Below are 57,671 nucleotides of genomic sequence, written 5' to 3' on the forward strand. Positions count from 1 at the left end.
GCCGGTTACTGGTATGACAACCTGCGGCAGACGGTGCAGTTCGATGCGGCCGTGCGGGTCGCCGTCGCGGCGGGTCACACGACGTTTGTGGAGATTTCCCCGCATCCGGTGCTGACCATGCCGGTCACGGCGATCCTGGACGACGCCGGCGTCACCGGCCACATCCTGGGCAGCCTGCGCCGGGGCGACGACGACCCGACGCGGCTGCTGACGAACCTAGCTACCGCGCACGCCATCGGCCTGCCCGTCGACCTTACGGCCGTCCTCGCCGAGACGGACGTCGTGGCGCTGCCCACGTACGCCTTCGACCACCAGCGGTACTGGCTGGACGGCAGCGGCGGCGTTGACCTGGAGAGCCTGCTCCAGGGAGTGGCAGACCCGAGTGACGCGAGCTTCTGGGCCGCCGTGGAACGCGGTGACCTCACCGCCCTCGCCGAGACCGTCGCCACCGAGGACACCCCCGCGCACGAGGCCCTCGATGCGCTGCTCCCGGCCCTGCCGCTGCTCACCTCCTGGCGCCGGCAGCGCCGCCGGCAGTCTGACATCGACAGCTGGCGCTACCAGGACACCTGGAAGCCTTTGACCGGCGTCACCAACCGGGGCATGAGCGGCACCTGGGTCGTCGTCATGCCGACCGGCGACATCATCGAGCCCTGGCAGGACGCCTGCGTCGAGGCGTTCACGGCGGCCGGCGCGACCCTCGTCCCGGTGGAGGTCTCTACCAGCGACGTCGACCGCGACCTGCTCGGCAAGCTGCTGCAGGAGGCGCTCGCCGCGGCGCCGGGCGGGGACCAGGGGGCCGCCGAGGTGACCGGCGTCGTCTCGCTGCTCGCCTTCGACGAGCTGGCCCACCCGCTGCACCCGTCCGTGCCCGGCGGCTTCGCCGCCACCGTCGCGCTCTTCCAGGCCCTCGGCGACATCGGCCTGCGCGCCCCCATGTGGAGCGTCACCTCCGGCGCCGTGTCCGTCGGCCGCACCGACCTGCTGCGCTCGCCGGTGCAGTCGCTGGTGTGGGGCTTCGGCCGGGTCGCCGCGCTGGAGCACCCGCAGCGCTGGGGCGGCCTCGTGGACCTGCCCGAGGCCGTCGAGGAACGCTCCGCCGCCCTGCTGGTCGCGGCCCTCACCGCCGCCGGGGAGGAGGACCAGATCGCGGTACGCCCCGGCGGCCTGCTCGCCCGGCGGCTCACCCGCGTCCCGCTCGGCGACAGCCAGCCCGCGAACCCCTGGCAGCCGTTCGGTACGGCGCTGGTCACCGGCGGCACCGGCGCGCTCGGCGGGCACGCCGCCCGCTGGCTGGCCCGCAGCGGGGTGGAGAACATCGTCGTGGTCAGCCGGCGGGGCATGGCCGCGCCGGGCGCCCAGCAGCTCCTCGACGAGCTCACCGCGCTGGGCGCACAGGCCACCGTGGTGGCCTGTGACGCCTCCGACCGGGACGCGCTGGCCGACCTGATCGGCGCGATCCCCGCCGAGTACCCGCTCACCACGGTCGTGCACGCCACCGCCGTGCTGGACGACGCCATGATCAACGACATCCGGCTGGAGCAGATCGAGCGGGTGCTCCAGGCCAAGGTCGACGTCGCGTACAACCTGCACGAGCTGACCCTCGACCTGGACCTGTCCGCGTTCGTCATGTTCTCGTCGTTCGCCGGCAGCGTGGCCAGCTCCGGCGTCGGCAACTACGCCCCGAGCAACGCGTTCCTCGACGCGCTGGCCCAGCACCGGCGCGGTCTCGGCCTGCCCGCCACCTCCGTTGCCTGGGGCGCCTGGGCCGGCGGCGGCATGGCGGACGGGCCGCTCGGCGAGCTGCTGCACCGGCACGGCGTACCCGAGATGAGCCCTGACGCGGCCATCGCCGCGCTGCACCAGGCCGTGGACCACGGCGAGGCGTTCCTCACCATCGCCGACATGGCCTGGGAACGCTTCGCCGTCGCCTTCACCGCCACCCGGCCCGGCCCGCTGATCAGCGACCTGCCGGACGTCCGCCGGCTCCAGGCGGCCGAGAAGGTGGCCGGCGTCGAGGCCGGCGACGGCCCGGACTCGTTGCGGGAGCGGTTCGCCGGGCTGCCCGCCGCCGAACGGCTCGCCGTCCTGCTCGGCCTGGTCCGCAGCCAGGTCGCCGCCGTGCTCAACTACCCGTCCGCCGACTCGGTGGACGAGCACCGGGCGTTCCGGGAGCTGGGCTTCGACTCCGTCACCGCCGTCGAGCTGCGCAACCGGCTCGGCTCGGCCACCGGCGTGGCCCTGCCGGTCACGCTGGTCTTCGACTACCCGACCCCGACGACCCTGGCGGAGTACCTCTTCGCCGAGGTCGCCCACGACGACGTGGTCACCCCGACCGCGCTCCTCGACGATCTCGACCGGATCGCCGACAGCCTCGACGTGGTGGCACGGGACGAGGCGGCGCGGGTGCGGGCCACCGTACGCCTCCAGGCGATGCTCTCCCGGCTCGGCCAGGACAGCGGTGGCAGCGACATCGGCCGGCACCTCGACGACGCCACCGACGACGAACTGTTCGCCATGGTGGACAAGGACCTCGGCATCTCCTGACCCCAGCTCCGGCTCCCCTTCGTCCCTGCTCAGGAAGCGGCACTCCGATGGCCAATGAAGACAAGCTCCGCGACTACCTCAAGCGGGTCATGGCTGATCTCCACGACACCCGCCGCCGGCTCAGTGAGGCACAGTCCCAGGAACTGGAGCCGGTGGCGATCGTGGCGATGAGCTGCCGCCTGCCCGGCGGGGTGCGCAACCCCGACGACCTGTGGGAGCTGCTGCGGGACGGCCGGGACGCCGTGGCGCCCTTCCCCGACGACCGGGGCTGGAACCTGGAGCGCCTCTACCACCCCGACCCCGACCACCCGGGCACCTCGTACGCCCGGGAGGGCGGGTTCGTCGACGGCGCCGGCGACTTCGACTCCGCCTTCTTCGGCATCTCGCCGCGTGAGGCGCTCGCCATGGACCCACAGCAGCGGCTGCTGCTGGAGACCTCCTGGGAGGCGGTCGAGGCCGCCGGCATCGACCCGGCCTCGCTGCGCGGCAGCCGGACCGGGGTGTTCGTCGGCACCAACGGGCAGGACTACGCCACCCTGCTGATGATGTCGCCGGACGGCGACGAGGGGCACTCGATGACTGGTGGCGCGGCGGCCGTCGCGTCCGGCCGGGTGTCGTACACCCTCGGGCTGGAGGGACCCGCCGTGTCCATCGACACGGCCTGCTCGTCGTCCCTGGTGGCGCTGCACCTCGCCGTGCAGGCGCTGCGGGCGGGGGAGTGCGACCTGGCCCTGGCCGGCGGCGTGACCGTGATGGCCACCCCGGGCCTGTACATCGGGTCGAGCCGGCAGCGGGCCCTCTCCCCGGACGGCCGGTGCAAGTCCTTCGCCGCCGCCGCCGACGGCGCCGGGTTCTCCGAGGGCGTCGGCTGGCTGCTGGTCGAGCGGCTGTCCGACGCCCGCCGCAACGGCCACCGGATCCTCGCCGTCGTACGCGGCTCCGCCGTCAACCAGGACGGCGCCTCCAACGGCCTGAGCGCCCCGAACGGCCCCGCCCAACAGCGGGTGATCAGCCAGGCCCTCACGAGCGCCCGGCTGTCCACGGCCGACATCGACGTGGTGGAGGCGCACGGCACCGGCACGAAGCTCGGTGACCCGATCGAGGCGCAGGCGCTGCTGGCCACGTACGGGCAGGACCGGGAGGGTGCCGAACCGCTGCTCCTCGGCTCGTTGAAGTCCAACATCGGGCACGCGCAGGCCGCCGCGGGCGTGGCCAGTGTGATCAAGATGGTGCTGGCGATGCGGCACGGGGTCGTGCCGGCGACGCTGCACGTGGACGAGCCGTCCCCGCACGTCGACTGGACGGCCGGCGCCATCGAACTGGCGACCGAGGCGCGGCCGTGGCCCGAGACGGGCCGGGTACGCCGGGCGGCGGTCTCCTCGTTCGGCATCTCCGGCACCAACGCCCACGTGATCATCGAGCAGCCCGCCGAGCCGGCCGAGGGCCACCCGTCCGACTCCATCCCCGGACTGGTCGCCGCCGACGCGTTCCTCTGGCCGGTGTCGGCCCGGTCGACGGCCGCCCTGGCCGGTCAGGCCGCCCGGCTGGCGTCGTACGTGCGGGAGCGGGAGGGCCTGGACCCGGCGGCGGTCGGCTGGTCCCTGGCGGTCACTCGGTCGGCGTTCGACCACCGGGCGGCCGTCGTCGGGTCAACCGTCGACGAGCTGCTGGCCGGGCTGGACGCCGTCGCGGCGGGTCGTCCGGCCGCGAACGTGACCACCGGTGTGGCGTCGGGCGCGGGCGTGGGTGCGGTGTTCGTGTTCCCGGGTCAGGGTGCGCAGTCGGCGCGGATGGCGGCGGGTCTGGTGGGTCGTACGCCGGTGTTCGACGCGAGGCTGGCGGAGTGCCAGCGGGCTCTGGCCCCGTACCTCGATGTCGACATCGTGTCGGTGTTGACCGGGGATGACGAGTCGTGGTTGGAGCGGGTGGAGGTCGTCCAGCCGGTGCTGTGGGCCGTGGGTATCGCTTTGGCGGCGGTGTGGCGGCACGTCGGGGTGAGCCCGGCGGCGGTGATCGGTCACTCGCAGGGTGAGATCGGCGCCGCGTGTGTGGCGGGGATCCTGTCGCTGGAGGATGCGGCGAAGGCTGTTGCGTTGCGGTCGCGGGCGCTGATGGTGCTGCGGGGCACGGGGACGATGGCGTCGGTGGACCTGTCCGCCGACGCGGTGACGGAGCGGCTGGCCGCGTTCCCGGGTGTCGGGGTGGCCGCCGTGAACGGTCCTGGCACGGTGGTGGTGTCGGGTCCGCCGCAGCCGGTCGCTGACCTGGTTGAGGCGTGCCAGGCCGACGGTGTACGGGCGCGCCTGATCCCGGTGGACTACGCCTCCCACTCGGTCGCGGTGCAGGACGTCGCGGAACAACTCCGCGCTGACCTGGCCGACGTCGCCCCGCAGCAGGGTCACACCCGCCTGGTGTCGACGCTGACCGGGGACTGGGTCGACCCGATGTCGATGGACGCCGGTTACTGGTATGACAACCTGCGGCAGACGGTGCAGTTCGATGCGGCCGTGCGGGTGGCGGTCGCGGCGGGTCACACGACGTTTGTGGAGATCTCTCCGCATCCGGTGCTGACCATGCCGGTCACGGCGATCCTGGACGATGCCGGCGTCACCGGTCACACCCTGGGCAGCCTGCGCCGGGGTGACGACGACGCGACGCGGTTGCTGACGAACCTGGCCACGGCGCACGCGATCGGCCTGCCCGTCGACCTGACCGCCGTCCTCGCCGAGACCGACGCCGTCGACCTGCCCACCTACGCCTTCGACCACCACCGGTACTGGCCGGCGCCGCCGGTCTTCCTCGCCGCCGCCGACGGCACGCCGGACATCGACCGGTGGCGTTACCGGGTCACCTGGCAGGCCGTGCCCGACCTGCCGCTGACCTGGCTCGCCGGCACCTGGCTCGTCCCGCTGCCCGCGGGGCTGGGCGACGACCCCCTGGTCAGCGGGGTGCTGGCGGCGCTCGGCAACTTCGGCGCGGACGTCGTACCCGTGGAACTGGACGCCACCGACGAACCGACGGCCCTGGTCGACCGGCTGCGCGCCGCGCTTCCCGGCCCGGACCGGCCCGCCGCCGTGCTCTCGCTGCTCGGCCTGGACGAGCGGGCGCACCCGGAGCACCCGGCGACCTCGCTGGCCGCCTCGGGCACCGCCCTGCTGGTGCAGGCGCTCGGCACGCTCGACGTCGAGGCGCCGCTGTGGTGCGCGACCCGGGGGGCCGTCGCGGTCTCCGCCGACGACCTGCCACCGCACCCGGTGGCCGCCTCCGTCTGGGGGCTCGGCCGCGCCGTCGCCCTCGAACACCCCGGCCGCTGGGGCGGCCTGCTCGACCTGCCGGAGACCCTCGACGCGCAGACCGGCGCGCTGCTCTGCGCGGCGATCGGCGACAGCGGCGGCGAGGACCAGCTCGCCGTCCGCGACTCCGGGGTCCTCGTCCGCCGGCTCGCCCGGATCGCCGAGCCCGAGCCCACCGCGTCCGGCGACACGGCGGACGACGGCTGGCGGATGCGCGGCACCGTCCTGATCACCGGCGGCACCGGGGGGCTGGGCGGGCACCTGGCCCGCTGGGCCGCCCGTTCCGGCGCCGCGCACGTCCTGCTGGCCAGCCGGCGCGGCCCGGACGCCCCGGGCGCCGCCGAGCTGGAGGAGGAGCTGACCGACCTCGGCGTACGGGTCACCGTGGCCCGCTGCGACGTCACCGACCGGGCGCAGCTGGCCGATCTGCTGGACACCGTGCCCGCCGACGCCCCGGTGACCGCCGTGCTGCACACCGCCGCCGTCCTCGACGACGGCATCGTGGACACCGCCACCCCGCAGCGCCTGCACACCGTCGCCGCGCCCAAGTGCGCCGCCGCCGTCCACCTGGACGAGCTGACCCGCGACCTGGACCTGGACGCCTTCGTGCTCTTCTCCTCGGTCGCCGGCACCACCGGCAACGCCGGGCAGGGCGCATACGGGGCGGCGAACGCCTTCCTCGACGCCCTCGCCGAGCGGCGCCGGGCCGAGGGACGCCCCGCCCTCTCCGTGGCCTGGGGCGCGTGGCGCGGGGCCGGCCTGCCCGCCGACAACGAGCGCGCCCAGCAGCGGCTGCGCCGGGGCGGCATGGTCGGCATGGACCCCGATCTGGCCGTCGAGGCCCTCGCGCGGGCGCTGCGGCGCGGCGACGCGACCACCGTGATCGCCGACATCGACTGGGCCCGGTTCGCCCCCGCGTTCACCCTGGTCCGGCCCAGCCCCCTGATCGGCGACCTCGCCGAGGTGCAGGAGGCGGCCCAGCAGGTCGCGCAGGAGACCACCGAGGAGGAGCCGGACGCGCCGTCGGGGGCAGCGGCCCGGAGGTTCGCCGGGCTCGCCCCGGCGGAGCGCGCCGCGGCGCTGCTGGAGCTGGTCCGCCAGTGCGCGGCGACCGCGCTCGGCTATGGAGCGGCCGACGACATCCCGGCCACCCGCCCCTTCCGCGACCTGGGCCTGGACTCGCTGACCGCGGTGGACATGCGCAACTTCCTGGCCACCGCCACGGACCTGCGGCTGCCCGCGACGCTCGCCTTCGACTACCCCAACCCGACCGTGCTCGCCGCGCACCTCGACGAACTGCTCACCGGCGTCGCGCCGGACGACGCCACCCCCGCCCCGGCCACCACGGTCGTGGACGACGAGCCGATCGCCATCGTGGCGATGAGCTGCCGCCTCCCCGGCGGGGCGGACACCCCGGAGCAGTTGTGGCAGCTCCTCACCGCTGGCGGCGACGCGATCGGCGAGTTCCCCACCGACCGGGGCTGGGACCTCGACCGGCTCTTCGACTCCGACCCCGAGAACGAGGGCACCAGCTACGCCCGCGAGGGCGGCTTCGTCGCCGGGGTCGCCGACTTCGACGCCGGCTTCTTCGGCATCAGCCCCCGCGAGGCCCTGGCCATGGACCCGCAGCAGCGGCTCCTGCTGGAGGCGTCCTGGGAGGCGATCGAGCGGGCCGGGATCGACCCCCAGGCGCTGCGCGGCAGCTCCACCGGCGTCTTCGTCGGCACCAACTACCAGGACTACCGGAACCTGATGTACAGCGCCGAGGGCGCCGAGGGCCACCTGATGACCGGCAACGCCGGCAGCGTGCTCTCCGGCCGGGTGTCGTACACGCTCGGGCTGGAGGGGCCCGCCGTCTCGGTGGACACTGCCTGCTCCTCGTCGTTGGTGGCGCTGCACTGGGCCTGCCAGGCGCTGCGCCAGGCGGAGTGCTCCCTCGCCCTCGTCGGCGGCGTCACCGTGATGTCCACCCCCGGCGTGTTCGTCGGCTTCAGCCGGCAGCGGGGGCTGGCCCCGGACAGCCGGGTCAAGGCGTTCGCCTCCGCCGCCGACGGCACGAGCTGGGGCGAGGGACTCGGCCTGCTGCTGGTCGAGCGGCTGTCCGACGCCCGCCGCAACGGCCACCCGGTGCTCGCGGTGATCCGGGGCAGCGCCGTCAACCAGGACGGCGCGTCCAACGGCCTCACCGCGCCCAACGGGCCGTCGCAGCAGCGGGTGATTCGGCAGGCCCTCGCCAACGCGGGCCTCGCCCCGGCCGACGTGGACGCCGTCGAGGCGCACGGCACCGGCACCAGGCTCGGCGACCCGATCGAGGCGCAGGCCCTGCTCGCCACGTACGGCCGGGAACGGCCCGACGACCAGCCCCTCTGGCTGGGCTCGATCAAGTCCAACATCGGCCACACCCAGGCCGCCGCCGGCGTCGCCGGGATCATCAAGATGGTGCTGGCCCTCCAGCACGGCTACCTGCCGCAGACCCTGCACGTCGACGAGCCGACCGACCAGGTGGACTGGACCGTCGGCGCGGTCGAGCTGCTCGACGAGGGTCGCCCGTGGCCGGCCACCGGCCACCCGCGCCGGGCCGCCGTCTCCTCGTTCGGGATCAGCGGCACCAACGCGCACACCATCCTGGAGCAGGCGCCCGAGCCGGCCGAGCCGTCCCCGCCGGTCGAGCCGGCGGGGGACCCGGCCCGGCTGCCGGTGGTGCCGGTGTTGCTGTCGGCGCGTACGGCAGCCGCGCTGGCCGCCCAGGCCGACCGCTGGGCCGACCAGCTCACCGGTCCGGCCGCCCCGCGGCTGGTCGACGTCGGCTGGTCGTCGGTGGCCTCCCGGGCCACGCTGGACCACCGGGCCGTCGTCCTCGCCACCGACCGGACCGCTCTGGACGCCGGGCTGCGCGCCCTCGCCGCCGGCGAGGACTCGCCGCTGCTGGTCACCGGCGCGGCCGCGTCCCGGCCGAAGGTGGCGTACCTGTTCTCCGGGCAGGGGGCCCAGCGGGCCGGGATGGGCCGCGAGCTGGCCGAGGCGTTTCCGATCTTCGCCGCCGCCCTCGACGAGGCATGCGCCGCCCTCGACCCGCACCTGCCCCGCCCCCTGAAACCGGTACTCCTCGCCGAGGCCGGCACCCCCGACGCGGAGCTGCTGGACCGGACCGAGTTCACCCAGCCGGCACTCTTCGCCGTCGAGGTGGCGCTGTTCCGGCTGCTGGAGGCGTGGGGCGTCCGCCCCGACGCGGTCGCCGGGCACTCCATCGGCGAGTTCGCCGCCGCCCACGCCGCCGGGGTGCTCTCCCTGGCCGACGCCGCCGAACTGGTCGCCGCCCGGGGCCGGCTGATGCAGGCGCTGCCGGCCGGCGGGGCGATGCTCGCCATCGCCGCCAGCGAGGCCGAGGTGACCGCCGCGCTCGGCGACCGCGCCGACCGGGTCTCGGTCGCCGCCGTCAACGGCCCCGCCGCCGTGGTGGTGTCCGGGGCCGGCGACGCCGTCGAGGAGCTGGCCGCCGAGTGGACCGCCCGGGGCGTCCGGATCCGGCGCCTGACGGTCAGCCACGCGTTCCACAGTCCGCTGATGGAGCCGGTGCTCGATGACCTCGCCGCCGTCGCCGGCCGCCTGCGGTACCAGGCCCCGACCGTCCCGATGGTCTCCACCGTCACCGGCGCGCCGGTCGACGTGACCGAGATCGGTACGCCGGAGTACTGGGTGCGGCACGCCCGCGACGCGGTGCGCTTCGCCGACGCCGTCGCGGCGCTGCGGGACCGCAACGTCACCGGCTACGTCGAGGTCGGCCCGGACGGGGTGCTCACCGCCCTCGCCCAGGCCGTCCTCGCCGAGGGCGCTCCGGCCGGCGGCCGGGCCCCGCTGGTCGTGCCCGCGCTGCGCCGGGAGCGTCCCGAGCCGGCCACCCTGCTGCGGGCCGTCGCCGCGCTGCACACCCACGGCGTCTCCCCGGACTGGTCGGTCCTGTACGAGGGCGCCGGTGCCCGGCGGGTCGACCTGCCCACGTACGTCTTCGACCGGCAGCGCTACTGGCCGGAGCCGCCGCCCTGGGCCGCGCTGGCGGTCGAGGACGACGGCACCGAGGTCGAGCGCCGCTTCTGGGCGGCCGTCGACGCCGAGGACTTCGACTCGCTGGTCCGCGATCTCGAGGTGGACCGCGACCAGCCGTTCGGAACGGTGCTGCCCGCCCTGTCGGCGTGGCGGCGGCGCGGGCGGGAACGCTCCCTCGTGGACGGCACCCGGTACCGGGCGGTCTGGGAGCCGCTCGCCGAGCCGCCCGCGGCGGAGGAGTCCGGCCGCTGGCTCGTGCTGCTGCCCGCCGACCGGGCGGACGACCCGGACCTGAACTCCTGCACCTGGGCCCTCGGCGGGGACGTCACCACCGTGCCCGTCGACACCGCCGCCGATTCGGACGAGCTGACCGGGGGGTTCGCGGCCGTCCTCACCGAGGCGCTCGGCGCGGCCGACGAGCCGCTGTCGATCCTGTCCTTCCTCGGCCTCGACGACGCCCCGCACGCCGAGCACCCGGCGCTGCCCCGCGGCCTCGCCGCGACCGTGCACCTGCTCCAGCAACTGACCGACCTGGACGTCCCGGCCCGGCTCTGGTGCGTCACGCAGGGCGCCGTCGGGGTCGGCGACGACGACGTCCCGCTCAACCCCCGACAGGCGATGCTGTGGGGCCTGGGCCGGGTGGCCGCGCTCGAGCAGCCCGCCCGCTGGGCTGGGCTGGTGGACCTGCCCACCACCCTCGAGGCGTGGACGGCGATGCGGCTCGGCGGCATCCTCACCGGCGGCGGCGTCGAAGACCAGGTGGCCGTCCGCGACTCCGGCGTACTGGTCCGGCGGCTCGTCCCCGCCGTCACCACCGGGGAACCCGAGCCGTGGCAGCCCCGGGGGACCGTGCTGATCACCGGCGGAACCGGCGCGCTCGGTGGGCACGTGGCCCGCTGGGTGGCCGGCGCCGGCGCGGAACGGGTGGTGCTGACCAGCCGACGGGGCACCGACACCCCGGGTGCGACCGACCTGCTCGCCGAGCTGACCGGCCTCGGGGTGGACTGCCGGGTCGCCCGGTGCGACGCCGCCGACCGGACCGCGATGGCCGACCTCCTGGCCGACCTGCGTCGGGAGGGGCCGCCGCTGCGCGCGGTGGTGCACGCCGCCGGGGTCAGCGAGGTGGTGCCGCTGGCCGAGACCACCCTGGAGGACCTGGCGTACGTCATCGCCCCGAAGCTGTCCGGCGCCGAGCACCTCGACGAGCTGCTCGACGGCGTCGAGCTGGACGCGTTCGTGCTCTTCTCCTCCATCTCCGCCGTGTGGGGCAGCGGCGGGCAGGGCGCGTACGCGGCCGGCAACGCCTACCTGGACGCGCTCGCCGAGCGGCGGCGCGGCCGGGGCCTGGCGGCCACCTCCGTCGCCTGGGGGCCGTGGACCGAGTCGGGCATGTACACCGACGGCGCGGCGGAGCAGTTGCGCCGTCGCGGCCTGCGGGTGATGCCGCCGGGCGTGGCGATGGCCGGGCTGCGGCACGCCCTGGCGGTCGGTGACACCTGCGTCACGGTGGCGGACGTCGACTGGGCCGTCTTCCAGCCGCTGTTCACCTCGCTGCGGCCCAGCCCGCTGCTGGCGGACCTGCCGGCCGTACGCGCGCTCGCCGCCGCCCCCGCCGCCGGGCCGGACGTTCCCGCGCCCGTCGCCCGGGACCTGCTCGCCGGCCTGCGGGCACTGCCCGGCGACGAGCGGCGGGCCGCGCTGCTGGACATGGTGCGGGTGGACGCGGCGAAGGTGCTCGGCCACTCCTCGGCCGACGTGATCGACACCGACCGGGGCTTCCTGGACCTCGGCTTCGACTCGCTCACCGCCGTGGAGCTGCGCAACCTGCTCTCCGCGGCCACCGGGCACGACCTGCCCACCACGGTCGTCTTCGACTACCCCACCCCCGAGGGTCTCGCCGACCACCTGCACGAGGAACTCTTCCCCGACCACGGCGGGGACGTCGGTGGCGGGGGCGACGAGGAGTCGGTCCGTCGGGCCATCGCCGGGATCCCGCTGGACCAGCTGCGGCAGGCGGGCCTGCTCGACCAGTTGCTCGAACTGGCCCGTACGAGCGCTGGCCCGGTGGCCGTCGCGCCCGCCGCCCCGGCCGCGCCGCCCGCGCCCGAGGCACAGATCCGCGAACTCGACGTCGCCGGCCTGGTCAGGATGGCCCTGGAAGGCTCCGACTCGTGACCCGGCCGGCCCTGAGGAGCCTTCGATGAGTGTGTCACTGGACGAGGTCGTCAACGCGCTGCGCGCGGCCCTGCTCGACAACCAGAAGCTCAAGCAGCAGAACCAGCAGCTCACCGCCGCGCTCAGCGAGCCGGTGGCGATCATCGGGATGAGCTGCCGGTTCCCCGGCGGGGTCGCCTCGCCCGAGCAGCTGTGGGACCTCGTCGCCGCGGGGGCCGACGCGATGTCGGCGTTCCCCGACGACCGGGGCTGGAACCTGGGCGCGCTCTATGACACCGACCCCGACAGCCGGGGCACGTCGTACGTGCGGGAGGGCGGTTTCCTCTACTCCGCCGGGGACTTCGACCCCGCGTTCTTCGGCATCAGCCCTCGCGAGGCCCTGGCCATGGACCCGCAGCAGCGGCTGCTGCTGGAGGCCGCCTGGGAGGCGTTCGAACGGGCCGGCATCGATCCGACCACGCTGCGTGGCGCGCCCACCGGCGTGTACGCGGCGACCAGCCAGGGCGACTACGCGGCGCTGCTCTCCGGGGTCAGCGGCGGCGTCGAGGGCTACCTCGGCACCGGCAGCGCCGCCGCCGTGGCCAGCGGCCGGATCTCGTACGCCCTGGGGCTGGAGGGGCCGGCGGTCACCGTGGACACCGCCTGCTCGTCGTCCCTGGTCGCGCTGCACCTCGCCTGTCAGGCGCTGCGGCTGGGGGAGTGCACCCTGGCGCTGGCCGGCGGCGTGTCGGTGATGGCCACCCCGACCGTCTTCGTCGAGTTCTCCCGGCAGCGCGGCCTGTCCACCGACGGCCGGTGCAAGTCGTTCGCCGCCGCCGCCGACGGCACCGGGTGGTCGGAGGGGGTCGGCATGCTGCTCGTCGAGCGGCTCTCCGACGCCCGCCGCAACGGCCACCCGGTCCTCGCCGTCGTGCGGGGCAGCGCCGTCAACCAGGACGGCGCGAGCAGCGGGCTGACCGCCCCGAACGGCCCCTCGCAACGGCGGGTGATCCGGCAGGCGCTGGCCAACGCCGGGTTGACCGCCGACCAGGTGGACGTGGTGGAGGCGCACGGCACCGGCACCACCCTCGGCGACCCGATCGAGGCGCAGGCGTTGCTGGCCACGTACGGGCAGGACCGCCCCGCGGACCGGCCGCTGTGGCTGGGGTCGGTCAAGTCGAACATCGGGCACACCCAGGCCGCCGCCGGTGTGGCCGGCGTGATGAAGATGGTGCTCGCCATGCGGCACGGGGTGCTGCCGCCGACCCTGCACGTCGACGAGCCCACCCCGCACGTCGACTGGACCGCCGGGGCCGTGTCCCTGCTGACCGGGACGGAGTCCTGGCCGGCCACCGGGCAGCCGCGCCGGGCCGGGGTGTCCGCGTTCGGCATCAGCGGCACCAACGCGCACGTCATCATCGAGCAGGCCGCCGACGCGGACGCCGACACCGGCCGGCCCGCCGGCCCGCCCGCCCCGCCGGCACCGTGGATCGTCTCCGCCCGTTCCGCGCCGGCCCTGGCCGGGCAGGCCCGCCGGTTGCTGGACCACCTGACCGCCCACCCCGACCTGGCCCCGGCCGACGTGGCGTACTCGCTGGTCACCACCCGGGCGACGTTGCCGCACCGGGCCGCGGTGACCGGCGACGACCGGGACGCCCTGCTGGCCGGCCTGCGCGCGGTCGCCGAGGACCGGCCCACCCCCGGTGTGGTACGCGGCGTTGCCCGCCCGGCCGGCAAGGTCGCCTTCCTCTTCACCGGTCAGGGCGCGCAGCGCCCCGGCATGGGTGCCGAGCTGCACCGCCGGTTCCCGGTGTTCGCGGCCGCCTTCGACGAGGTGGCCGGGGAGCTGGACCAGCATCTGAGCCGTCCGCTGCGGGGGGTGGTCTTCGCCCGCCCCGGCTCGCCCGAGGCGGAGCTGCTGGACGCCACCGAGTTCACCCAGCCGGCGCTGTTCGCGTACGAGGTGGCCGCCTACCGGCTGGTCACCGCGTGGGGCCTGCGCCCGCAGCACCTGCTCGGCCACTCGGTCGGCGGGTTGGCCGCCGCGCACGTCGCGGGTGTGCTGTCGCTGGCCGACGCGGCGGCCCTGGTGGCCGCCCGCGGCCGGCTGATGCAGGCCCTGCCGGCCGGCGGGGCGATGCTGGCGGTCCGGGCGTCCGAGGCCGAGGTGGCCCCGCTGCTCGGTGCCCGGGTGGCGCTGGCCGCCGTGAACGGCCCGGCGTCGGTGGTGCTCTCCGGCGACGAGGACGCCGTGCTCGCGGCCGGCGAGCGGCTGGCCGCCCAGGGCCGGCGGATCCGCCGGCTGCGCGTCAGCCACGCGTTCCACTCCGCCCGGATGGACGCCATGCTGGCCGACTTCCGCGTCGTCGCGGAGAAGGTCACCTGGCATCCGCCGACCCTGCCGGTCGTCTCCGACCGCACCGGCGCCCTGCTGACCGCCGCCGAGGCCACCGACCCGGGCTACTGGGTCGAGCACGTCCGGGACACCGTCCGCTTCCACGACGCGGTCGCCACCCTCGCCGCCGCCGGGGCGGCGACCTTCCTGGAACTCGGCCCTGACGGGGCGCTGACCGCGATGGCCCGGGAGTGCCTGCCCGACGCCGATCAGGCGGCCTTCGCGTCGGTCGGCCGCCGGGACCAGCCGGAGCCGGCCGGCCTGCTCGGCGCGATCGCCGCCGTCGACCTGCGGGGAGCCGGCGTCGACTGGCCGGCCCTGTTCGCCGGCACCGACGCCGCCCGGATCGAATTGCCCACCTACGCCTTCCACCACGAGCGGTACTGGCCGGACCCGCCCGTGGTCGACCTCGGCCAGCCGGTCCCGGCGGGCGAGGACGACGAGTTCTGGGCCGCGGTGGAGGCCGAGCGCCCGGCCGAGCTGGCCGCCGTGCTCGGCCTGGACACCGACCGGCAGGAGGCGTTGACGGCGCTGCTGCCCGCCCTCACGGCCTACCGGGGTCATCGGCGAATCCGTTCCGAACTGGACGGTCTGCGGTACCGCACCGGCTGGGTCCGGGTCGACCGGCCGTCCGCCGGCGTCGCGCCGACCGGCCCCTGCCTGGTGGTCGCCGGGGCCGGGACCGACGCTGCAGCGGTGCTGGCCGCGCTGCGGGCCGAGGGCCTGGACCCGGTGCTCGTGACCGTCGGCGACCCGGACGAGGTCGCCCGGGCCCTGCCCACCGGGGGCACCCCGTCGGTCGTGGTCTCGCTGCTGGCGGCGGGGGAGCCGGCCGGGGCGACCGGGACGGGCCCGCTGGCCGGCACCGCCGCGCTGGTCCGGGCCCTGGGCGCCGCGGGCAGCACCGTGCCGGTGTGGACCGTGACCCGGGGCGCCGTCGCCGTCGACGCGGCCGACCCCGCGCCCGGCGTCGCCGGCGCGTACCTCTGGGGTCTGGGCCGGGTGCTGGCGTTGGAACAGCCGCGCCTGTGGGGCGGCCTGGTCGACCTGCCGGCGGAGCCGGACGACGCCGCCCTCGCGGCGCTCGCCCGCCTCGTCGCGGCCGACGGCGACGAGGACCAGCTCGCGGTACGCCCCGGCGGGGTGTACGCGCGGCGGCTGTCCCGCGCCCCGGCCGGCCCCGCCGCCGAGGACTGGCGTCCCCGGGGCGCGGTCCTCGTGCACGGCGCGGCGGCGGTGCGCGTCCCGCACCTGCTGCGCTGGCTCGTCGACCGCGGCGCGACCCACCTCGTCCTCGCCGGGCCCGAAGCGCCCACCGGGCTGGACGTCGCCGTCACCGCCGTCGACGACTTCGACCGGCTGCCCGAGGTGCTGGACCGGCTGGCCGCCGACGGCACCGGTGTCCGCACCGTCCTGCACGTCGCCGACTCCGACGGTGCCGGCGACCCGGTCTCGACGCTGGAACCGTCCGACCTGGCCGACACCGTGGCCGCCCGCACCGCCGCCGTGGAACTGCTCGACCGGGCGTGCGGCGATCGGCCGATCGACGAGTTCGTCGTCTTCTCCTCCACCGCCGCCGTCTGGGGCGGCGGAGGCGCGGCGGTCGCCGCCGCCGCCGGCGCGGGGCTGGCGGCGCTGGCCGCGCGCCGCCGCGCCGCCGGCCGCCCGACCACCGTCGTCGCCTGGGTCCCCTGGGCGGACGAGGTCGCCGAGCCGGGGCAGTTGCGCCGCCGCGGCGTCCGTCCGCTCGCCACCGACGTGGCCGTGTCCGCCCTGCAACAGGCCCTGGGACAGGGCGACGACCAGGTCGCGCTCGCCGACCTGGACTGGTCCACGTTCGGGCCGACCTTCACCGCCGTACGGCCCAGTCCGCTGCTGCGCGGCGTGCCCGAAGCGGTCGAGGTGGACCGGGACGCCCGGCCGGGCGGCGAGGCGAGCGATCCGGCCCGGGCGCTGCGCGAGCGGTTGGCCGCCACCTCGGCCGGCGACCGGCACCGCATCCTGCTGGACCTGGTCCGGGCACGGGTGGCCACGGTGCTCGGCCACGCCTCGCCCGGGGCGGTCGAGGCCGACCGGGACTTCCTGGAACTCGGCTTCGACTCGCTGACCGCGCTGGAACTGCGGGACGCGCTGCGTCAGGAGACCGGGGCGGAGCTGTCCGCCACTCTGCTCTTCGACCACCACACCCCGACGGCGCTGGCCCGCCACCTGCTCGGCCAGCTCGTCGGCGCGGACGAGGCCGAGGCCGCCCCGGATGTCGCCGGGGAGCCCGCCCCGGGGGGTGCCGGCGGTGGACTCCTCGGCGGGCTGTTCAACCAGCCCAAGGCGCGCGAGGACCCCGCCGGGTACGCCGAACTCCTGGTCAAGCTCGCCCAGTTCCGGCCCAGCTTCAGCGAACCCGCGCAGCTCACCCGCCCGGCCGGCATCCTCCGGCTCGCCGAGGGCGGCGCCGGGGCGCCGCTGGTGTGCTGCTGCACCATGTCCCTGCTCTCCGGGGCCCACGAGTACGCCCGGCTCGCCTCCGGGTTCCGAGGCGTGCGGGACGTCTGGGCCCTGCCCAACCCGGGCTTCGGGGTGGGCGAGGAGCTGCCCGCCGACCTCGACGCCCTGCTGCGGGTGCACGCCGACACGGTGTTGCGAACGGTCGGCCCCGGCCCGTTCGTGCTCGCCGGCCACTCCGGCGGTGCGATGGTGGCCAACCTGCTCGCCGGCGAGCTGGAACGCCAGGGCCGGTCGCCGGCCGCGGTCGTGCTGATGGACACCTACCCGGCCGACAGCGAGGTGCTCGGCGGGTGGGTGCCGCAGCTGCTCGACGGGATGATCGACCGGGACAGCGCGTATACGCCGATGGACGACTGGCGGACGACGGCCTGGGCCGGATACCTGCCGCTGTTCCTGGACTGGCAGCCCGCCCCGATGGCGGCGTCGACGCTGCTGGTCCGGGCCAGCGAGCCGCTGGGGGAGTGGGACGGCGAGGAGGACGGCTGGCGGTCCCGCTGGCCGTACCCGCACGAGGCGGTGGACGCGGCCGGTGACCACTTCAGCATGGTCGCCGACCGGGGGCCGGAGCTCGCCGGCACGGTCCAGCGGTGGCTGACCGGGCAGCGCCTCTGACGTTCCCGCCCCTGGCGTGCCCCTAGCGCCCCCTATCGGCGCACGTACATCTATCGGATCCACGAACAGGACGGGAGCATGACGACGTGGACGAGGCAGTGGTGGTCACGGAGCTGGTCAAGCAGTACCAGCCCAACATGCCGCCGGCGGTGGACGGACTGAGCTTCTCCGTCGCCGCGGGTGAGGTGTTCGGTCTGCTCGGGCCGAACGGCGCGGGCAAGACGACAACGATCGGGGTGCTGACCACACGGGTGCGGGCCTCCTCCGGCCGGGCCACCGTGTGCGGCGCGGACGTGATCGGCGCCCCGGCTGTCGCCCGACAGATGCTGGCGGTCGTGCCGCAGCGGGTGAACCTGGACCGGGCGCTGACCGTCCGGCAGAACCTGCTGTTCCACGCGGCGTACCACCGGGTGCCCCGGGCGGAGCGCATCCGCCGCGCCGACGAACTGCTGGAGCAGATGGGGCTCAAGGAGTACGCGAACTCCCGCACCGACTTCCTCTCTGGCGGCCTCGCCCAGCGCACCATGATCGCGCGCGCGCTGATGCACTCGCCCCGGGTGCTCTTCCTCGACGAGCCGTCCGGCGGCCTCGACCCGCAGTCCCGGCTCTTCGTGCACGACCGGGTCGCCGAGTTGAAGCAGGCCGGGGTGACCGTGGTCGTCACCACCCACGACATGGACGAGGCGGAGAAGCTCTGCGACCGGGTCGGCATCATCGACCACGGCAAGCTGCTCACGCTGGACACCCCCGCCGCGCTTACCCGTACCCTGCCCGGCAGCAGCACGCTGACCCTCGTGGTGACCCCCGGTGCCCCCGCCGAGGAGGTGCGGGCCGCGCTGGGTGCCATCCCGGACGTGGAGCAGGTGGAACACTTCCAGGTGAAGAACCCCGCCCCCGCCGCGGCGCCGACGTTCCCCGGCATGCCGGCGATGCCGTTGCCCGCGCCGGCGGCAGAGGCGCCCGCTGATCCGGATGCCCCGCTCTCCTTCCGGGTCTACACCAGCACCCAGCCGGCCAACGCGATTCCGATGGCGATGAAGATCCTCGCCGACCTGGGTTGCGAGGTCCGGGACCTCAACATCGGCCAGCCCAGCCTGGAAGACGTCTTCATCCACCTGACCGGAAGGGAACTTCGGTGAGCGTCACCGCCCCCGCCACCCCGTCCGCGCCGTCGACGGCCGCGGCGCCGCCGCCGGTGCGCGCGATGGACCAGTTCGCCACGTTCCGCGCGGTGCTCTCGCGGGACCTGTTCGTCACCGGCCGGGAACTGGTGGGCTTCCTGCTCCAGGTCTTCATCCAGCCGCTGTTCATGCTGCTGATCTTCGGCAAGGTGCTCGGCGACCTGGGGTACGCCAGCGACGACTTCACCAACGTGCTGCTGCCCGGTGTCATCGCGCTGAACGCCTTCCTGATCGGGCTGGAGAACACCGCGCTGCCGATGGTGATGGACTTCTCCTTCACCCGCGAGATCGAGGACCGCCTCCTGTCGCCCATGGCGATCCCGCTGGTGGCCCTGGAGAAGATCGTCTTCGGCGGCATCCGCGGGCTGATCGCGGGCGTGGTGCTGATCCCGGTCGGCATGCTCATGCTCGACGTCACCTGGCCCTGGGCGGTGGTACTCAAGGTGATCGGGGTGCTGGCGGTCGGCGCGCTGGTCGGCGCGGCGGTGGGCCTGACCTTCGGCACCCTGGTCCCGACGCAGCACATCCAGATCATGTTCACCGTGGTGATGACCCCGCTGATGTTCACCGGCGCGACGCAGTTCCCGCTGCTCGGCCTGGACGGGCTGCGCTGGTACCAGGTGATCTGCTCGCTCAACCCGCTGACCTACATCAGCGAGGCGACCCGGTCGCTGGTCGCCCCGCCGGGGGTCGAGTCCGTGCCGCTCTGGCTGTGCATGACCGTCCTCGCGGGCGTCTTCGTGGTGTTCTCCGCGATCGGCATGCGCGGCTTCATGAAGCGCTCCATGGACTAGTTCGTCCTGTCCGCCGGCGATCCGGCGGCGACCGTGAGGTTGTTCGAGACCTCCGGGTGAGGCGGGGCCTGTCGAAGGCCCGGCCCCGCCCGGAGGTTTTTTCGTGGCTCGATACATACCTGCCGGGCGCGGCGGGCCAAACGCCGTCGGTGGTGTCGGTCCCGTGGATACGTTTCGGTGGGGTGGTGGGGTGCCGTGGGCGCTGTCGAGCTGCCCCGTCCGTAGGACCACCCGTCGCTGCGGGCTCGGCCCCGCCTTCGGCGGCTGCGGCGGCACAGTGTGCCCCATCTGTGAGGGCAGCTCGACAGGGCCATGTCCCGCGTCACCCGTAAGTCCGGTTTCGAGGTGTGACCGGGTGCATCGTCGGCGCGGAACCGGGGGCGGGTCGGGCCGATTCGCCCGGACAAATCAGCGTGAGCCGCCCTCCATGTCGCCGCCTTCGGGTAAGTTATTACCTTCTATATAGACAGCGGTGACAGGGGGTCCTGGGCTGCCGTGAATCGGCAACCCTTCTACCGAAGCTCCGCCGACCCCTGTGCCGCATCGACACGCCTTGACAGCCGACCCCGATCGCCTGGCTGAACGGCTCCATCATCAGCCCGCCTGTGCCCGACCGCACGCGACCGCACCGCGTGCCGCCGGGAGACCGCCGGACGGCGGCCCAGGTGACGGGACGGCGCGAGCCGCCACGTGGCGGGAAGGAGTGATGGTGACGGTGGCCATGACCGGAGACGACCGCGGCCGAGCCGTGCTGGTGGTCGCCTACAACAGCGCCGGGCTGTTCAACCCGCTGCTCAGCATTGTCAACGAGCTGAAGGCCCGGGGCGTCCGCGACGTCTGGTTCGCGTCCACGGAGGACCGCCGGGCGGATGTCGAGGCGCTGCCCGGCCCGGGCGAGGTCTCGTTCGTCTCGCTCGGGCCGGCCCGCCCGCAGTCGTCACCGCACGACTGGGACGACGCGACGTACCGGGCGCTGACCACCGGCGACCGGGTGGACGGCTTCGCGCGCTACATCGACCTCTGCACCGACTACGACTACCTCCAGCAGCTCTACCAGCGCTGCCTCGACACGATCGACGAGATCGGGCCGGCGGTGGCCGTGGTGGACAGCCTCGCCACCTACGCGATGGACGCCGCGCAGACCCGACAGGTGCCCTTCGTGGTCAGCATCTCGCTGCCACCGTCCAACTTCCTCCAGGAGCTGCTGCCGCCCCGCTATCCCACCCCGTTCTCCGGGCTGCCGCGGCGGATGACGCCCCGGCAGCAGGCGACCAACGCGCACTTCCGCAACCGGTTGGTCCGGGCGCTGACGCAGCCGGACCGGTTGGGGCGGAACCTCGCCGCCGTGGCCGCCCGCAGGGCCGCCGGCCTCCGCAACCCGGAGATGCGGCCGACGCTCTACGCCGAGGCCGCCGCGGCGCTCATGTCGTACACGGTCTTCGGCTTCGAGTACCCGTTCCCGACCGCCCCGGCGACACTGCGGATGCTCGGTCCGGTGGTGCCCCGCGAGCTGCCGCCGGCCGACGGGGACGACGAGCTGACCCGGTGGCTGGACGGCCACCCCTCGGTGGTCTACGTCGGGTTCGGCACGATCATGCGACCGTCCCCGGGGCAGGTGAGGGCGATCGTCGAGGTCGCCGACCGGCTCGGGCCCGAGCACGCCGTGTTGTGGAAACTGCCCGCGCGCCAGCAGCAGTTCCTTCCGCCCGCCGAGCGGCTGCCGGGCAACCTGCGGGTGGAGGCGTGGCTGCCCTCGCAGCTGCGGGTGCTGGCCCACCCGCACGTGCGCGCCTTCTTCAACCACGGCGCCGCCAACGCCGTCCACGAGGGCATCCACTTCGCCACTCCGCAGTTGGTGATGCCGTTCTGGCTGGACTGCCCCGACGGCGCGGCGCGTGCGGTCGACAGCGGCGTCGCGCTGGCCGTCGAGCACACCGACACCCTGGACGTCGAGGACATCGCCGCCAAGCTCACGCGCCTGCTGCGCGAGGACTCGTTCCGGGAGCGGGCCGAGCTGTGGAGCCGGCGGATGCGGCGGGCCGGCGGGGTCGCCGCCGCCGCCGACCTCGTGCTGCGGCACCGCGACGAGGCCCCGGCCCGCCGACCCGCCGGGGTCGCCGTCGGCTGAGCCTGCGGCTGTCGTACGCGCCGAGGGGCGCCGCGCGTGGGCGGGGCGCCCCTCGGCCGTGGGTCAGGAGGCGGCGCCCTGCGTCTCCTCGGCCAGCCCCTCCGCGTACGCGACGAGCCGGGACGGCAGGTCGGTGCGCCGCTTCACGTCCAGCTTGCGGTAGACCCGCGTCAGGTGCTGCTCGACCGTGCTCACGGTGATGAACAGTTTGCTGGAGATCTGCCGGTTGGTGTGCCCCTGGGCAGCCAGCGCGGCCACCCGACGTTCGGCGTCGCTCAGCCCGTCGTCCGGCTCCTGCATCTCGGCGGCCGTCGGGTACGCCGGCAGTCCGCTGCCCGGCTCCCGCCGGATCAGGCGTTGGGCCAGCACCGACGCGCCGCAGTCCTGGGCCAGCTGGTAGGCCCGGCGGACGAGCAGCCGGGCGCGGGCGGAGTCGCCGGCCCGTTGCAGCGTCTGGCCGGTGTCGCCGAGGGCCCGGACGAGCTCCAGCCGGTCGCCGCTGGACTGGAGCAGGCTGACCGCTTCGGAGAGCAGCTTGCGCCGGTGGTCCTGGGCCGCGGTGGTGGCGAGCAGCCGCAGCGTCCGACCCCGGGTCCGGTCGTCGACCCCGTGCGGCACCCGCAACTGTTCCTGGAGAAGCTGCGTGGCCTGCGCCTTGTTGCCGACGCTGAGTTGCACCCGGGCCAGCTCCAGCCGCCACGGCACCAGCCCGGCGGCGTCGATGCCCCAGGTGCGCATCAGCTCGCCGCACCGCCGCAGGTCGGTGATCGCGGCGTGGGGCCGCCGTACGGCCAGGTGGTGCCGGGCGCGGGCGGCCAGGTAGTGCAGTCCCAACGGGGTGCGGAACATGCCGGGCGGAACCGGGTGGGCGAGCCACCGATCGGCCTCGGACAGCCGCACCGCCTCGGTCGCGCAGGCGATGAGCGTGGCCAGCGGGCCCGCGACCGCCACACCCCATGCCGGAGCGGGGATGTCCTCCAGCGCCGTGCGGGCGTGGTGCTCGGCGCCGGGCAGGTCACCGACGCGCAGCGCCGCCTCGGCCCGGACCGCCCGGATGACGGCCCGCCACACCGGAGCGTGCCGGGCGGCCGGCCGGCCGAGCAGGACGTCACCCCAGGCGGCGGCCCGGTCGGACCGGCCCGCCCACAGCAGCGCCAGCAGGGGGGCGGTCAGCAGACCCAGCGAGCCGTCGTCGGTGTGGTGACGCTGGAGGAGCTGCTCGGCGGTCGCCACGGTGTCGTTCTCCGCGGCCGGGGTCAGCGCGGTGTGCAGCACCGTCACCGCCTGCAACAGCGGGCTGATCGTGGCCGGCGCGCTCGCCGCCCGGCTCCACGCCGTCGGGGTCTCCCGCACCGTGGCCAGGTGGTCCGGGTGGGAGAGCGCGACCAGCAGCTGCATCATCCGCAGCCGCGTCGCCGCGCCGCCCGGGCCGTGCTCGTCCTCGGTGGAGAAGCCGCTGACGGCCTCGGTGGCCTCCTCCACCCGACCCTGCCAGAGCAGGTAGGGCACGGCGGACAGGCCGACGTCGCTGGACCACCCGGCGGCCCGCGCCGCCTCCACCAGCTCGCTGAGGTGCCCGTTCACGGCGAGCGGGTTGACCTGCCAGCGGGCGCTCACCAGCATCTCGGTGGTGGCGGCCCGCTGCCGCTCGTCCACGCACACGCGGGAGACGAGGCGCAGGCAGGCGGCGGCCACGTCGGGGCGGCCCGAGGCCAGGGCGTGTCCGGCGGCGTCCTGGAGCACCGGCACCACCCACGGCGCGTCCGCCCAGCCGGCAGCCACCAGATGCTCGGCGACCACGCTCGGCTCGGCGCCGTGGTCGTGCAGCACCTCGGCGGCCCGCTGGTGCAGGCCCCGCCGCTCGTCGGGTGACATGTCGCCGAGGATCGAGTGCAGGATGCGCGGGTGGCGCAGCTGGTCGGCCTCCATCAGGCCGGCGGTGCGCAGCACCCGCACCGCCGGGACCGTGGCCTCGGGCGCCACGTCGAGGAGGTGACCGAGCAGCTCGGTCGGGGCGGGCCGGTTGAGCACCGCCAGCGCCTGCGCCACCCGGCGTACCCCGGGCTCGTGCCGGTAGAGGCAGCCGAGCACGGCCTGGTCGAACGCGTCGCCGACGGTCGCGCCGGAGTCGTCGCCCGTCCCGCCGCCGGCCCGCTCCTCGAGCAGCGCCCGGGTGAGCAGCGGGTTGCCGCCGGTCATGTGCATGCAGCGTTCCGCCGTCTCCCGGGCCTCGGTGGTCTCGGTGTCGCCGCCGACGAGCCGGGCGATGGCGTCCACGGTCAGCGGCGGCAGGGTGATCCGGGCGAAGTGCGGCTGGCTGAGCAACTCGGCCCGGAACAACGGGTGCGGCGGGCGCAGCGTCGACGCCTCGGCAAGTACGACCATGATCCGGGCGTGGCGCAGCCGACGGGTCACGTAGAGAAGGCAGTGCAACGAGGCCGGGTCCGCGTGGTGCACGTCGTCGACGACGAGGACCAAGGGCCCGGTGCCGGTCAGGTCGAGCAGGGTGGCGAAGAGGCCGTGCAGCAGGGGAGCCCAGGCCCGGTCGCCCTCGGCGGCCTCACCGCCGGGCTCGGGCAGGGACGTGGCGAAGGTGGCGTCGCCCATCAGCTTCTCGACCCGGGCCGCCGCGTCGGGCGCGAGCCGGGCACTGTGGAACAACTGCCCGATCACTCCCAGATGGAGCCCGCGCTCCGCCCGGGAGCCGGCAGCGCTCATCACCTGTCCGCCGGTGGCGGCCGCCCACTCGCTGAACGCCTCCAACAGACTGGTCTTGCCGCTCCCCACCGCGCCGGTGACCAGCGCGACGTGTCCTCGCTGCTGCTCCTCACACGCGCGGAACGCCCGCCGGAGACGGGTCGTCTGCTCCTCCTGCTGCACCAACACCAGCGTGTCAGCCCTTCTCGTACGCGGTGCGGAACCGGAACCCCGGCGCTGCCCGACACCGCTCCCCCTTGCCGGACGGCCGCCCCTCCACCGCGCCTACCGGGGGTAGGGGTGGAGCGCACCGGGCCGCCGTGCCGGATGGACCTGGAAATTTGTCGCCGGACCGCGCCGTTCAGGGGACGGTCCGTGCGACCAGGCGAGTCTGGCATCGGGGGGGTGGTGCGACAACGGGCGCGAGACCCCATCGTTTCGCGCGCAAACCTGCGGATCTTGTCCGTCATTAGGGGTTGCGCCATGCGCCGCAAGGGGTGTCGGGATTGGCCGGACGGCCGGAGATGGCCACGCCGTGAACGCCGGGGTTCGGTGGTACGCCTCGACGGTGCCACACCGCGGTTCTTTCGGGCAGGCCGGACGGCCGGAGTGTGACCCGATGAACAGCCGTCCGCGGTCGGTGGGCGGCGGCCGCCCGCCCGCCGGACCGTGCCGCAGGGAGGCGGTCAGGCCGGGACGGCGAGCGCGGACGGCGCCGGTGGACGGCGGGTGACGGTCAGCGGAACCGTGGCCCACGTGGGCGGCCCCCCGGTTCGCTCTGCCCTGGCGACGGCGGGTGCAGCAGGGTCGCGCCGGGCCGGTTCAGCCGCAGCCGGGCGGCCAGTTCGTTGCGCGAGTTGACGTGCAGCTTCCGGTAGATCCGGGTCAGCCGCTGTTCGATGGCGCTGACCGTCAGGAAGAGCTTCTCGGCGATCTCGCGGTTGGTGTGGCCCTGGGCGGCCAGGGTGGCCACCTGGGACTCCGCGTCGTTGAGCCCGTCCACCACCACCGCCGTGCCGGCGGGGCCCTCGGCCGAACCGGAGCCGGTGGTGGCCGTGCTGGCGCGCAGCAGCGGGATGCCGCACTCCTCGGCGAGGGCCCGGGCCGCCCGGGCCGCGACCCGGGCCTCCCGCCGGTCGCCGGCCTGCTGGTAGGCGTGGCCGAGGTCGGTCAGGTTGTGCGCCAGCTCCACCCGGTCGCCGCACTGCCGCAGCAGCCGGACGGCGCTGCGCAGGTGGCTGATCCGGTCCGGCCCGTCCTCCGTGGCGGCCAGCACCCGCAGGGCGGCGGCCCGGTAGCGCACCTGGACGGGCCGCAGCCGAGCCAACTCCTCCCGGACCAACTTCCTGGCCTGTTGGCGGCGGCCCATCCGGAGCAGCGCCCGGGCCGACTCCGTCCGCCACGGGACGAGACCCGAGAAGTCCAGCTGCCACGAGGTCATCAGCTGCCCACAGAGCTGGAAGTCGGCCAGCGCGCCCTCGGGGCTTCCCGCAGCGAGCGCGTGCGTCCCGCGGGCGTGCAGGTAGTGCAGCCCGAACGGGGTCTTGAACATCGCCGGCGGGACCGGCACCTGGAGGCAGGCGGCCGCGGCGTCGAGCTCGTCCATGAAGGTGAGGGCCCGCAGGCGGACGGCGAGCGGCATCCCGATCACCACCCCCCAGCCCTTCGGCGAGAGCTGGCCCAGCGCCTGGTCGGCCAGTTGCACGGCGCGGGGCAGGTCACCGAGCCGGCCGCTGACCAACGCCCGGAGGGCCGCGAGGGTCGCCGAGGCCGAGGGATGGCGCCGGGCGGTCGGACTGCCGCCCAGCCGGTCGCACCAGTCGCCGGCCAGGTCCAGCCGGTCCGCGTAGACCAAGGCGACGATGGCGCAGACGCTGGTCCACATGCTCGGCTCGTCGTCCGGCCCGCCGGTGGCCAGCGCCCGCTCGGCGTGCTCGACCACCGTGGCGTCGCCGCGTTCGAGCACAGCGGACAGCAGGAAGGACCCCTCGAGCCCACGCTTGACCTCGGCCAGGGTGAGCGGGTCCCGGGCGGCGGCGGTGGGTTTCGGCCGGCCGACCGTCACCCCTGGATAGAGGGTGGACATCCAGCCGGTCGTGACGAGCAGTTCGACTGCGGAACGCGGATCCGCGCTGTCGGCCCGGTCGCTCAGGTGCTGGACGAGCTCGACGGCCTTGTCGATCTCACCGTGCCAGAGCAGGTACTGGATCGGCCCCGCCGCCTGCTGGCTGCTCAGGTGCCCGGCGCGGACGGCGGTGGCGACGCCGATCAGGTGGGGGACCGCCGCCTGCGGGTCGAGCTGCCACTCGGCGCGGGCCAGCGCGGAGCGGATCCGCGCCCGCAGGCAGTCGCCGACGGCGCTCCGGTTCGCCCGGCGCAGGTACCGCAGGGCGGTCTCCACCTCGCCGTCGACCAACGCCTGCTCGCCGGCGTCCAGCAGGCTCTGCGCCATCCAGGGCTCGGTCAGCTCGTCGACCTTGACCAGGTGCGGCGCGACCCGTGCCGGCGGTGCGCCCTCGTCGTGCAGCAGGCAGGCCGCCTCCAGGTGCAGCCGGACGCGTTCCTCGGCAGTCATCCCGTCGAGCACCGCCTGGCCCACCGCCGGATGCCGAAGCCCTGCCTCGGTGACCAGCCCGGCGCTGGTCGAGCCGTCGACGGCGCCCAGCGCGGACCGCGACCGGGCGCCGACGAGCTGGGACAGCAGGTTGCCGTGCAGGGGTTCGCCGGTCACGGCGAGCACCCGGGCGGCCTCGAGCGCCGGGTGCTCGCAGCGGTACAGGCAGCTCAGCACGGCTTCCCGGAACGATTCGCCGGGGACGGGGTGGTCCGCGGGCCGGGGCGCGGCGGCCTGGTCGTCGGCGAGCGCGTGCACCAGCAGCGGGCTGCCGCCGCTGATCCGGTGGCTCTCCTCGGCGATGGTCCGGGCGACCGGGACGCCGAGGCGGTGGGCGAGCACCTGGAACGTGCCCTCGACGGTGAGCAGCGGGAGTCGGATGCGGTGCAGCCTCGCGGGTTGCATCAGCTCGGTGTAGACCTCGGGGCGCCAGGGTCTGGTGCGCGGCGCCTCGGTCAGCAGGACCATCACGGGCAGGCCGGCGATCCGCCGGGCGATGTAGTCGAGGCACCGCAGCGACGCCACGTCGGCGTGGTGGACGTCGTCGACCGCGATGACGAGCGGGCCGCGCGTGGTCAGCTCGAGCAGAGCCCCGCCGATCGCGGCGGTGCTGCGGGCCGTGTCCTCGTGGTCGGCGCCGTCGACGTCGGCCCAGTCGAGGGAGCCCGCGTCCAGCAGCCGCCCGACCCGGGCCCGATCGTCGGGACTCAACGCAGCGGCCCGGACGAGTTGGCGGACGACCTCCAGCGGGACGGTGCGTTCGGCGCGGGACGCGCTCGCGCCGAGGACGCGCGCCCCGGCCTCGCCGGCCCGCCGGGCGAAGGTCTGCAACAGCGCGGTCTTGCCGGATCCGACCGGGCCGGTGAGCACGGTCACCGTCCGGCTGGTGGGGGCGCCGCCGGTGGCGATCAGGTCCGCGAGCCGGCGCTCCAGCAGGTCGAGCTGGCACGACCGCTCGGTCAGCTCCATCGACGCGGCCCCCGGTGGAGTGGGCGGCCCGCGGTCACCGGGCACGCCACCTGCCCTGCGCGGCCCTGGAGCTCGACGAAATCGGAGACCGGCAATTCTCGACCCATTCCCGTTTTGGTTATATAGATCGCCGTCGAGGAGCGACGGGCAGCCATCGACCGACTTGACCGACTGGCGGCTCCGGGTTGCAGCGCACCAGTGCCGGCGATAATTCCCCAGCCCCTCTTGGCCGGTCTCCCCCTATCGACCGCCGTGATGGTGGGAGTATGGCAGTTCGGCAATTGGGCGGCAAGCCGAGGTTTGTAAAGGATAGGCAAACATCGGTTCGGGCGTCCTTGCCGTCGTCATCGCGCGTCGGGCGCGGGGTCCACAACAGAAAGTCGCCACCTGATCCCGTAACGTGACCAGGCGTTGCGTCGGTCGTCGAGGTCGCTTTTTATGGCGATGTCGGCCATTGGTGGTCGCGCCTTCCCGTGCTAAGTGTGCGCGAGCTGCCTGCGGGGCCGCTAGCGAGGCTTCGTCCCCGCCGGGCCCGGCTGGCCGTGTCGTCACGTCGCTCGGGACCTGGCCGGTCAGTCGTCGGAGGGGCGGGCGGAAGCCGGCGCCGGTCGGTGTGGGCAGTTCAGCCCGATGGTGACGGCCGGTCGGGCGAGCGCCCGCCCTGCCCGGCCGGTCCTCGCGGACGGCGTGTGACGCCCCGCGCTCAGGGCGCTGGTCTCGTCACCGGTCGGTGGTCGGCCGCTCGTCCCGGGCCGGTTTCCAGGGAGGTGCCGGATGCCTGGCGGGCCGGGGGAAACCGTGAGAATTCCTCTGTTTGCTGCGAGGTAATGCGTCCCCCGCCCTGATGGCGCGACCCCTCTGGTAGTCGCGCCGGCCGGATGGGAAGGGGCTTGCGTCGCGGCGTCATCCCAGGCGTGCCCGATTCGGACCTTTGGGCACATTAAGCGATTATGTTGTTAAAAATGAATTATGCGCCCAGCGACTGTCGGGAGCGAGTGCCGCCGTGGGTGCCGAGCCTGTTGAAAATTGAAAGAGTTTGCCTTGTTGAATTGATTTCCCGTCGCTCCGTCCGGTGGTCGGCCGACAATTCCGTCGCCGATGCGGCTCCATTGTTCACCGCTCCTGCCGGACGGAATTCTCTCCACAGTGTCGCGCGGGAACCAGAGCGGTCCGACCGGCGGTCGCCAAAGGCGACGCCACATCGCGTCCTACCTGGCCTGCCGTCCCCGGGCAGGGGACCTGGCCGGGCGGCTAGGGGTTGTGCCGGACCATTGCGCAGCCTAATTTCGGGACACCCGCGTCGATGGCGGGATGGCCGGATATGGGGCTGCTCGGACCCCATGACGTGAAGGGTCCTGTGGCCGTCGTGATGTCCCAGTTGCTGCCGCAACTCGTCCACGTCCCTGGCAGGGGATAACGGGGATGACACTGCTGCCGGCGCTGCGGGGATCGGGCGCGGACCGGGCCGATGCGGTCAGGATGGCCGGCGGCACGCTCTCCAGCGAGGCATTGCTCGGCTGCGTCACCGCGGTCGCCGACCGGATCAGGGGCGCGGGCGTGGTCGCGGTCGACGCCACGCCGACCCTGGAGACGGTCGTGGGCATGCTCGGCGCCGTCCACGCGGGCGTTCCGCTCGTGCCACTACCGCCCGGTGTCGGGCAGTGCGAGCGGAACCGCATCCTGCGGCAGTCCGGGACGACGGTTGTCCTCGGAGCCCGCCCGCCCGGCGGCGACCGGCTGCCCACGGTTCCCGTCGACCTGCGCCAGCGTTCCTCGACGCACCATCCCGAGCCCGAGCCGGGCGCCGACGCGGTCATCCTCTACACCGGAGGAGCCGCTGGGCCGTCGCGCGGGGTGCGCATCTCGCGTCGCGCCATCGCCGCCGACCTCGACCTGCTGGCCGCCGCCTGGCGCTGGAGCGGGGAGGACGTCGTGGTCCAGGGCGCGCCGCTGTTCCGGGCGTACGGCCTGGTCGTCGGTCTGCTCGGCGCGCTGCGGGTCGGCAGCCGACTCGTCCACCTCGACCGGAACGCCTGCGCGGGGCCGACCGGCACCATGTACCTGGCGCTGCCCGCGCAGTGGGGGAGAATCGCGCGGGACGGCCCGTTGGCCCGGTCGCTGGCCGCGGCACGGATCCTGATCTCCGCGGACGCCCCGCTGGCCGCCGCCGTGGCCGAGCGACTCCGGCTGCTCACCTCGCACGCACCGGTCCAGGCATACGGTACGACCGAGACCCTCATCGCGCTGACCGGTCGGGCCGGCGACCCACCAGTCGACGGAGCCGTCGGCACCCCCCTGCCCGGCGTGGAGACCCGGGTGCTGGACCGCGAGGACCGGCCCGTGCCGGCCGACGGCGAATCGGTGGGCGAGCTGAGCGTCTGCGGGCCGACGCTGTTCAGCGGTTACGTCGGTGGCCGCGGGCGGAGCTCGGCCGGTCCCTGGCACGCCACCGGTGACCTGGCGACCGTGGCCGCCGACGGGTCACACCGGATCATCGGACGGCGGGGGCTCGACGTGGTGCACAGCCGGGGCCGGCGGGTGCACGCCGGCCAGGTCGAGGAGGCGTTGCTGAGCCACCCGGGCGTCCGGGACGCCGCCGTCGTCGGCACGCCGCACCCCACGTTCGGCGAACAGGTCACCGCCTACGTCGTCGCCGAGGGCCTGACCGCGCAGGTGCTGATCGACCACGTCGGGCGGCACCTCTCGGCGGCCCAACGCCCCCGGCGGGTGCACTTCGTCGACGAGTTGCCCCGCACCGCGCTCGGCCGGATCAGGAAATCCCTGCTGGTCGACGCCGGCTGACCCGGCCGCTTCGCACCGTGCGGCCTACTGCCCCCTGCGGCCGGTCCGCGTGCGCCGGCCGGTCCCCGCCGTGGCCGGACGCTCCGGCCACGGCGGGCGGCGGTCAGCCCTCCACCCAGCCGTGCCGCCGGGCCAGGGCCAGCATCCGGGCGCGTACCGCCACGATCTGCGCCCCGGTCAGGTCCGGCACGGAGGTCACCAGCGCCTCGGTGGTCTCCGCGGAGAACGCCCGCTCGGAGAGCACGTCGCAGAGGCCCTCCTCGTCGTCCGCGCCGCCCGCGACCTGCCCGATCTCCCGGCTCCGCCCGCCGGCAACCGCCACACCGGGCCGGGCCGTCCCGTTCCGCTCCACTCCCGCGGGAGCGCCGACCACCCGCACCAGCACGGCCTTGGGGCCGCGGTCGGTCTCCACCGCGTCATACTCCACCGGGACGCCGGGCGTCAACGCCCACTTGTCACCGTCCAGCATGTTCGCGTGCACGAACACGTCGTCGCTGCCGTCGTCCGGGGCGATGAACCCGTAGCCCCGCACCTCGTCGAACCGCACCACCTTGCCAGTGAGCATCGCTTTCCCGCATCCATCCGACCAATCCGCGTGCCCCGCCCGTGGGCGGGGTACCCCCCAGACTGGCAGCCGCCCGCGCGGCCCGGCACCCGTACCCGACCCCTATGGTGCACCCTCCGGCTGGCGTCGGGGCGGTGCGGGTGGCCGCAGGACCTAACATCGGCGAAGTGATCGAGCAGATCCTGCCCTCCACCGTGGCGGTGGCCGAGTCGTTCACCGACCCCGCCGGCCTGACCCTGTTCCCCGAGGAGCAGGCGCTGGTCGCCGCGTCGGTGGAGAAGCGCCGTCGGGAGTTCACCACCGTACGGCACTGTGCCCGCCGGGCGCTCGGCGAGCTGGGCTTCGCCCCGGTGCCGATCGTGTCCGGCGTCCGGGGTGCCCCGGTCTGGCCGGACGGTGTGGTCGGCAGCATGACGCACTGCGAGGGCTACCGGGCGGCCGTCCTCGGTCGTGCGGCGGCGTTCGCCACCCTCGGCGTGGACGCCGAGCCGCACGCGCCGCTGCCCGACGGGGTGCTCGACGCGATCGCGCTGCCCGGCGAACAGGCCCGCACCGCGGCGCTCAGCGCCGCCAGCCCGTCGGTCTGCTGGGACCGCCTGCTGTTCAGCGCCAAGGAGTCGGTCTACAAGGCGTGGTTCCCGCTCACCGGCCGATGGCTGGACTTCGCCGAGGCGGACATCGTGTTCGATCCGGCCGGGACGTTCACCGCCCAGCTGCTGGTGCCCGGCCCGGTGCTCGGCGGGGTGCCGGTGACCGCGTTCGTCGGCCGGTTCCTGGTCGGCCGGGGCCTGGCGGTCACCGCGATCAGCATCCCGGCGGTCGCCTGACCCGCCCGCACCGGGGTCGCTGCGGCCGGCCGGTCAGTCCGCCAGCAGCCGGTTCTTCTGCACCTTGCCGAGGGCGTTGCGGGGCAGCGCGTCGACCAGGCGCACCTCGCGCGGCCGCTTGTGCGCGGACAGGTGCCGGGCCACGAAGTCCACCAGCTCCGGCCCGTCCACGCCGTCGCCCACCACGTACGCGGTGACCTGTTGGCCGAGGTCCGGGTGCGGGATCCCCACCACGGCGGCCTCCCGGACTCCCGGGTGCGCAAGCAGGGCGTCCTCCACCTCGCCGGCGCCGATCCGGTAGCCGCCGCTCTTGATCAGGTCGGTGGAGGCCCGGCCGACGATCCGGTGCCAGCCGTCCGGGTCGACGGTGGCGACGTCGCCCGTGCGGAACCAGCCGTCCGCGGTGCTGCTCGCCGCGTCGGCGTCCGGACGGTTGAGGTACCCGTCGAACAGGGTGGGGCCGCTGACCTGGAGCTCGCCCATCGCCGCCCCGTCGGCCGGCAGCGTCGCGCCCTGCTCGTCGACCAGCCGCGTCCGTACTCCGGGCAGCGGCAGCCCCACGGTGCCCGGCCGGCGCGGCCCGTCCGCCCGGGCGCTCACCGTGATCAGGGTCTCGGTCATCCCGTACCGCTCGACGACCCGGTGGCCGGTGAGCGCGGCGAGGTCCGCGAAGACCGCCGCCGGCAGCGCCGCGCTGCCCGAGACGAGCAGCCGCGCCGGGCGCAGCGCCCGCGCCGCGTCGGGGTCGGCGGCGACCCGGGACCACACCGTGGGTACGCCGAAGTACATCGAGCCCTCGGCGGCAGCGTAGCGCTCCGGACGTGGCCGGCCGACGTGGTGCAGCCGGCTGCCCAGCCGCAGCGGCCCGAGCACACCGAGCACCAGCCCGTGCACGTGGAACAGCGGCAGGCCGTGGACCAGCAGGTCGTCCGGCGTCCAGGCCCAGGCGTCGGCCAGGCCGTCCAGGCACGCGGCGACCGCGCGGCGGGAGATGACCGCGCCCTTCGGCGCGCCGGTGGTGCCGCTGGTGTAGAGGATCAGCGCGGTACGGGCCGGGTCCGGCTCGGGGTGCGTGGTGTCCGAGCGCCGGGTCAGGTCGATCGGGACGACGGCCCGGCCCGTGCCGTCGGCCGGGTGCTCCGCGCCGGCCGGGACCAGCATCGCCGTCGACCCCGAGTCGCGCAGGATGTGGTCGCGCTCCATCGGCCCGGCATCCGGCGGCACCGGCACGACCGCCGCCCCGGCGGTCAGCGCGCCGACCACCCCGACCACCGTCTCCAGGGTCGCGGTCGCCTCGATCGCCACCCGGTCGACGCCGCGCAGCTCGTCCGCGACCGCCGCGGCCAGACGGCGCAGTTCCACCCCGGACACCGCCCGGTCGTCGACGCGGACCGCGTCCGGACGCTCGTCGGTGCCTTCCGAGAGCCAGCTCAGCAGTGACATGGCACGACCCCTTCTCCAGCGGCTCAGGTCCGGCGTCGGGCCGGCCGGGCCGTGACCCGGGGCCGGAGCGACCGGGCGTGACCGGGCGCGGGACCCGGGGGCACGGGACGCCGGTAGGGTCGGCGGTGCGCCGGTGGATCCGGGCGGGCGTGTGCCCGGCCGGCAGGCCCGGGACGACGATCCCGACCGTAGTCGGGGCGTCCCCCGGCCTGCCACCCCTACCGGCCGGCGCGGGGCGGACGGGAGGTGGCCTCGGTGGCCGCGGAGACGACGGAACGGGGGCCGGTGCCCGCGAGCGTCCGGGCCGTGGTGCTCGACCTCGACGGGGTGCTGGTCGACAGCCTTGCCGTGGCCAGGGAGGCGTTCGCCCTCGCCTACGGCGAGGTGGTCGGCGACGGCGTCGCCCCGGTCGAGGAGTACTGCCGCCACCCGGGCCGGTACCTGCCGGAGGTGCTGGAGCTGATGGGCCTGCCGGCGGCGCTGGCCGAGCCGTTCGTCCGGGAGAGCAACCGCCTCGCGCACCGGGTCACCCCCGTCGACGGGGTGCCGGAGCTGCTCGGCACGCTGCGGCGGCGGGGGATCGGTCTGGCCGTGGCGACCGGCCGCAGCGGCGTACGGGCCCGGGACCTGCTCGGCCGGCTCGACCTGCTGCCGCTCGTCGACCACGTGGTGGGTTCGGACGAGGTGCCCCGGCCCAAGCCCGCACCGGACATCGTGCGGCGGGCGCTGCGGCTGCTCGGGGCCCGGCCGGCGGAGGCGCTCATGGTCGGTGACGCGCCGAGCGACCTGCTCAGCGCGCGGTCGGCCGGGGTGGTCGCGGTGGCCGCGCTGTGGGGCGAGTCCGACGAGGAGACCCTGCGCGCCGCCGGCCCCGACGTCGTCCTGACCCGGCTGGACGAGCTGCTGCCCCTCTGCCCGGCGCCCGGCCCACGCCACCGCGTCGACGGACACGCGCGGTAACCGGTCGACACCCCTGTCCCCGCGTCGGGCTTCCGGTCGACACCCCCTGTCCCCGGGTGGTATCCCGTTCGATACCCCCGATTCGTCAACTGATCGATTGATTCGTACCTCCGTTGGACGGATGATGTCCGGCGTCGGCCGGCCTCGCGGGCGGGCCGGCGCTGGCACGTCACCGCAGCCGACGCCACGACCAGCCGGGGGTCCCGCCCGCTCCGACGGCCGCCCGCACCTGAAGGAGGACCACGCCCATGCCGGTCATCGAAGTCGATCATCTGCAGAAACGGTACGGGGAGAAGGTCGCCGTCGCGGACGTCTCCTTCACCGTCGAGCAGGGCGAGATCTTCGGCGTGCTGGGCCCCAACGGGGCGGGCAAGACCACCACCGTCGAGTGCGTGCAGGGGCTGCGTCGGCCCGACGGCGGCACGATCCGGGTGCTCGGGCTCGACCCGATCCGCGACCGCACCGAGGTGCGCCAGCGCGTCGGCGCCCAGCTCCAGGAGAGCCAACTGCCCGACAAGGTGCGGGTGTGGGAGGCACTGGACCTGTACCGGTCCTTCTACCGCAACCGGGCCGACATCGACGAGCTGCTGACCGACCTCGGCCTGGCCGAGCAGCGCAACACCTACTTCCAGAAGCTCTCCGGCGGGCAGAAGCAGCGGTTGTCGGTGGCGTTGGCCCTGGTCGGGCGGCCCGAGGTCGCCATCCTCGACGAGCTGACCACGGGGCTCGACCCGCAGGGCCGCCGGGACACCTGGGACCTGGTCGAGCGGATCCGCGACCGGGGCGTCACCGTCGTGCTGGTCACCCACTTCATGGAGGAGGCGGAACGCCTCTGCGACCGGCTGGCGATCATCGACCAGGGGCGGGTGGTGGCGATCGACAGCCCGTCCGGCCTGCTCGACCGGGTGGGTACCGACCACCGGGTGCACTTCCGGCCCGACGAGCCGGTCGAGGACGCGTTGCTGCTCGCGTCGCCCGACGTGACCGGGGTGTCCCACTACGGCGCGGAGGTGATGGTGACCGGCACGAAGGACGTGCTCCAGTCGGTCCTGTCCGCGCTCAACGGAGCCGGCATCCGCTACACCGGGCTCCGGGTCGAGCAGCCCAGCCTCGACGACGCGTTCGTGTCCCTCACCGGCCGTGGGGGCCGGACCGCCACGCAGTCCCCGACCGACGAGAGGTCATCGTGAGCGCCCTGACGAAGCTGATCGCCGTCGAGACGAAGCTCTTCCTGCGGGAGCCGGTGTCGCTGTTCTTCGTCTTCGCCCTGCCGATCGGGCTGATGCTCGTCTTCGGGTTGCCGCAGCGCGCCGGCACGGCCGCCGACACCGGGCAGCACGCCGAGCAGACCTTCCTGCCGTCCCTCGCCCTGGCCCTGACGATCGGGATGCTCGCGCTCTTCACCCTGCCGATGGCGCTCGGCATCTACCGCGAGCGCCGGGTCCTGCGCCGCCTGGCGACCACCCCGGTGCAGCCCGCCCTCCTGCTGGTGGCCCAGGTCGTGGTCAACCTCGTGATGGGTGTCCTCGGCGCCGTGGTCACCGCGATCGCCGTACGGTTCCTGCTGGACCAGCCGGCGCCGGCCAACTTTCCCGGTTTCGTGCTGGCGTTCCTGCTCGGGGTGGCCTGCCTCTTCGCCGTCGGGCTGCTGATCGCGGCGCTGGCGCCGTCCGCCCGGGCGGCGCAGTCGATCGGCCCCGCGCTGTTCTTCCCGCTGCTCTTCCTGGCCGGCGCCTGGCTGCCCCGGGACCGGATGCCGGCCGCCCTGGCCCTCATCGCCGACTACTCGCCGCTCGGCGCCACGGTGGACACCATCGGCGCGGCGTGGGCGGGCGCCAGCCCGCAGTGGGGGCAGCTGGTCGCCCTGGCCGTGACGGCCGTGCTCGGCTCCGTGTTGGCGACCCGCTTCTTCCGCTGGGAGTGAGCCGACCGGTGGCCGGCGCCCGGGGCGTGCGGGGCATCGTCGCTGCCCAGAGCGGGTCCTAGGGGTCCGCTAAGGGTGTTCGGGCGGATGTGACCTGGATTACGTTCGCTGCGGAACGGGCGGCCGGCCACCGGAACAACGACGTTCGACCCGGAGCGTCCGTTCACCCCGGCAACGGGTGTCGTCAGACCTGTGTGGACGCGTCCGCCGGCCAGCGGCGGGCCCGTCCGAGGTGTGCGGAATGCGACGGAGGTCGTGCCATGAAGGACGTTTCGCAAGCTGATCCGGTCACCCGGGACGCCGCCGGCATCATGGATGCCGTCCTGGAGGGCGGCCCGGCCGACCTGCCGGCCGACCTGCGCAGCCACCGGGTGGCGCGGGCGGAGGAGAAGATCAAGGTCCGGCACTACGGAGGGTACGAGCACTTCGAGCGGGGCTCCGCCCCGGAAGCCGCCGACGTGCCCGTGGTCTTCCGCTGGACCGGTCGAACCCGGATCGCCGAGTAGCGGAAAGGGGCACGAGTCTCATGAGGCCAGCGAACGACGGGCCGGGGCCCCACCTCTCGGTCAGCGACACGGCCGAGGTCCTCGCCTTCTACACGGACGTCCTCGACGCCGTCCAGCTCCAGCGGGAGTGCCTGCTCGACGGCCGCGTCCTGCAGGCGGAACTGGCCGTCGACGGGCACCGGCTGACCGTCAGCGAGTGGGACGAGGCGGGGTCGCCGGCCGAGGGCCGGGACGACGTGCTGACCATCGAGCGGACCGACCCCGAGGCGGTGCTGCGGCGGGCGCTGGCCGCCGGTGCCCGCGTCGAACCGCCGGCGGGTCCGGCACATCAGCCGACCCTGCGCGATCCCGCCGGCCTGTGCTGGACCGTCGTCGGGCCGCAGCCGGGGTAGGCGAACACCGCCGCCCGTCGGGCGACGTGACAAGAGGCCCGCGCTCGTCCGAGCGCGGGCCTCTGCGGTGGTACGGCTGCCGCGGGATGTCGCCGTGCGCGTCCCGGGCAGCCGGGGTCGGGAGCCGGCGCTCATCGGGGGCGGGCGTTGCGCTTGCGTACGGCGAAGAAGAGCGCCGCGGCCCGGCGGACGTCGCCCGGCCGTCGCGGATCCGTGGCGACGTCGTGCAGCAGGTCCCGGTCGGCCCGGTCCGCGGCCAGCGTCATGAGCAGCGAGAAGCACTCCCGCGCGGCGTCCCGGCCGGCGGGGCGGTCCGCGCCGCCGGCCCAGTGCGTCAGCAGCGCCGCGAGCACGTCCGCCCGGAACGGGAGCGCGCCGGCCCCGCCCGTCCCGGCGCGGCCGGCGAGCAGGTGACCGGCGGCGATCGCGCCGTCCGGCTCCGCCAGGCGGTCCCGCAGGAAGGCCGGCGCGACGGCGGCCCGGCTGATCGCCTGCAACGCGACGAACCGCGTCGAGCGGGTGTTCATCAGCGTCACCCACTCGTCGGGCCGCCAGTCCCGGGCCAGCGGCCCCGCCGCCAGGTATTCCACCAGGCTGGGCCAGACCGAGGCCAGGGTGTGCCGGTCGGCCCGGAAGAGGTTCGTGGCGAGCAGGATCTGCCGTACGTGGGTGGGCCAGTCGGGCAGCGCCCGGGCCGGGGGAGCCGGCGCGTGCGCCGCCGACCAGTCCACGACCGCCGCCACCGGATCGCCCCCGGTGACCGCGGCGGTCGCCGCCACCTCGACGAGTTCGGTGTGCCGTGCCACCAGCCAGGCGGCGATCGACTCGCCCTCGGGCGGGCAGCGCAGCAGCGCCTCGCAGGCGGCGTCCAGGCTGTCCCGGCCGTCGCGCAGCAGGGCGCGGACGAACTCGTCGAGCAGGGCCGCCGGGCCGGGCTGCGGGGCCGCTTCCGCCTGCCCGCCCTCCCACACCAGCACGGCGATGGTGGCGGTCAGCGGGTTGTGCACCGGGCCGGTGATGCGCTGGGCGTGGGCCCAGTCCAGGAACCGGCGGGCCGTGGCGTCGTCCGGGAACCACCGGGCGGCCAGCAGCGCGACGTCGGCGTCGGTGAAGTGCGCCAGGTGGTACGCCGCGTAGCCGTCGCTCAGCACGGCCAGCTCGTCCTCGGCCAGGTGCCGCGTGGTCACCAGGAGGCGCCACGGCCTCGGTGCGGCGGCCGGGCCGGGGGAGCGGGCCAGAGTGGCGAGGCGGTTGAGCACGACGGCCCGCTCGTCCGGGTCGGCGACGGCGTCGACCCCGTCGACGCAGACCAGCCACCGCCGCCCGGGAGCGGGCGGCTGCTCCACGTCGAGCGGGGCGCCCTCCCGCGGGTACGCCTCGGCGAGCGCGGCGGGCAGCGGCTGGTGCACCAGGGCGGCGGCCGGCAGGCTCACCAGCACGGGACCGGGCGGGGACCGTCGTCGCCGGCCGCGTCCGGCGAGCCAGCGCTGCGCCGACCGGGCGCTCTCGTAGCGGACGAGCGCCGTCTTGCCGCTGCCCGGCTCGCCGATCAGCAGCACGTTGCCGGCGCCGGTGAGCAGGTCCGCCACGTCGACGCCGTCGCCGGCCGGGGCGAGCCGGGGCACCACCCGGCGCGGCACGTACACCTCGGACAGCGGCTTCACGTACCCGCCGAACCGGTGCGGGTGCACGATGCCGGCGTCCGCCTCCCGCTTCCAGACCGGGCTCAGCGCGGACCACCAGCCACGCCGGTCCCGGTCCCGGGTGTACCGGCGGACGGCGAGGACCGCGCCGGCGAGCGCCAGCGTGCCGCTGACGACGCCGGCGACCTGGTTGGGGATCTCCAGGTCCATCGACGTCAGGGCCGGCCGGCGCCGGGCCGGTCCGCCGCCAGGTGGTGGGCCCCGCACCCCTCGCAGTAGGCGCCGGTCTGCGCCTCGCCGCAGTGCCGCCACGGCGCGGGCGGGCCGGCTGGCGCGGCCCGCTGAGCCGGCGGCTCCTGCGGCCCCCACCGGGAGGTGTGGTGGGACACGACCAGGGAGGACTGGGTCAGCCGGGTGTCCACGTCGGGCTTGAGGCGCACCCGGCCGCCGGCGGCGTCCAGGACGTCCACCACCCGGGCGAGCAGGACCACGTCGTCGTCGCGGCCCGCGGCGTGGGCGAGCGCCACCGCGCGGCCCAGGTGCTCCTCCGCCTCGGCGGTCCGGCCCGCCCGGGCGGCCGTCAGCCCGCGCTGGACCGCCGCCGCGTACTCCTGCTGCCGGGTGTAGTGGGCGACGCTCTCGTTGATCTCCGAGTACCGCAGGGCGTCCTCGGTCCACTCCACGGTGATCGGCGCCTCGACCGGCTCGCCGTCCGCGTCGGCGTGGACGCTCACCCAGCCGACCCGCCGTCGCGCCCCCGGCGCCATCGCGTCGACCTCCAGGGCGACGTGGTAGTCCCGCTGGTCGTGTGGGCTCCACGCGCCGACCGGGTAGTCGGTGGTCAGCTCGCCGGCGGGCTCGCCGCGCCCCGTGAGGTCGGCGATCGCCGGGTGCACCTGCTTGACGAAGCGGACCCGGGTCAGCCCGGTGGTGCGCACCCGGAGCCGCACGTCGGCGATGCGGCGGGACATCGCCCGGGTCAGCACCGCCCGGAACTCGTCGGCGAGCCCGGCGAGGTCCTCCACCGGCACGACGGGGTTGGCCCCCAACGCCTCCGCGATGCCCAGCAGCTCCGCCGCGTCCCAGTCGTGCACGCCGTCGGCGGAGCCGATGGCGCGGCAGTCGACGGTGAAGCGCCCCACGCAGTCGTCCACCGCCGCCCGCAGGTCGGCCGGGCGCTGGGACTCGTTGCGGCCGTCGGTGAGCAGGATGACGTGCCCGATCGCGTCGGGCCGCGTGGCGAGCAGCCGGCGGGCCAGCAGCAGCCACGTGCCGATGGCGGTGCCGCCGTGCGGCGCCACGCGCCGCAGCGCGTTGCGGGCGGCGGCGCGGGTGCTCTCGTCGGCGACCGCCAGCCGCCGGTCGCCCGGGTAGACCATCGTGGCGTTGGCGGTGCCGGCCACCACCGCGAACGCGACCCCGTCCGGCAGGGCGTCGATGGCGGCGGCGGTCGCCTGCCGGGCGGCCCGCATCTTGGCCTGTGGCGCCCCCATCGAGCCGGAGGAGTCGAGCAGGATCACCTCGGCCAGGCCGTCGTGGCGGACGTCCCCGTCCTCCGGCTCCACGCCCTGGACGGTGGCGACGACGTCGACGACCGCCCCGTCGGCGGGCACGTACTCGGTGTGGTGCACGCTCAGGCGCAGCGGCAGACCGTTGGCGGGGGGCACGGGTGACCTCTTTCCGTCGGGGCCGGCGGCCGGGCTCACCACCACGTCACCGGCCGGTACGCGTTGGCAAGGTCGACGAGCGCGATCCGCTCGCGCCGGTCGGCGGTGCGCCGGGCGCGGGACCGGCACCGGCGCTCGAACGCGCCGCGCAGGGCGTCCTCCTCGAGCGGGTGGCCGAACAGTCGCCGCCCGGCGTGGCGCCCGGCGGCCAGGTCGCAGTCCAGTGCGATCCGCAGGATGTGCGCCTCGACCTGCTCGCGTTCGTCGAACGGGGGCAGCTTGTCGACCATTCCCGCGGCGTCGAGCGCGGCGTCGAGCCGGTGCCCGTCGTCCGGCGCGTCGAGCAGGATCCGCACCGCGCAGGTCACCGCAACCGTCGAGGCCCGGGACGACTCCGGCACCCTCAGCAGGGCGTCGGCGGCGCTGCGCGCGTCGGCCGTCGCCAGCAGGCAGCGGGCCAGCCCGAAGGCCGCGCCCACCACGCCCGGGTCGGTGTCCCACACCCCCCGGTAGTGGTCGGCGGCCGTGCGCGGGTCGCCGTCGAGTTCGCAGGCCACCGCGTACGCGAGCCGGGTGGAGACCTCGCCCGGCAGCCACCCGTAGACCTGCGCGAACCGGCGGCGGGCGGTGCCGAAGTCCCGGCCCACCAGGGCCACCAGGCCGCGGTGCCACCACAGCGACCAGTCCCGCAGCTCCTCGGGGAACTCGGCGAGCAGCGGCCCCGCCTCGTCCGCCCGGCCGGCGGCGAGGTGTGCCCGGACGGCGCGGTAGGTGACCTGCGCCGTCCGCTCCGGGGCGGTCTTCAGCAGCTCGATGAGCTCCGCCGGGTCGGCCGGGCCGAGCGAGGCGAGGAAACCGGCGGCCGGGTCGGCGCCGTCGACCAGGGGCGCGGGCAGACCGAGCGTGATCTCCACGACGTCGAGCGCGTTCCCGTCGGTGTGCAGGCCGAACGCGCACGCGGAGGGACTGAACAGGGTGGACCGGGTCGGCCGCGGCACGCCGTCGCCCGCCGAGGCGACCTGCCGCCGGACCCCCCGGACCTGCTCGCGCATCTCGGCGGCGGAGGCGAACCGGTCGTCCGGCTCGGCGGCGGTGGCGCGGGCCAGCAACCGCAGGAACGGGTCGAGCCGCGCCGGCACGGGCAACCGCAGCAGGTCCTGTCCGGGCGGGATCCGGGTCACGTCGACGGACCGGGGCACCAGGGTCAGCGCCGCGAGGGTCCGGCCGACGGTGTAGAGGTCCGACCGCACGCTCGGGCCGGCCGGCCCCAGCCGTTCCACCTCCGGGGCGGTGAAGCCTGCGGTGCCCCAGGCCGGGCTCACCGTGTTGTCGATCCGGCGGGCGGCGCCGAAGTCGACGAGCTTGATCGGGTCGTTGGCGCCCTGGCCGCCGACCCGCATCACGTTCTCGGGCTTCAGGTCGCAGTACAGCCAGCCCTGGTCGTGCAGGTACTCGAAGGCGTCGAGGATCTGCACGCCGTACCCGAGCGCCTGCGCCACGTCGACGGCGCAGGAACCGCCGCCCGGCCCGGCCGCGCTGCGCGCCTCCTCGAGGGTGCCCCCGTTGACGTACTCCATCACCAGGTAGCCGGCGTCCCGGTCGGACTCGGGCCGCAGCGCGTGGGTGATCGTGACGATGTGTGGGTGGTTCAGCGCGATCAGCGCCTGCCGTTCGGCGACGAACGCCGCGACGGCCTCCCGGTCCTCCGGGTTGCGCTGCCCCTTCAGCACCCGCCACGCGCCGTCCATGTCCTCGTCCCGGGCGAGGAACACCCAGCCGACCCCGCCGTTGCCCAGGCAGCCCTCGATCCGGTAGCGCCCGGCCCGCAGGTCGCCGTTGGCCAGCGGCGGGGTGAAGGAGTACCGGGTGCCGCAGTCCGGGCAGTATCCGGCGACCCGGGGCAGCCGGCGCCGGCAGGTCGTCTTCGCGCAGTAGCGGGAGTGCTCGGGGACGACCGGCTGCGACACCAGCGCCGACAGCGGGTCGTGGGGCCGGGCGGTGGGCAGCACGGCCGGCTGCTCCCACGGCCGGGACGCCGTCCGCGCCGGGCGCCGGTCGAGGTCGGGGCCGGGGCTCGGCCCCGTGCCGGGGGCGGCGCCGGCCCCGGCTCCGGCGCATTCGTGCCCCCACAGCCGGCAGAACCCGTCGGAGTCCACCCTGCCGGGGCAGTTGCGCTCCGCGCAGCCGCGGCTGACCGCCGTCATCGCGTCCCCCCGTTCACGGCCTGCTGGTAGGCCCGGACCGCCCGGCTGGCGCCGGTCACGTCGAAGACGTCGGGGCGCAGCGCGGCCCGGGCGTCCCGGTAGCTCTCCTCGACGTCGGGATGCTCGGCCCGGCCCACGTCGGCGGCCTTCTGCCGGTACGCCTCCAGCCGCCCCGTGAGCTCCAGGTGGCACCGGCGGCGCAGCCGGCGCCGCGCGGCGTCGGTCAGCTCGACCGCCCGGTCGACGGCTTCGGACAGCGTCCCGTCGTCCCCGTCCGGCCCGGCGTCGCCGCGCAGCCACCGCCCCCGGCCCGCCGCCTCGGCGGCGGCGACCTGCTCCAGCAGCCCGTCGACCGCGAGCCCGGCCACGGGGTCGGCCCCGTCGCCCAGGCCCTCGGCGGCGGCGTCCGCGGCGAGCCGCCGGAGCCGGTCCACGGAGGAGCGCAGCCGCTGCACCCGGACCGCCAGCCGGTCGCGGCCGTGTGCGTCGACGATCCGGCGGATCCGGGCCACGTGCTCGCGGGCCGCCGCCACGACCTGCTCGACGGTCATCTCCTCCAGGCGGACCGGCTCGCCGGTCGCCGCGGTGAACCGGACCCGGCAGGGGCCGGCCAGCAGCCGGGCCAGCGCGTCCGCACCGGCGGGCGTGGACCGGTCGACGCCGTCGAGGTCGTCGACCAGGCGGTCCAGGGCCAGCGACAGGCAGCCGAGCCGGTGCAGCAGGTCCCGGGCCTCGCGCGCGGACGCCGCGGCGGGGCCGGTCGGCTGCCGGAAGGCGTCGGTGACGAGCTGCTGCACCTCGAGCAGGCTCTCGCACACCCAGGCGTGCGCCGCCAGGGTGGCGTCGAGGCGTTCCCGGTGGGACATCAGGGGCCGCCCGTCAGTCGGTCGGCCGCGGCGTGACCGGCGGCGGGTCGGGGGGCGGCCACACCGTGGTCGGCGGCTCGGGCGACGGCATGCCCCTGTCCCGGTGCCCGGGGATCCACCGGTCGTGGGCCTGCCGCCACACCGTCGCGGTGTGCGGCGACGCCAGCACGTGGTTCACGTACGCGGCCAGCTCCCGGCCGTGGTCGAGGTGGAACGCGAAGGCGTGCGGCTCGTCGGTGAACCAGGTGCAGTCGGAGTCCCGGTGGTACGCGCAGAACTGCCGGTCGCGGCGCGGCGGCTCGGTCACCAGCATCGTGTCCGGGGCCATCTGGGCGAAGCCCAGGAGGATGTTCTCGTCGGTGCTGACGCCCTCGACCTGGCCCTGGCGCAGCATGACGAGGCAGTCGACCGAGTGGACGGCCTGCACCGGCACGAGCCGCTCGCCCGCCAGGGTGCGGTAGCTGGAGATCATCGCGAGCGAGGTGGTGTTCGCGCCGGCGCAGACCCGCTTGCCCCCGAGCTGCTCCATGCCGGCGTACTCCGGCACCCCCTCGGCGCGTTCGCGGACCAGCACGCTCTGGCCCGAGTCGAGGTAGTCGTTGGAGAAGACGACCCGCCGGGCGCGTTGGCACGTCGCCGTCAGGGAGGTGGCCACGACGTCGATGTCGCCGTTCTCGATCATGGTGAAGGCGCCCTGGCCGGGCGGCACCACCTTGAAGGTGAGCCGCTCGCGCGGGTCCTCCGTCGGCCAGACGGCCCGGGCGACCGCCAGCATCAGCTCGATGTTGAAGCCCTCGAACCGCTGGGTGCGGGCGTCCCAGTGGCTCATCGTGGCGTCGGACGGGTCGACGCCCACCACCAGCTCGCCCCGCTCGAGGATCCGGGACGGCGGGGTCGGGTTCGCGGGGAGGCTGCGGCGCACCGGGCAGATCGCGTCCGCCCCGTCGGTCGTCGGGACCGTCGCCACGCCCTGCGGCCGTGCCGGGGGCGCGGGGGGCGGCGTCGTCGGCGCGGTGCACCCGGCGAGGACGGTCAGCAGCGCGGCGACCATCGCCCCGCTGCCACCGCGCCGCGTCGTCGTCGGAGCCCTCCGGGTCGCGTTCACTGGTACTCCAGGTAGCGCTGGCGCAGCCCGGCGACCACCCCGGCGGCGGCGAGCAGCGTGACCCAGGCGGCCGTGCCGCCGAGATGCCGTGGCGCCTCGGGCAGGTCGGTCACCATCCGGGAGACCTCCTCGTTGCGGGCGGTCAGGTCGGCGAGGAGGTGGCCCTCCGCGGTGACGAACGCCCGACCCGCCGAACCCTCGCTGAGCACGGTGTCGACCGCGTTGCGGAACGCGTTGGGCGTCCGGCTCTGCCGGGCCGGCCAGACCGCCTCCGTCAGGGCGGTGCAGTCGATCCGGTCCCTCGCGGGCTTCTGCCCGGCGGGATCGGCGCAGAGGTCCCGCCGGTCGAAGTCGGCCTTGTGCCCCGCCGGGTCGACGCTCGCCCCGAGCCCGAGGTAGACGTCGGCGCGGCCGGCCAGCAGGGTGCCGAGTCGCTGCTGGGTGACGCTCTGCGCGTCGATCGCCCGTTCCAGCTCGGGGAACCTCCGGTCGGCGTCCGGCCAGTGCCACCACGACGAGACCAGCATGGCCAGCACGGCCGCGGTGCCCAGCGAGGCCAGCAGCAGGCCGGCGTTCAGCCGGCGCCGGGTCCGCCGGCGCAGCCACACCTGCACCACCACCAGGGCGGCGAGGGTGCCCAGCGGCACCAGCACGGACGCGGCGAGCCACGGCCGCGCGTCGGCGCGGGCCTCGAGCAGCCGCCGGGTGTCGTAGTTCCACAGGCCCTGCGCCGCGGTGAGCAGTTCGGTGGACATGTAGTGCGACGCCTCGCGGGCGTAGGCCGAGGCGAGCACGGCGCGGGCCGCCGCGTCGTCCGCCCCGGTCTCCGCCGTCGTCGTCTCCGCCGTCGTCGTCTCCGCCGGCGTGCAGGGGCGGCGCTGCTCCGCGCCGGGAAGCGTGGGGAGGGGGCCGGCCACCCGCAGCGCGGCGCACACCACGTCCCGGTAGACCTTCAGCCGCGCGGCGATCGTCGCCAGCCTGGTCAGCCGGTCGGGGTCGTCGACGGCGTTGCCCATCGAGTCGGTCAGCGTGCGCTCCACCTCGTGCACCGCCGCGTCGTACGCGCCCACCAGTGAGGCGCGCCGGTCCTCGGTGGGCGGGAGCAGGAAGACGGCGCTGGCGGCGACGTCGGCGTCGGCGAGGCCCTGGTAGATCTCCCGGGCGGTCGTGCTGGTGCGCACGGCGGTCTCGGCGGACCGCTCGCCGAGTGTGGTGGCGGACGCCCGGGACTGCACGGCGACGGCGGCGGTCGCGGCGAGCGCGGCGACCAGCACGGCGCCGCCGACCACGATCAGCGCCGGGGTCGTCCGCAGGGCGTCGCGGAGCCGGCCCGCGCGACGTCTCCGTCGGGTGGCCGGGGCCGACCGGTCGGCACCGTGTCCGTCCCCCGTGTGCGGCGCCATGCCCGTCCTCTCGCTCGCCGGGCCCGCCCGAGGGCCCTCCTGGTGCGGGCGTCGCGGTGTCGGAAGCAGCCCCGTTCCGCCCCGCCGCGCGGCGACCACCGGCCTTGCCGGCGGCCGATGTGGTGATCGTGGGCGAGGAGGGACCAGGGTGCCAGACGAAGTCGGCCGGCGATACGGGTATGTCCGGTATCTGACCTGATCGTTCCCGCGCGGCGCGCCGAGCTTGACGCGCGTGCCGGCGCCGACCTGAGTGGGGTCGGTGCCGCGTCCACGAGGGCACGACGGTCCGATCAGGACGGCGGCTCCTCGGCCCCGTCGCGGGGCGGGAAGGCCAGGGCGAGGGTGAGGTCGAGGACGGTTGCCGGGTCGGTCAGCCGGTCGCCGTACAGCTCGCGGAGTTTGCCCATCCGGTAGCGCACGGTCTGCGGGTGCACGAAGAGGTCGGCGGCGACGTCGTCGCGCCGGCCGTGGTGCAGCAGCCAGGAGCGCAGCGTCTCGGCGAGGCGGTCGGCGGCGGCGGACGGCAGCGACGCCAGCGGCGCCAGGACCCGGGCGCGCAGGTCGGCGAGCCCCTCCGGGTCCGTGCTCAGTACCAGCTCGGCGAGGTGCTCCTCGGTGTCCAGCGCCGCGCCGTCGTCGGCGGGGCGGAGGCCGAGCGACAGGGCCCGGGTCGCCCGCTGGTAGGAGGAGGCCACCCGGGTCCACGGGCGGGCGGGGCCGAGCACCGCGCGCCGCCCGCGCAGCACCCGGGCGAGCTGGCGCCGCCGGTCGCCGTGCGTGTCGGGCACCAGCAGCACCGCGAGGTCCTCGCCCGCCGCGACCGCCGGAGGTTCCTCGCCGCTCTCCAGGGTGTGCGGGTGCAGCAGCGCGAGCGCCGCCCGGAGGTTGGCCCGCGGCAGCAGCACGACGGTGAGGGTCTGCGGCGGCGGCCAGTCGGCTCGGTCGGCGCTGCGCAGCAGCACCTCCTCGGGCTCGCCGGCGAGCAGCCGCTGGGTGAGCCGTTCCAGGTTGCGGCGCCGGGCCCGGCCCGCGCTGGCGAGCTCGTCGGCGTGCCCGGCCACGCTGGCGGCGGAGAGCTCGTCGATGTACGCGAACATCAGCTCGGCGAACTCGGCGACGGTGGCCGCGGACGACCCGCCCTGCACCGTGGTGGTGGACATCTCCCGCCACGAGACGCGGGCGCCCACCCGGTACGCGGCCAGCAGCGCGTCCATGCTCCGGCCGGAGCGCGCCTCGCCGCTGCCGAGGGCGTACGCGGCCTCCAGGGCGCCGACCAGGGGCGTGCTCGGGTCGGCGCCCTGGGACCGCTCGATGAGCTGGAGGAACGTGCCGAGCGCGAGCTGCACCGCGGTCTCGATCTTCTCGCGCATCTGGCCGGTGAGGGTGCCGGAGTAGCTCGGGACCTCGGCGGTGATCGCGGTGATCGTCCGCTCGGCGAGCAGCGGCAGCCGGTCGCGCAGCGCGGCCGCGACCCGCGCGTCCAGTTCGAGGCCGGCCGCACGCCGGGTGGCCTCGGAGCGTTCCGACACGTTTGTTCCCTCCGCACAAAAAGCCTGGATCGGTTCACCTTCGCAGGCCAAGATTTTATGCCAGGCCGCCGCGACCATCGAATCATGACGACCACCGTCCCGCGCCCACCCGCGAAGGCGTCCCTGCGGGGCCGCATCCTGCGGCTGGCCGCGTCGGTCACCACCCCGCTGCTGCCCGACGACTACCTCGACCTGGTGGCCCCGCTGCGCTCCGGGGCGGACCTGCGCGGCCGGATCGTCGCCGTCCGCCCCGAGACCGCCGACGCGGCGACACTGGTGATCCGGCCGGGCCGCGACTGGCGGGGCCACACCCCGGGCCAGTACGTCCGCCTCGGCGTCGACGTCGACGGCGTGCGCCTGTGGCGGGCGTACTCGGTCACCTCGGCCCCGACCGCCCGCGGGCCCATCTCGATCACCGTCAAGGCGATCCCGGACGGCGTGGTCAGCAACCACCTCGTCCGCCGGGCGCAGCCCGGGACGCTGGTCCAGCTCGACCAGGCCCAGGGCGACTTCGTGCTGCCGGGCCGGCCGCCCGCCCGGGTGCTCTTCGTGACCGCCGGCAGCGGGGTCACCCCGGTGATGGGGATGCTGCGCTCGGGCGTGCTGGCCGGCGCCGACGTCGTCGTGGTGCACTCCGCGCCGACCCCGGCCGACACGATCTTCGGCGCCGACCTGCGGGACCTCGCCGCGCGGGGCGCGATCCGGCTGGTGGAGCGGCACACCGACGCCGACGGGCTGCTCACCGTGGCCGGCCTCGCCGGCCTCGTGCCCGACCACCTCGACCGGGAGACCTGGGCCTGCGGCCCGGTCGGCCTGCTCGACGCGCTGGCAGAGCACTGGACGGCCCAGGGGCGCGGCAGCCGGCTGCACACCGAGCGGTTCCGGCCCACCGTCATCTCACCCGGGGAGGGCGGCACCGTCACCTTCGCCCGCTCGGGGGTGACCGTGGCGGCCGACGGCGCCACCCCGCTGCTCGACGCCGGCGAGAACGCCGGGGTGCTGATGCCCTCGGGCTGCCGGATGGGCATCTGCTTCGGCTGCGTCCTGCCGCTGCGCCAGGGCGCGGTCCGCGACCTGCGCAACGGGGACCTGACCACGGCGGTGCCCGGCGACGGCGTCCTCATCCAGACCTGCGTGTCGGCCGCGGCCGGCCCCTGCGACATCGACCACTGACCGGAGTACCCGACGTGACCGTGATCCAGAACAAGCCCGTCAACCCGATCGCCCACCTGACCGCCGAGGACATCGAGACCATCGGCAAGGAACTCGACGCGATCCGCGACCGGGTGATCGCCGACCGGGGCGAACGGGACGCCGCGTACATCCGCCGGGTCATCTCGACGCAGCGCAAGCTGGAGCTGGGCAGCCGGGTGGTGCTGCTCTTCTCGCTCTTCCCGCCGGCCTGGATCGTGGGCACCGCCGGCCTGACCGTGGCCAAGATCCTGGAGAACATGGAGATCGGCCACAACGTCCTGCACGGCCAGTGGGACTGGATGCGGGACCCGAAGATCCACTCCACCACCTGGGAGTGGGACCACGTCTCGCCGGCCGACCAGTGGAAGCACTCGCACAACGAGCTGCACCACCGGTACACGAACGTGATCGGCAAGGACAACGACCTCGGCTACGGCATCATGCGCGTCGACGAGGACCAGCGGTGGCACCCGTTCCACCTGGGCCAGCCGCTGTGGAACTTCATCAACGCCTGCTTCTTCGAGTACGGCATCGCCGCGTACGACCTGGAGCTGGGGCGCAACCTGCGCAAGGGCCGGCACAAGAAGCCGGAGTTCCGGGCCCGGGCCCGCGCGGTGGGCCGGAAGATCCGCCGCCAGGTGCTCAAGGACTACGTCCTGCATCCGCTGCTGTCCGGGCCGTCGTTCCTGCACACGCTCGCCGCCACGTTCACCGCCAACCTCCTGCGCAACCTGTGGAGCCACTCGGTGATCATGTGCGGGCACTTCCCGGAGGGCGTGGAGACCTTCTCCCGGCGCTCGATCGAGGGCGAGACCCGCGGCGAGTGGTACCTGCGGCAGATGCTCGGCTCGGCCAACATCAGCGGCAGCCGGCTGCTGCACATCATGACCGGCAACCTGTCGTACCAGATCGAGCACCACCTCTTCCCCGACCTGCCCAGCAACCGCTACCAGGAGATCGCCCCCGAGGTGCGGGCCCTGTTCGACCGGTACGGGCTGAAGTACACCACCGGCTCGCTGCCCCGGCAGGTGTTCTCCGCGTGGAAGAAGGTCTTCCGGCTGTCCCTGCCCAACCGGAAGACCCCGGACCCGGTCGACGACCGTCCCGCCCCGGCCCTCGCCTCCGTGGGTGCCTGACCATCCCCGACGCCGCCGCCCGGGCGCGAAACGCGCTGGGCGGCGGCGTCGTCGTCCGCGTACAGTCGGAGGCATGGAGATCAGGCGTTCCTTCGCCGCCGCGGCCGCGCGAGCTTCGCGCTCGTCGGTCGCCGCCGCCTGACCTCACCACCTCCCGCCGGCGACCGGAAACGGTCCGCCGGCGTTCTTCTCCGTCGTCCCGGCCCGCCGGTTCCCGGCGGTGGACCCTTTCCGGCCGCCCCACCCGGAAAGGCCGCCCGCCATGACGTACGACCCGATCAGCCGCACCTTCGTCGACTTCTTCCGCGAGCGCGGCCACGAACTCGTGCCCGACGGCTCGCTGATCCCGCCGCCGGGCGACCCGGTGCTGTTCACCACCTCCGGCATGCACCCGTTGACCCCCTACCTGGAGGGCCGACCCCACCCGCTGGGCCGGCGCCTGGTCAACGTGCAGCGCTGCCTGCGCACCACCGACCTGGACGAGGTCGGCGACTCCACCCACCTGACCGTGTTCCGGATGCTGGGTTCCTGGTCGCTCGGCGACTACGGCCTCCCGCAGAGCCTGCGCTGGGGCTACGAGCTGCTGCGCGACGGCTTCGGCGTCGACCACGACCGGCTGCACGTGACGGTCTTCGGCGGCGACGACCAGGTCGGCCCGGACGAGTCCTCGTTGCGCACCTGGGGTGAGCTGGGCCTGCCCGTGGAGCTGACCGGGGATGAGAACTGGTGGTCCAACGGCCCCACCGGGCCGTGCGGACCCGACACGGAGATCTTCGTCTGGACGGGGGACGGGCCGCCCCGGGGCACCCCCGGCACCGACGGCCGGTGGATGGAGGTCTGGAACCACGTGCGGATGCGCTACCGCCGGCACCCGGACGGCAGCCTGACGTCGCTGCGGCAGCCCAACGTGGACACCGGGATGGGCCTCGAACGCCTGGAGATGGTGCTGCGGGGCCACCGCTCCGTCTTCGAGACCGATGGGCTCGTGCCGTGGGTTCGCGGCGTCCGCGACGTGTGGGACCTGCGGGACGAGCCGCTGCGCCTGGTCGGCGACCACCTACGGTCGAGCGTGGTGGTGGTCGGCGACGGCGTCCGGCCGTCGAACACGGGCCGCGGCTACGTGCTGCGCCGGCTGCTGCGCCGCGTACTCACCACCCTGTGGCGCGACGAGCCGTCCCGCAGCCTGTCCGACCTGCCCACCGGGCCGGTGCGGCACACCCTCGACGGGTTCCGGCAGAGCGTCACCGTCGACGAGGTGCGCGAGGTGCTCTCCGGCGAGGAGTGGCGGTTCCGGGAGCTGCTGCGGCGCGGACGCCCGGTGGTCCGGCGCCGCCGGTCCCGGGGGCCGCTGACCGACGAGGACTACCGCGACCTGCACGACACCCACGGGCTGCCGCGCGACCTCGTCGACGGCCTGCTGAGCGAGGTGGGGTGAGCCCGCGTCGGCCGCCGGGTCACCGTGGGTTTCCCGCCGGCTCCTTTTAGCGAAGTCGGCATCCGCGCGTCAATAGACCTACGTGCATGAAAATGGAGGCGAACGCCGTTTCGGCCCGTCACCGTCGATGATGGTCGTGACACGTGCCGTGGTGCCAGGATGACTCGCGTAACAAGCGTTGACGTGCTGTTACGCACCCCTTCCGCCGCGCGACCTGGAGGCGCTGTCGTGACCCGACCCTGCGGGGAGCCGTGACCGCCGCCGCACGTGCCGGTCAGCACCGCCCCACCACCGTCCCCGCCCAGGTGCTGCGCGCCGCCCGGACGCACCCCGACCGAACGGCGGTCGTCGACAGCCACCGCACGCTGCGCTACCGCGACCTCGTCACCGCCGCCACGAAGCTGGCCGGGGCGCTGGCCCCGACGCTGGCCGCGGGCGGCGCCGAGGGGCGGGTGGTCGCGGTGCTGCGGCCGCGCACCGCCGACGCCGTCGTCGGGCAGCTCGCCGCCTGGTTCTGCGGCGCCGCGTTCCTCCCGCTGGACCCGGCGCTGCCGGCGGCCCGGGTCGCCCGGATCCTCACCGACGCCGGCTGCCGGATCGCCGTCACCGCCGAGGAGTACGGCGACCGGCTGCCCGCCGGGGTCACCCCGGTCCGCGCGGGCCGGGAGGAACACCTGCGGCTGCCCGACGCCGACGACCTTGCGTACCTCATCTCCACCTCCGGCTCCACCGGCCGGCCCAAGCAGGTCGAGGTCGCCCACCGCAGCCTGTGGACGGTCCTCGACTGGTACGCGACAGCCTTCCGCCTCGGCCCCGGCGTGCGGACCGCCGCCTTCGCCGGGCTGGCCTTCGACGCCGCCCTGCTCGACCTCTGGGCGCCGCTGATGCGCGGCGCCACGGTGCTGCTCGCCGACGAGTCGGTGGCCCGCGACCCGGAGCGGGTGGCGGCGACGGTGCGCGAGGTCGACCACTGCTTCCTCACCACCCCGCTCGCCGAGCACCTGCTGCGCGCCGGGGCCGACACCGGCCGGCTGCGCAGCCTGGCCACGGGCGGCGACCGGCTGCGCACCTGGCCACCGGCCGACTTCGGCGCCGCCGTGCACAACCTCTACGGCCCCACCGAGGCGACCATCCTGGTCACCGCCACGTCGGACCTGCGTCGGCACACCGACCGGACCGGTCCGCCGCCGATCGGACGGCCGGTCGCCGGCGCCCGGCTGGCCCTGGCCCCGACCGGCCCCGAGGACGGCGACGAGCAGGGTGAGCTGGTCGTCGCCGGGCCGGTGCTGGCCTGTGGCTACCGGTCCGCGCCCGCCGAGACCGCCGCCGCCTTCGGCGTCGGCGACGGGGAGCGGCACTACCGCACCGGGGACGTCTGCCGGCGCGACCGCGACGGCGAGCTGCACTTCGTCGGCCGCGGCGACGGCCAGGTCAAGGTCCGCGGCCACCGGATCGAGCTGCGGGAGGTGGAGTTCGCCCTGCTCGCGATGCCCGGGGTCGGCCAGGCCGCAGCCGGCACGCTCGACCGGGACGGGCAGACGCTGCTGGTGGCCTGGGTGGTCGGCGCGGTCGACGCCGACGGCGTGCGGGACTGGCTGCGTTCCCGGCTGCCCGCCGCGATGGTGCCGCACCTCGTGGAGCGGTGCGACGCCCTGCCGCTGACCACCAACGGCAAGCTCGACCGGGCCGCGCTGCGCGCCGGCACCGCCCGGCGGCTGGCCGGCGAGCGCGGGAACGGCCGGGACGCGCCGGGGGACCAGCCGACCGAGGCCGGGACGGCGGTCGCGGAGGCGTGGCGGGCCGTGCTGGGCGCCCCGCCCCGCCCCGACGACGACTTCTTCACCGTCGGCGGCGACTCGCTGCTCGCGGTGCGGCTGACCGCCCTGGTCCGGCAGGGACTGCGGGTCGACGTGCGTGCCACGCTGCTCTACGAGCACCGGCGCTTCGCCGACTACCTCGCCGCCGTCGAGGCGCTGCGCGCCGCCGGGCCGGTCGCGCCGGACGGGGTCGGGGCGGCCCGGTGACCGGCACCCTGCTCAGCCGCCTGCTCGCCGCCGCCGACCGGCGGCCGGACGCGGTCGCCGTGCACGCCGAGGACGCCGTCGTCACCTGGGCCGGCCTGCGCGACCTGGCCGGCCGCTACGCCGCCGGCTACGCCGCGCGCGGTGTCGGCCCCGGTGACCGGGTCGGGGTGCTGCTGGAGCCCGGCGCGCACGCCGTCGCCGCCGCCGTCGGCGCGTTCGCGGTGCGGGCGGCGTACGTGCCGCTGGACCCGCGCCAACCGCCGGCCCGCGTCGCCGCGCTGCTCGACGCCGCCGAGCCGGCGCTCGTGGTGGCCGGGTCCGCCCCGCCCGGGCGGCCCGTCCTCGCGCCGGCCGCCGTCGGGGCCGGGCCGGCTGCGCCCCTCACCGACACCGGCGAGCCGTCCGACGTGGCGTACGTGGTACACACCTCCGGCTCGACGGGCGCGTCGAAGGCCGTGCAGGTGGAGCACGGCAACCTGGTCAACCTCCTCGCCGACCTCGACGACCGCGCGCCGGTGCCGGACGGGCACACCGGCACGTGGTGGACCCGCCCCTCCTTCGACGTCGCGGTCTGGGAGTGCTTCGCCCCGCTGGCCCGGGCCGGGACGGTGCGGGTCGTGCCGGACGGGGCCCGGCACGACGGCACCGCGCTCGCCGGGTTCCTGGACGCGGCGGCGGCGGGCAGCGCGTACGTGCCGCCGGCGTTCCTGCCCGAGCTGCGGGCGCTGCTGCGCGCCGAGCCGGGGGCGCTGACCGGGCTGCGGCGGCTGCTGGTCGGCGTCGAGCCGATCCCGCGCCCGCTGTTGCAGGACATCGCCCGCAGCCGGCCGGCCCTGACCGTCGTCAACGGGTACGGCCCGGCCGAGGCGACCGTCTGCTGCGCCCTGTACGTGGTGCCCCGCGACGGCGCCGTGCCCGGCGAGCGGACCCCGATCGGCACCGCCGTGCGGGGCACGCGGCTGCTGCTGCGCCAACCCGACGGGTCGTGCCGCCCGACGGGGACCGGCGAGGTGGTCGTCGCCGGCGCGGCGGTGGCCCGCGGCTACCTGCGGGACCCGGGCGGGGAACCGGCGTTCGGCGCGGCGGCCGACGGCACGCGCAGCTACCGGACCGGCGACCTGGCACGCACCCTGCCCGACGGCAACCTGCTCTTCCTCGGCCGCGTCGACCGGCAGGTCAAACTCCGCGGCTTCCGGATCGAGCCGGCCGAGGTGGAGGCGGTGCTGCGCCGGCTGCCCGGCGTCCGCGACGTGGTGGTGGCGGCCCGGCGGTGGGACGGGCTCGGGGACGTGCTGGTGGCGTACGTGGCGGCGGAGCCGGGGGCCGGGCTGACCGAGCGGGCGGTCCGGGACCACGCCCGCGACCGGCTCCCCGGGTACGCCGTGCCGGCGGTGGTGGCCCTGCTGCCCCGGCTACCGCTCACCCCGCACGGCAAGTACGACCACGACCGGCTCGCCGCGCTGCCCCTGCCGGCCGCCGGTTCCCCGACCGGCCCCGGGGAACCGGTCGACGTGGTCGCCGCAGCGTCCCCGACCGACCCTGGGGAATCTGCCGACGTGCCCGACCCGGCCGACCCGGTCGGCGTGGTGCTCGACGCCTGGCGGCGGGTGCTGCCGGCCGGGGAGATCCGGGCCGGCGACGCCTTCCTGCCGCTCGGCGGCACCTCGCTCGCCGCGGCCCGGGTGGCCGCCCGGCTGACCGAGCGTACCGGCGTGCGGCTGACCCCCGCCGACGTCCTGCGCGCCCCCGACGCGGCGGCCCTCGCCGCCCGGCTCCGGGAGGCGTCGACCGGTCGGCCGCCCGGCCCCGCGCCGAGGGCCGCGACCCCGCCCGAGGTGGGGGCGCGGCGCGCGCCGCTCACCCCCGAGCAACTCGGGCTGTGGCTGCACGACGAGCTGGACCCGGGCACCGACCTCTACGTGGAGCCGGTCTGGTTCAGCACGACGGCCCGCGTGGACCGGGGCCGGCTGGCCGCCGCGCTGCGCCGGGCGGTCGCCGCCCACCCCGCGTTCGGCGCCGGGCTGCGGCTCGTCGACGGCCTGCCCGAGCTGGTGCTCGACCGGTACCCGCCGACCGTGGAACTGGTCGACCTCACCGACGGACCGGCGCTCGACGCGGCCGTGCGGGCCCGCGCCCGCCGCCCGTTCGACACGACGACCGAGCCGCTGCTGCGCTGCGCCGTGCTCGGTTCCGGCGACCGCACCGACCTGCTGTTGGTCTGGCACCACCTGGCGGTCGACGCGTGGTCCCTGCGGCTGTTCCTGGCCGACCTGGCCCGCTGCCACGACGACCCGGCCTGGTCGCCCCCGCCGCCCGCCACCACGCTGTGCGACCTGAACCTGCGCCGGTCGGCCCGGGTCGCCGACGCCGCCGCCCGGGAGGCTGTCCGCGCCACCGCGGCCCGGGTGCGCGGGATCGCCGAGCCGGCCCCGGTACCCGGCGGCACCGGCCGGACCGTGGTGACCCGTCCGGTGCGCGCCACGGCCCGGGCGCTGACCCGGGCGGGCGACGGCAGCGCGACCGAGCTGGCCGCCGCCGCGTACGCGCGGGCGCTCGGCGCGCTGCTCGACCGGGACGCGGTGGTCGTCGGCTGCGCCACCACCACCCGCCGGGCCGCCGACGAGTTCGACGTCGCCGGGTACGCGGTCAACACCGTGCTGCTGCCCTGCACGGAACTGCGGAAGCCCTGGCCCGACACCCTCGGCCGGGTCCGGACGGAGCTGCGTCGGGCGGTGGCCGAGCAGGCCCCGTTCCGGGAGGTGGCGGCCGAGGTGCTGCGGGGCACCGGCGCACCGCCCGGCACCTACCCGACCTGCTACCTCGACTCCGTGGAGGAGCCCGAGCTGGTCACCGGCCGGGTCACCTGGCGGCGGCGGGAGCTGCGCCGCTCCGCCAACCGCTTCCCGGTCTGCCTGACCCTGCGCCAGCACCCGGGCGGGGCGCTGTCCGTCCTCGTCGAGGCCGACGGGCGGGCGCTCACCCCGGACGCCGCGGCGGCGCTCGCCGCCGCCGTCACCGACCAGCTAGACGCGTACGCACAAGGAGACCCCGATGGCACGGACGATTGCGTTGCGCCAGGTCAGCGAGGGACGGTCCGGGTGCCTGCTGACGGTTGAGTTCGCCGGCGACTCCGCCGGCCCCGGCCTCGCCGCCACCCTCGCCGAAGCCGAAGCCGAAGCCGAGGCCGGTGTCGACGGGGCGACGGGAGCCGGGGCGGCGCGCCGGCCGGGCGGGCCCGCGCGGGGCGGCCGGCACGAGATCTGGCGGCTGGACCCGGTGACCAGCCTGGAGCTGCACCCGGGGCTGCCCGGCCACCGCGACCTGGCGGACGCCTGCGCGGCGGAGTTCCTCCGGCTGCGGCCCGCCGACGCCGGCCCGGTGACGGTCGTCGGCTACTGCAGCGCGGCGGTCTTCGCCCACCACCTGGCCCGCGCCCTCGCCGACGCCGGCGGGCCACCGGTCCACCTGGTCCTGGTCGCGGCGACGGTGCCCGACGAGGAGACGGTCCGCCGCGAGTACGCGGTGCTGCACCGCAAGCTCGCCGGCGAGTCCGCGCCGGCCGGACCGGTCCCGCTGCTCGCCGACCCTGAGGAGACCGTGGACCGGATGCGGCACGAGCTGACCCGGCTCGCCCGCGCCTTCGCCGCCGCCAACGGGTTCGACCCGGCCGAGGCGGAGACCGCGGCCGACGAGATCGCCGGCCGCTACCTCGCCTGGCTCTGGTTCCTGCTGGACGCCGCCGGCACCGGCCCGGCCCCGGTGCCGTGCCCGGTGGTCGAGGCGCGCGACGACGCGGAGGCGCTCGGCCTGCTGCGGGCGTGGGCCGTTGACGGGCAGACCGCCGGCACCGGCGGAGACACCGGGGGACGAGCTGACGGGAACGGACCACGCGACCGGGGGGCCGCGATGACGGGACGACGGGGGACGCGATGACGACGGACGGGCGACGCGACCGGGGGGACACGATGACGACGGACGGGACGCGCGACGGGGGCAGCCCGGTCGCGGAGGTCGTGGCGGACGCCTGGCGCGCGGCGCTGCGGGCCGACCACGTGGCGGCGGAGGACAACTTCTTCCTGCTCGGTGGCGACTCCCTGGTGGCCGCCCGGATGGCGG

At 75.5% G+C, this 57,671-nt stretch carries 31 protein-coding genes (1 of these 31 running past the window's edge); 20 read left to right on the top strand and 11 right to left on the bottom strand.

The genetic code is table 11. The features are described from left to right. The 6 genes from AB0G14_RS13070 to AB0G14_RS13095 form a co-directional block, all read left to right on the top strand. Positions 1 to 2,547, top strand: a 2,547-nt coding sequence (locus tag AB0G14_RS13070; protein WP_357696803.1) for an SDR family NAD(P)-dependent oxidoreductase, incomplete at its 5' end; no start/stop codon positions are given. A 47-nt stretch (positions 2,548 to 2,594) separates the two neighbouring features. Beyond that, complete coding sequence (locus tag AB0G14_RS13075) at positions 2,595 to 12,059, top strand: type I polyketide synthase (protein WP_357696805.1); 9,465 nt, start codon at positions 2,595 to 2,597, stop codon at positions 12,057 to 12,059. Positions 12,060 to 12,084: 25 nt separating this feature from the next. Beyond that, positions 12,085 to 17,547, top strand: a complete 5,463-nt coding sequence (locus tag AB0G14_RS13080; RefSeq protein ID WP_357696807.1) for a type I polyketide synthase — start codon at positions 12,085 to 12,087, stop codon at positions 17,545 to 17,547. Positions 17,548 to 17,633: 86 nt separating this feature from the next. Beyond that, the gene (locus AB0G14_RS13085) at positions 17,634 to 18,686 is read left to right on the top strand and encodes an ATP-binding cassette domain-containing protein (protein ID WP_357696809.1); all 1,053 of its coding nucleotides are present in this window, start codon (positions 17,634 to 17,636) and stop codon (positions 18,684 to 18,686) included. Continuing rightward, positions 18,683 to 19,522 (top strand): ABC transporter permease, encoded by an 840-nt coding sequence (locus tag AB0G14_RS13090; RefSeq protein ID WP_350711463.1) that lies wholly within the window; start codon positions 18,683 to 18,685, stop codon positions 19,520 to 19,522. The genes AB0G14_RS13085 and AB0G14_RS13090 overlap by 4 nt, the downstream gene beginning before the upstream one ends. Positions 19,523 to 20,243: 721 nt before the next feature. Further along, a complete protein-coding gene (locus AB0G14_RS13095) occupies positions 20,244 to 21,650 on the top strand; it encodes a glycosyltransferase (RefSeq protein WP_357696812.1) in 1,407 nt (468 codons plus the stop codon). A 63-nt stretch (positions 21,651 to 21,713) separates the two neighbouring features. Here the strand turns inward: AB0G14_RS13095 and AB0G14_RS13100 are convergent, their stop codons facing one another. Together AB0G14_RS13100 and AB0G14_RS13105 are read right to left on the bottom strand one after the other, a co-directional pair. Beyond that, on the bottom strand, positions 21,714 to 24,530 hold the full coding sequence (locus AB0G14_RS13100) for an AAA family ATPase (protein WP_357696814.1): 2,817 nt from the start codon (positions 24,528 to 24,530) through the stop codon (positions 21,714 to 21,716). Between the two features lie 553 nt (positions 24,531 to 25,083). After that, positions 25,084 to 27,975, bottom strand: coding sequence for an AAA family ATPase (locus AB0G14_RS13105; RefSeq protein WP_357696816.1), 2,892 nt, complete (start codon positions 27,973 to 27,975; stop codon positions 25,084 to 25,086). A gap of 1,377 nt (positions 27,976 to 29,352) precedes the next feature. Between AB0G14_RS13105 and AB0G14_RS13110 the strand changes: the two genes are divergently transcribed. Then, the gene (locus AB0G14_RS13110; RefSeq protein ID WP_357696819.1) at positions 29,353 to 30,732 is read left to right on the top strand and encodes an AMP-binding protein; all 1,380 of its coding nucleotides are present in this window, start codon (positions 29,353 to 29,355) and stop codon (positions 30,730 to 30,732) included. Positions 30,733 to 30,835: 103 nt separating this feature from the next. On the opposite strand, the gene AB0G14_RS13115 is transcribed toward AB0G14_RS13110, so the two are convergent. Beyond that, positions 30,836 to 31,297, bottom strand: coding sequence for a cold shock domain-containing protein (locus tag AB0G14_RS13115; protein ID WP_357696821.1), 462 nt, complete (start codon positions 31,295 to 31,297; stop codon positions 30,836 to 30,838). Positions 31,298 to 31,464: 167 nt separating this feature from the next. Between AB0G14_RS13115 and AB0G14_RS13120 the strand changes: the two genes are divergently transcribed. Further along, positions 31,465 to 32,124 (top strand): 4'-phosphopantetheinyl transferase superfamily protein, encoded by a 660-nt coding sequence (locus tag AB0G14_RS13120; RefSeq protein ID WP_357696823.1) that lies wholly within the window; start codon positions 31,465 to 31,467, stop codon positions 32,122 to 32,124. Between the two features lie 33 nt (positions 32,125 to 32,157). Here AB0G14_RS13120 and AB0G14_RS13125 read toward each other — a convergent pair whose 3' ends face one another. After that, positions 32,158 to 33,567, bottom strand: coding sequence for an acyl-CoA synthetase (locus AB0G14_RS13125; RefSeq protein ID WP_357696825.1), 1,410 nt, complete (start codon positions 33,565 to 33,567; stop codon positions 32,158 to 32,160). Between the two features lie 255 nt (positions 33,568 to 33,822). On the opposite strand from AB0G14_RS13125, the gene AB0G14_RS13130 reads away from it, so the two are divergent. The 5 genes from AB0G14_RS13130 to AB0G14_RS13150 all read left to right on the top strand — a co-directional run bounded on the left by AB0G14_RS13130 (position 33,823) and on the right by AB0G14_RS13150 (position 37,349). Continuing rightward, positions 33,823 to 34,527 (top strand): HAD-IA family hydrolase, encoded by a 705-nt coding sequence (locus AB0G14_RS13130; protein ID WP_357696827.1) that lies wholly within the window; start codon positions 33,823 to 33,825, stop codon positions 34,525 to 34,527. A 248-nt stretch (positions 34,528 to 34,775) separates the two neighbouring features. Continuing rightward, positions 34,776 to 35,717: an ABC transporter ATP-binding protein gene (locus AB0G14_RS13135; protein WP_357696829.1), complete on the top strand. Its 942-nt coding sequence runs from the start codon at positions 34,776 to 34,778 to the stop codon at positions 35,715 to 35,717. Then, positions 35,714 to 36,451, top strand: a complete 738-nt coding sequence (locus AB0G14_RS13140) for an ABC transporter permease (RefSeq protein WP_357696831.1) — start codon at positions 35,714 to 35,716, stop codon at positions 36,449 to 36,451. Before AB0G14_RS13135 ends, AB0G14_RS13140 begins: the two co-directional genes overlap by 4 nt. 260 nt (positions 36,452 to 36,711) lie before the next feature. Beyond that, positions 36,712 to 36,957, top strand: a complete 246-nt coding sequence (locus AB0G14_RS13145; protein WP_357696833.1) for a DUF5988 family protein — start codon at positions 36,712 to 36,714, stop codon at positions 36,955 to 36,957. 20 nt (positions 36,958 to 36,977) lie between these two features. Continuing rightward, positions 36,978 to 37,349, top strand: coding sequence for a VOC family protein (locus AB0G14_RS13150; protein ID WP_357696835.1), 372 nt, complete (start codon positions 36,978 to 36,980; stop codon positions 37,347 to 37,349). Between the two features lie 131 nt (positions 37,350 to 37,480). Here the strand turns inward: AB0G14_RS13150 and AB0G14_RS13155 are convergent, their stop codons facing one another. The 7 genes from AB0G14_RS13155 to AB0G14_RS13185 form a co-directional block, all read right to left on the bottom strand. Further along, positions 37,481 to 39,202, bottom strand: coding sequence for a hypothetical protein (locus AB0G14_RS13155; RefSeq protein ID WP_357696837.1), 1,722 nt, complete (start codon positions 39,200 to 39,202; stop codon positions 37,481 to 37,483). A gap of 5 nt (positions 39,203 to 39,207) precedes the next feature. Continuing rightward, positions 39,208 to 40,659, bottom strand: coding sequence for a VWA domain-containing protein (locus AB0G14_RS13160; protein WP_357696839.1), 1,452 nt, complete (start codon positions 40,657 to 40,659; stop codon positions 39,208 to 39,210). Positions 40,660 to 40,694: 35 nt separating this feature from the next. Continuing rightward, a complete protein-coding gene (locus AB0G14_RS13165) occupies positions 40,695 to 42,863 on the bottom strand; it encodes a tetratricopeptide repeat protein (RefSeq protein WP_357696841.1) in 2,169 nt (722 codons plus the stop codon). After that, on the bottom strand, positions 42,860 to 43,729 hold the full coding sequence (locus AB0G14_RS13170; RefSeq protein ID WP_357696843.1) for a hypothetical protein: 870 nt from the start codon (positions 43,727 to 43,729) through the stop codon (positions 42,860 to 42,862). The genes AB0G14_RS13165 and AB0G14_RS13170 overlap by 4 nt, the downstream gene beginning before the upstream one ends. A 13-nt stretch (positions 43,730 to 43,742) precedes the next feature. Next, a complete protein-coding gene (locus AB0G14_RS13175) occupies positions 43,743 to 44,834 on the bottom strand; it encodes a transporter substrate-binding domain-containing protein (protein WP_357696845.1) in 1,092 nt (363 codons plus the stop codon). After that, complete coding sequence (locus tag AB0G14_RS13180) at positions 44,831 to 46,237, bottom strand: hypothetical protein (RefSeq protein WP_357696847.1); 1,407 nt, start codon at positions 46,235 to 46,237, stop codon at positions 44,831 to 44,833. The genes AB0G14_RS13175 and AB0G14_RS13180 overlap by 4 nt, the downstream gene beginning before the upstream one ends. A 290-nt stretch (positions 46,238 to 46,527) precedes the next feature. Next, complete coding sequence (locus AB0G14_RS13185; RefSeq protein WP_357696849.1) at positions 46,528 to 47,766, bottom strand: helix-turn-helix domain-containing protein; 1,239 nt, start codon at positions 47,764 to 47,766, stop codon at positions 46,528 to 46,530. 84 nt (positions 47,767 to 47,850) lie between these two features. Between AB0G14_RS13185 and AB0G14_RS13190 the strand changes: the two genes are divergently transcribed. The 7 genes from AB0G14_RS13190 to AB0G14_RS13220 form a co-directional block, all read left to right on the top strand. Continuing rightward, entirely contained in the window at positions 47,851 to 48,939 is a 1,089-nt protein-coding gene (locus AB0G14_RS13190; protein WP_357696851.1) for a ferredoxin reductase, read from the top strand. Between the two features lie 14 nt (positions 48,940 to 48,953). Continuing rightward, the gene (locus AB0G14_RS13195; RefSeq protein ID WP_357696853.1) at positions 48,954 to 50,096 is read left to right on the top strand and encodes an acyl-CoA desaturase; all 1,143 of its coding nucleotides are present in this window, start codon (positions 48,954 to 48,956) and stop codon (positions 50,094 to 50,096) included. A 262-nt stretch (positions 50,097 to 50,358) separates the two neighbouring features. Further along, positions 50,359 to 51,531, top strand: coding sequence for an alanine--tRNA ligase-related protein (locus AB0G14_RS13200; RefSeq protein ID WP_357696855.1), 1,173 nt, complete (start codon positions 50,359 to 50,361; stop codon positions 51,529 to 51,531). Positions 51,532 to 51,782: 251 nt separating this feature from the next. After that, complete coding sequence (locus tag AB0G14_RS13205) at positions 51,783 to 53,555, top strand: non-ribosomal peptide synthetase (protein ID WP_357696857.1); 1,773 nt, start codon at positions 51,783 to 51,785, stop codon at positions 53,553 to 53,555. Continuing rightward, positions 53,552 to 56,671, top strand: a complete 3,120-nt coding sequence (locus AB0G14_RS13210; RefSeq protein WP_357696859.1) for an AMP-binding protein — start codon at positions 53,552 to 53,554, stop codon at positions 56,669 to 56,671. Before AB0G14_RS13205 ends, AB0G14_RS13210 begins: the two co-directional genes overlap by 4 nt. Continuing rightward, positions 56,607 to 57,488, top strand: coding sequence for a thioesterase domain-containing protein (locus AB0G14_RS13215; RefSeq protein WP_357696861.1), 882 nt, complete (start codon positions 56,607 to 56,609; stop codon positions 57,486 to 57,488). Before AB0G14_RS13210 ends, AB0G14_RS13215 begins: the two co-directional genes overlap by 65 nt. A gap of 32 nt (positions 57,489 to 57,520) precedes the next feature. Then, on the top strand, positions 57,521 to 57,671 hold the start of the coding sequence (locus AB0G14_RS13220; protein ID WP_357696863.1) for a phosphopantetheine-binding protein. The gene runs 194 nt beyond the window's last position; 151 of the gene's 345 nt are visible here — the first part of the coding sequence; the start codon lies at positions 57,521 to 57,523; its stop codon lies off the right edge, out of view.

The sequence above is a fragment of the Micromonospora sp. NPDC023814 genome (genome assembly GCF_040639595.1).
Taxonomy (GTDB): Bacteria; Actinomycetota; Actinomycetes; order Mycobacteriales; family Micromonosporaceae; genus Micromonospora.

Excerpts from the sequence above, each read along its gene's own strand:
- AB0G14_RS13075 (WP_357696805.1), top strand. The coding sequence starts at position 2,595 with ATGGCCAATGAAGACAAGCTCCGCGACTACCTCAAGCGGGTCATGGCT.
- AB0G14_RS13080 (WP_357696807.1), top strand. The coding sequence starts at position 12,085 with ATGAGTGTGTCACTGGACGAGGTCGTCAACGCGCTGCGCGCGGCCCTG.
- AB0G14_RS13095 (WP_357696812.1), top strand. The coding sequence starts at position 20,244 with ATGACCGGAGACGACCGCGGCCGAGCCGTGCTGGTGGTCGCCTACAAC.
- AB0G14_RS13110 (WP_357696819.1), top strand. The coding sequence starts at position 29,353 with ATGACACTGCTGCCGGCGCTGCGGGGATCGGGCGCGGACCGGGCCGAT.
- AB0G14_RS13115 (WP_357696821.1), bottom strand. The coding sequence starts at position 31,297 with ATGCTCACTGGCAAGGTGGTGCGGTTCGACGAGGTGCGGGGCTACGGG.
- AB0G14_RS13125 (WP_357696825.1), bottom strand. The coding sequence starts at position 33,567 with ATGTCACTGCTGAGCTGGCTCTCGGAAGGCACCGACGAGCGTCCGGAC.
- AB0G14_RS13135 (WP_357696829.1), top strand. The coding sequence starts at position 34,776 with ATGCCGGTCATCGAAGTCGATCATCTGCAGAAACGGTACGGGGAGAAG.
- AB0G14_RS13145 (WP_357696833.1), top strand. The coding sequence starts at position 36,712 with ATGAAGGACGTTTCGCAAGCTGATCCGGTCACCCGGGACGCCGCCGGC.
- AB0G14_RS13150 (WP_357696835.1), top strand. The coding sequence starts at position 36,978 with ATGAGGCCAGCGAACGACGGGCCGGGGCCCCACCTCTCGGTCAGCGAC.
- AB0G14_RS13155 (WP_357696837.1), bottom strand. The coding sequence starts at position 39,202 with ATGGACCTGGAGATCCCCAACCAGGTCGCCGGCGTCGTCAGCGGCACG.
- AB0G14_RS13165 (WP_357696841.1), bottom strand. The coding sequence starts at position 42,863 with ATGACGGCGGTCAGCCGCGGCTGCGCGGAGCGCAACTGCCCCGGCAGG.
- AB0G14_RS13170 (WP_357696843.1), bottom strand. The coding sequence starts at position 43,729 with ATGTCCCACCGGGAACGCCTCGACGCCACCCTGGCGGCGCACGCCTGG.
- AB0G14_RS13180 (WP_357696847.1), bottom strand. The coding sequence starts at position 46,237 with ATGGCGCCGCACACGGGGGACGGACACGGTGCCGACCGGTCGGCCCCG.
- AB0G14_RS13190 (WP_357696851.1), top strand. The coding sequence starts at position 47,851 with ATGACGACCACCGTCCCGCGCCCACCCGCGAAGGCGTCCCTGCGGGGC.
- AB0G14_RS13200 (WP_357696855.1), top strand. The coding sequence starts at position 50,359 with ATGACGTACGACCCGATCAGCCGCACCTTCGTCGACTTCTTCCGCGAG.
- AB0G14_RS13215 (WP_357696861.1), top strand. The coding sequence starts at position 56,607 with ATGGCACGGACGATTGCGTTGCGCCAGGTCAGCGAGGGACGGTCCGGG.